Genomic DNA, 54,753 nt, shown 5'->3' with positions numbered 1-54,753 from the left:
CTTGCGGCGCAGGCGGTCCACTTCGCGCAGACACGCGAGCGGCACCCAGCGGTAGTGGAAATTGTCGCCGCGTTCGAACTTCGCCTTCACGACCGAGCGCACCAGCGCGTTCTTGACGCCATAGGGCTCGTTTTCGGCGATACGCATCCGCGCGGGCAGCAACGGCACACGGTAGAGCGCGTGACGCGCGGCCGCGTACCACGGCGTCGCCCAGCCGTCGAGGAAAACCGGCGGGGCGAGCGCGATCAGCTTGCCCCGCCGGTGCTCTTCCGCCGCGCACAGCGCGATCGCGAGCAGCGCGCCCATGCACATGCCGATGACATGCACCGTCTCGTAGTCCTGCGAGACCTCGCGGTACTTCTTGCGCACGGCGTCGAGCCAATCCTCTGCGCGCACGCCGACGAGATCGTGCGGCCGGCCGCCGTGCCCCGGCAGCGTGAGCGAATGCGTGTCGATCCCCCCGCGTTTCAGCGTTTTGTGCAGCGAGCCCAGGTCGAACCGCGTGCCGCCGAGGCCGTGGATGAGCAGCGCGGCGGTGCGGTTCGCGCTCATGGCGCCGCCCCCGACGGCGCGGCCGTGCGTGCACGCGACAAGCAAGCAGCGATGCAATAGGAAACGGCCCAAATCAGGCCGCCAAAATCGGATGACCGACGCATTAACGTCTCGTGATTGAAAGCAAGTCGCGAGGCTAAAGGCGGCCGATCTTTGCGGGAAGGTTGCGGATTCCCAAAGTTCGACGGACTAGGACAAGTGCCTAGTCCGTGAAACATTCAGTTCGGCGCGCGTTTCTGAACAACGGGCAGCGGGCGTCAAAAAAGTGCGATTCCCTCGCGGAATCGCACCTTGATGCGGTCTCGGACCGTCCTGAGAATCAGAACGAGTGCTGGATGCCCGCGTACACGCCGGTCTGACTGTGGCCGCGCAACGGGTTGTCCGTCGATGCAGCCGAGCCGTAGTTGTTGGCGTTCAGACCATAGTTCGCGGACTTGCTGTTCTGCACGGTGGCGACCTGCAGATCGAACAGGGTGCGCTTGGAGAGGTTGTACGAACCGCCGACCGAATAGATGGTCGCGTTACCCGCGCCGTTGTTGCCGTTGACGTGATAGACCGCGGCGATCAAGGCGGCGGCCGGCGTGGCCTGCCACGTCACGCCGCCCCATTCATGATCGAGCGTGGTCGGCTGGCCGGGCAACTGCGTGACCATCCCCGAGCTGCGGATTGCCTGATAACCGCCCTGGAGCTTGAACTGGCCCAGGAACACGTTGAGCATGGTGGTGTATTCGCGCGAATAGGCGTAGGCGCCGTTGCCGTTCGCCTTGTTCACCGGAACGTAAGCACCGCCGAGCGTGCCGTTGTTCGGATTGCGAATCTCGTCGTAGATACCGCGGACCTGGAAGTACGGGGCGGTGTACGTGATCTGCGCGCCGGCCTGACGACCCTGATCGGTCGTGCCGTTGCCGTTCCAGCCCGTTGCGTTGGAGAACGCGTACTGGCCGTAGAAATCGAAGCCTGCGAACTTCGGCGACTGGTACGAGATGTTGTTGCTCGATTGCGGCCAGTTGCGGCCGCGTACCAGCGAAGCCGACGACCAGGCCGACTGCCCGAACGGATCGAAGTCCCATATGCCGTTGGAGATGAAGAGCTCACGGCCCAGCAACACGGTGCCGAGCCGGTCATTGGCGATACCCACCGTCGCCCAGCGATTGAACAGGTTGCCTTGCGCCGCGCCGTTCATCGCGTTGAATCCGTTTTCGAGCTGGAACACCGCGCGATTGCCGCCGCCCAGATCTTCCGCGCCCTTGATGCCCCAGAGGCTTGTGCCCCAGTCGCCGCTTTCCGCGCGGAAGCGGTTGGCGCTGCCGGTCGCGCCGCCGTTCGGACCGACGCCTGTCGGCACGCCGCTCATGTATTCGAGTCCCGCATCCAGACGGCCGTAGAGCGTTACGCTGCTCTGCGCCTGCGCAACCGCGCTGAATGTGAGCAGCGCCGCGGCCGCCAATAAAGCTTTTCTCATCATCTCCTCTGAACCCCGCAAAAAACAGATTTCGAAAATTCGTTCTCGTTCGGGCCTTGTCCGTTTTACGTATCGGCCCGATTGCGGATTTTGGAGGAGAACTATCTATATTCGGGATTCCGGGCTGTAGTTTTTTGTCTCGCGATGTAATGAATCTTCCTGAGCGACGATGCGTACCGCGCGCCCCAATAAAAAACGGTGCGATACCCTTTCGGGCATCGCACCGATACGCGCCTCTCGCAGCAGCGTGAAAACCTTCTTAAACGTTTCTTAGGTCAGACTCGTCGCTTAGAACGAGTGCTGGATACCTGCGTACACGCCCGTCTGGCTGTGGCCGGGGAACGGATTGTCCGTCGAAGCAGCCGAGCCGTAGTTGTTGGCGTTCAGACCGTAGTTGGCGGTCTTGCTGTTCTGCACGGTCGCAACCTGGAGGTCGAGCAGCGTGCGCTTGGACAGGTTGTACGAGCCGCCGACCGTGTAGATGGTCGCATTGCCCGCGCCGTTGTTGCCGTTGACGTGATAGACAGCGGCGATCAGCGCGGCCGCCGGCGTCGCTTGCCACGTCACGCCGCCCCACTCGTGATCGAGCGTGGTCGGCTGGCCGGGCAACTGACCGGTCATACCCGAGCTGCGGATCGCCTGATAGGCGCCCTGGATCTTGAACTGGCCGAGGAAGACGTTGAACATCGCCGTGTATTCGCGCGAATACGCATAGGCGCCGTTGCCGCCGCTGCCGCCGTCGATCGGGTTGTAGACGCCGCCGAGCGTACCGTTCGCCGGATTGCGGATTTCGTCGTACATACCGCGCACCTGGAAGAGCGGCGTCGTGTACGTGACGTACGCACCAGCTTCGCGGCCTTGCGGGGTCGTGCCGTTACCGTTCCAGTTCGTCGCGTTGGAGAGCGAGTACTGGCCGTAGAAGTCCAGGCCCGCGAACTTCGGCGACTGGTACGAAATGTTGTTGCTCGATTGCGGCCAGTTGCGGCCACGCACCAGCGACGCCGACGACCAGTTCGACTGGCCGAACGGATCGAAGTCCCACACGCCGTTCGCGATGAAGAGCTCACGGCCCAGCAACAGGGTACCGAACTGGTTGTTCGCGATACCGACCGTCGCCCAGCGATTGAAGAGACCGCCGCCGCCCGGGCCTGCGCCCGTCATGGTGTTGAAGCTGCCTTCCAACTGGAACACGGCGCGATAGCCGCCGCCGAGGTCTTCGACGCCTTTCATACCCCACAAGCTCGTGCCCCAGTCGCCGCTTTCCGCCCTGAAGCGGTGCGAAGAGCCGGTGGCGGGTGCGCCGGCCGGGCCGGTCGGCACACCGTTCATGTATTCGAGCCCGGCGTCCAGGCGGCCATATAGCGTCACGCTGCTTTGAGCGTGCGCCACCGCGCTGAACGTCAGCAGTGCTGCCGACGCGAGCAAAGCTTTCTTCATCATCTCCTCCAACCCTGTCAAGAAATAGAACCCAAGTGCTGCTGTGTGGTTCGATGCGGGCGCACCCAACCGAAAAATCGTTTTCAGAGGAAGGACACGCGGGCTGTAGTGCTTGTGACGATTCGCGCGTCGTGGGCGCAAACCCGGCGCCGATCCGTCGATCGGTGCCGTTCCTCCGTTTCTTTTGGACTTTTGAAGTAAAACTACTTTTTGCGTACTTCGTTTTGGTACTTTCGTTACCAATTTAACAAAATACGTTATAGCCGCCAAAGAAAATCGAGGATCGGGAGACGTGTGTGTCAAAAATGCAATGCCCATGTGGTAGGAACGCTACCCAAAGCATGGGAAACGCCCCGCAAAGCCTTATGGCATCAGGGCTTTAGCTGGCCGTAAGTTTCGGGGTCGGGTTTGTCGCCTATTGACGCCGGCGTGCGGTGGCGCTAGTTCGCGTAAGGGCGAGGGGGCGGGTTTCAACAACTGGGCACGGACGAAAAAAAGGCGCCTCGCGGGCGCCTTTTTTAAGAGAGTTTTTATTTCGGGTTACTTGAGACTGCCCGACAGGAACTGCTTGAGCCGCTCGCTCGTCGGGTTGCCGAAAATCGCATCGGGATGACCTTCTTCTTCGATGCGCCCCTGGTGCAGAAACACCACATGGTTCGACACGTTGCGCGCGAAGGCCATTTCGTGCGTGACGACGATCATCGTGCGGCCTTCCTCGGCGAGCGTCTGCATCACCTTGAGCACTTCGCCGACGAGCTCGGGATCGAGCGCCGAGGTCGGTTCGTCGAAGAGCATGACGTCGGGGTGCATCGCGAGCGCGCGCGCAATGGCCACGCGCTGCTGCTGTCCGCCCGACAGATGCGACGGATACTGCTTCTCGAGACGCGGCGCGAGCCCGACCTTCTCCAGATACGTGCGCGCGCGTTCCTCGGCGTCCTTCTTCGAGAGCCCGAGCACGTTCACGGGCGCTTCGATCACGTTCTCCAGCACGTTCATGTGCGACCACAGATTGAAGTGCTGGAAGACCATCGAGAGCTTCGAGCGCACCTGACGCAACTGCTGCGGGTCCGCGGCTTTGAGCGCGCCGGTCTTGTCCTTCGTCGTGCGGACTTCGTCGCCGTCGACGAAGATGCGCCCCTGATTCGGCTGCTCCAGAAAGTTGATACAGCGCAGCATCGTGCTCTTGCCCGAGCCCGACGAGCCGATGATGCTGATCACGTCGCCGGCTTTCGCCTTGAGCGAAACGCCCTTCAGAACTTCGTTGCTGCCGTACTGCTTGTGGATGTCGTCGACGAAAAGCTTGTGCTGCTGGGAAATCATGAACGGTCCTTGGGCGGCGATGGTCTTATTTGCCTTGCGGCCGCAAATAAGCGAGCCAGCGATGCTCGGCGCGGCGGAACAGCCACACGAGCGCGAACGAAATGCAGAGATAGAGCAGGGCGGCGATGCCGAACGCCTCGAACGACTGATACGTCGCGGAATTCACGTCGCGGGCGATCTTGAGGATGTCCGGCACGGTCGCGGTGAACGCGACGGTGGTCGCGTGCAGCATCAGAATCACTTCGTTGCTGTAGTACGGCAGCGCCCGTCTCAGCGCGGACGGCAAAATTACCCGGCGATACAGCGTGAACGACGACATGCCGTAGGCGCGCGCCGCCTCGATCTCGCCGTAGGGCGTCGCCTTGATCGCGCCGGCGAAGATTTCGGTGGTGTACGCGCAAGTGTTCAGCGTGAACGCCAGAAGTGTGCAGTTCATGCCGCTTCTGAAGAACTCGGCGAGCAACATGTGATCGCGCACGACCTGCAAACTGTACAGACCCGTATAGCAGAGCAGGAGCTGCACGTAGAGCGGCGTGCCGCGAAACACATACGTATAGAGCCACACGGCGCGCGACAGCAGCTTGTTCTTCGAGACGCGCGCGACCGCGAGCGGCACCGAAAGACAAAAGCCCAGGCCGATGGAAATGACCAGCAGCCACATCGTGATCGCGAGACCGGTGATGCGGTAGCCGTCGGTGAAGAGATAGTTCTTCCAGTATTCCTGGATGATTTCGATCATGATCCGTGCCGCTCTTTCATGGGCAATTTAGAGGTCGGCCTTGCGCACGCCGATGGAATAGCGCCGCTCCAGCCAGATCAGCACGAGATTCGAGACCGTGGTGATTGCAAGATAGATCGCGCCCGCGAGAAGCGTGAAGAAGAAGAAACGCAGCGTGCCCTTGCCCGCGTCCTGCGAGGCCTTGACGACGTCCGCGAGCCCGATGATCGACACGAGCGCCGTCGCCTTGACCATCACCTGCCAGTTGTTGCCGATGCCGGGCAGCGCAAAGCGCATCATCTGCGGAAACATGATGCGCGAGAAGGTCTGCCACGGCGTCATGCCGTACGCCGCGCCCGCTTCGAGCTGGCCGCGCGGAACCGACAAAAACGCGCCGCGGAACGTCTCGGTGAAATACGCCCCGTAGATGAAGCCGAGCACGAGAATGCCGGCGAGAAACGGATCGATGTCGATCTGATCCCAGCCCATCGCATCGGTGAACAGGTTCAGCCAGATCTGGATGCTGTAGAAGAGCAGCAGCATCAGCACGAGATCGGGCACGCCGCGGATGAGCGTCGTGTAGACGGTGCCGGCGCCCGACGCCAGGCGATTCTTCGACAGCTTCGCCGCCGCGCCGATCAGCCCGATCACGAAGGCGAACGCGAGCGACAGCACCGCCAGCTTGACGGTCTGCCAGGTGCCCGCGAGGATCAGCGGACCGTAGCCTTGCAACATGGTGATTCCTTGATAAGGTGCCTAACGTGCATGGAGTGCGGCGCACGGCGGTCTCGCGCGCGTGGCGCCCGCGCCGCCCGCGCCCGTGGGTAAAGGCGCGGCGCGCGATGCGTTCGGTTCATGTCTCTTCTCAGCCGGCGGCGCTTTTCCCCGCGTCATCGGCTGTCCTGCTCCGGCCGCTTCTCGCTTCACGGCTGGCGGTCGGTATTCTAGTTGGTCAAAATTGCGTGCTGCCGTTGCTGCTAACCCTGCGGCGAGCAATTGTTGCGCCGCGGCGGCCTCGCTTTTTCTCTGATTTCCCGGCGTCCCGATGCGGCGAACCGCACGGTGGACAAGGCTCGCGGACGGCCGCAACCCATCGCCACGCCGGGCCACGCCGGAAAAGCGCGGTATTTTACCCGAACCCGGCCGGCGCGCGAACGAGAAGCCGGAGGCGTCCGATTACATGCATCAGCGGAACGATGTAGTGCCGCCGCACGCGTTGTTTCGGCGGGGCCGCGCCCTTACATTCTCTCCATCGCAAAACAACGCCTTGGGCGGGAGCAAACATCATGATCGAGATTCGCCGCAGCAACGAACGGGGTCACGCCAACCACGGATGGCTGGACTCGTATCACAGCTTCTCCTTCGCCGATTACTACGATCCGGAGCACATGCACTTCGGCGCGCTGCGGGTGATCAACGAAGACCGCGTCGCGGGCGGCCAGGGCTTCGGCGCGCACGGCCATCGCGATATGGAAATCGTGAGCTACGTGCTCGACGGCGCGCTCGCCCACAAGGACAGCATGGGCAACGGCTCGACGATTCGTCCCGGCGACGTGCAGCGCATGAGCGCGGGCACCGGCGTGCGCCACAGCGAGTTCAACGGCTCGCCGACCGACACTGCGCATTTCCTGCAGATCTGGATCATTCCGGATGCGCCGGGCGGTGCGCCGGGTTACGAGGAAAAGCGCTTCGCCGACGATGAAAAGCGTGGCCGTCTGCGCGTGATCGCCTCGCCGGAAGGTGCGGACGGTTCGGTGACGATCGGCGCCAACGCGCGTATTTTCGCGGGCCTCTTCGACGGCGACGAGCGCGCGGACTTCGACGTGCCGGCGGGCCGCCGCGTGTACGTGCACGTGGCGCGCGGCGCGGTGACCGTGAACGGCGAGGCGCTCGGCCCGGGCGACGCCGCGAAGCTCGAAGACGTCTCGAAGGTGACGGTCGAGAAGGGCGAGAACGCGGAAGTGCTGCTGTTCGACCTCGTTTGATCGCCGTCCCGAGGTAAAAAAAGGGCCGCGGAGCGCACGCTCCGCGGCCTTTTGCCATGCGCCGCGCCGGCTTACGGCTTCGCGGTGGCCGATGCGCCCGCCGCCGCGCCCGGTGCGCCGTGCTTCTGCCAGCGCTCGTGACGCTTCTGTTCGTGCTCGCGCATCTTCGCGAAGTGCTTCTTGAGCGCCGTGCTGACGGTCGTCTTCTGCTGATCGTTCAGCGAGTGATAGAAGTTAAGCCACGCGGTCGCGGTCTGCTCGCGCAATTGCGACGCCTGCTGATCCAGCTTCTGATGCGCGGCGTGCATCGCGTCGAGGTCGAGGATCGCCTGGGTTTCCGCCGACTTGAACTGCTCGTGCATCTGGCGGCGTGCGTCGCGCATCTGCTGGTGGCTCTGCTTCATCGTATCGAGCGCGGTCTGCCAGAGCTTTTCCTGATCCGCGTTGAGCTTCAACTGACCGTGCAGTTCGTCCAGTTGCTTCTTCATGCGCATTTCCATGCGATGTCCGCCGGGACCGCCGTGGCCGCCCATCATGGCCGGGCCGCCGGAAGCCGGTGCGGGCGGCGCGTCGGTGGTGGCGGCGTAGGCCGTGCCGAACGTCAGCGCGATTGCAGCAGCGGCGGCGGTGAGAATGCGATATTGCTTGGCCATCTTGTAACTCCCTGGATTGTTGTCGAAGCCGAAGCCGCGAGACCGTGATCGATGCATCGGACCGTGGGCCGAGGTCTTGCGCTTGTCGGTGAGACACAGCGTAGGGGTTCGGAACGCGGCGCGTGTTACGGGATGGTTTAGGCTTGTTACGCCGGTTTACGCCCGCCTTTCGTGGTAACACCCCGTAACCCTTATGGCGCGGCTGTCATCAATCGCGGTCCGGCTCACGCGCTAAACTCCATCCCATGACTACGCAAATACTTGTCGTCGACGACGACGCCGAACTGCGCGACCTTCTGCGCGACTATCTGGTCCGGCAGGGCATCGAGGTCTCGGTGCTGCATGACGCCGGTGGACTCGAACGCCGGATCGAACGCGAGCGTCCCGATCTCATCGTGCTCGATCTGATGATGCCGGGCGTCGACGGCCTCACCGCGCTCAAATCGCTGCGCGCGTCCGGCGACGACATTCCCGTCATCATGCTGACCGCGCGCGCGGACGACGTGGACCGCATCGTCGGCCTCGAACTCGGCGCGGACGACTACCTCGGCAAGCCGTTCAACCCGCGCGAACTGCTCGCGCGCGTCCAGGCGGTGCTGCGCCGCCGCCGCACGATTCCGTCGGCGGCGCCCGAGCAGCGCGAGCCGTACTCGTTCGGCCGCTTCCGGCTGGATTTCCAGTCGCGCACGCTGCAACAGGACGACAAGCCGCTCACGCTGTCGGGCAGCGAATTCGCGCTGCTCAAGATTTTCGTGAACAACCCGATGCGCACGCTCACCCGTGAGCGCCTGCTCGAACTGCTGCACGGCCCGGAATACGACGGCACCGACCGCGGCATCGACGTGCAGGTGTGGCGCCTGCGCCGCATTCTGGAGACGGACCCGTCCGCGCCGCGCTTCATCCAGACGGTGCGGGGCCGCGGCTACGTGTTCGTGCCGGACGGCGAGCAAAATGCGCCGGGCAATTGATACGCTGTTCGGCCGGCTGGTCGTCATCGTCATCGGCATGCTGGTGCTGTCGCATGTCGCGTGGTTTGCGATCATCCGCTTCGAGCGCGACAACGTGCAGACGCGCTTTGCCGTCGAGGAGGCCGTGTTCCTCGTCGAGGCGGTGCGCCAGCACATCGCCAATACGCCGGATCAGCCCTTGCCGCCGCGCGTGCGTGTGGTGGGGCTCGAGAGCCCGGACGTGCCGAAGCAGCCCGACGAGGACATCCCGCCGCCGCTGCAACGCTTTCTCGAAGATCTGAAAGACCGTCTGCCCGACGGCACCGAGGTGCGCCTGAACGAACCCGGCGGCCCGCCGAGCGTGTGGGTGCACGGCGCGAAGGACACGGGCTGGATCGTCGTGCCGGTGCAGCCGCTGCGCCCGCCGCGCTCGCGCGACCGCATGCTCGTGTGGCTCGCACTGATCTTTTCCACCGCCGTGCTCGCCGCGCTGTTCGGCGCGTGGCAGTTGCAGAATCCGCTGCGCGGACTGGCGCAGGCGGTGCAGCGATTCGGGCGCGGCCAGCCGACGCCGCCCGTGCCCGAACGCGGCCCGCGCGAGTTGCGGCAGCTCACGCACGGCTTCAACCAGATGGTGCGCGAAGTCTCGCAGACCGAGAACGACCGCGCCGTGATGCTCGCGGGCGTCGCGCACGATCTGAAGACGCCGCTTGCGCGTCTGCGCCTGCGCGCCGAAATGATGGACGACGAGAAGATGCGCGACGGCGTGGTGCGCGACGTCGATTCGATGGCGCATATCGTCGATCAATTTCTCGTGTTTGCGCACGACCGCCCGGACGGCAGCGAGCCGGTCCCGGTGGACGAGCAATGCGAACGCATCGTGCGGGCGTATCGGGCGGTGTCGCCGGGCGCGCAGCCCGTGCGCCTGAACCTCGAGGCCGGGCCGTCGTTCGTGCTGCCCGCGGCCACGCTGGACCGGCTGCTGTCGAATCTGCTCGACAACGCGCATGCGTATGGCGCGCCGCCTGTCGTCATCGAAACGCGGCGGGACGCGAAGGGCTGGGTGTTGTCCGTGGCCGATCACGGCAAGGGCATTGCGCCGGACGATCTCATCAAGGCGAGCCGGCCGTTCGTGCGGCTCGACCCGGCGCGCGGCGGCAGCGGCCACAGCGGCCTCGGGCTGGCCATCGTCGAGCGGCTTGCCCGGCGCGTGGGCGGCGAGTGCGAGATCGGCAATCGTGCCGAGGGCGGGCTGCGGGTCGCCATGACGTTTCCTTTCGAGGTCGCCACGCAGCCGCTCGCCGAGCGCCGCGCCGGCCCGCAGCACGAGGAGCGCGCGCTCTGACGCGCGCCCCGGCGGAGAAACGGCGTCAGTCGAACAGCGTTTCGAGCGCCGACGCCGCTTCGCTGTCGACCGTGTTGTACGTCACTGTCGAGGCCTCGAAAATGTAATGCGTCGTGTACTTGCCGAGGCGCGAGAGAATCTCTTCCTGAATCACCTCGGGCGCGAGGTCGATCTTCAGGAACCACGCCGTCGAGGACAGCCGCGTCTGAAACGAGCCATACTCGGCGAGCAGATGGTCGAACGTTTCAGCGTCCTGATCGCGGCACACGATGACCAGATTTCCCTTCATGCAATCCTCCCGGCTGGGGCAAGCGGCATTCGTTATCGAACATCGATGATACCTGCGGGATGCGTGCGCGTCGCGACATGCACGTGACCGTGCGATGACCCGACGCACGCGAAGGGCACATTGAAGGGCGGATCATTTCCCCGCGAGCGTGTCTTCGGGATGCCGTGCGGACGAGCCCGGATCGGCCGGGCGCACTTCGCTGCGGTCGCGCCCGCGCGATTTCGCCTCGTAGAGCGCGAGGTCGGCGCGCGACAGGATCCATTCGAGCGCATCGTCGGGCGCGAGCTCGGTAATGCCGATCGAGACGGAAAGCGCCGCATCGTCCGGCAGATGCGCGCAATGCTCGTGATGGAAGCGCTTGCGCAGCCGCTCCAACACGGCTTGCGCATCGGCGAGCGAAGTCTGCGGCAGCAGAATGCCGAACTCCTCGCCGCCCAGCCGGCCGATCGCATCGCTCGGGCGGAGTTGCGCACGGCACACTTCGACGAAATGCTCCAGCGCGCGATCGCCCGACGCGTGGCCGAAACGGTCGTTGATCTGCTTGAAGTGGTCGAGATCGGCGATCGCCACCGACAGCGGCGTGCCGGCCGAGCGCGCGAGTTCCACTTCATGACGCAGCGTGTCGAGGAAATAGCGCCGCGAGAGGGCGCCCGTCAGCGCGTCGTGGCGGGCCTCGGCGGAGAGCAGCGTATTGGCCGACTGCAACTGCTCGGCGAGATCGCGGGTCGCGCGGTGCAGACGCCGCTCCCGCGAGTACGACGTGGCGATCACGATGGCGAGCGTGACCACGCCCGCCATCGTCAGAAACACGAGGAAGCGGTCGCGGCTGTGATTGCGGCTGATTTCCGGCCAGCTCGTGAGCGGGTGCACGATATGCGCCGAGAGGCCCGAGTTCAGGCCGGTGCGCTCGTCGTAGAGCGAGGGCACGTTGCTGCCGTTCGCAGCGTAGAAGGTCTGCGCGAGCGCGGGCGCGAGCCAGTGCTCGGACGCACGCATCTGTTCGCCGATGTGGGATACGCGCAGTTCCGGAAACGACTCGCGCCGGTAATGCTCGAGGCGCTCGCGCTCGGTCATGCGCGCGACGGGCGCGTTGGGCATCGCTTCGTATTCGAGCTGGCCGTCGTGCGCCATCACCACGACGCCGTTTTCGTCGGTCACGAAGGTGCCGGCGCGCGAGACCCAGTGCCGCAGGCGGTCGATGCTCACCTTCGCGATCACCGCGCCGACGAGAATGCCGTCCTCGTAGGCCGGCGCGGCGATGAAGATGCCCGGCTCGCCGGAGAGCCGTCCGACGCCATACATCTCGATGAAGCCGCCGAGCAGCGCGCGCGTGACGTAGCCCCGCGCGCTCATGTCGTAGCCGATGAAGCTGTCGTCGTCGTTGGCGTTGCTCGACGCGATGCAGAAGCCCCGTTCGTTGACGAGCCAGATCGAATCGAGGCCGGAGAAGCCCTGCGCTTCGTGCAGGAAGTGGTTGACTTTCGCGAGGCCGGCCCGCGCGGTCCAGTCCTTGCGGCGTTCGAGTTCCGTCGCGGCCGGGTTCGAGGCATAATTCCGCGACTCCGCCAGCGCCCGCTGCGTGAGGTCCATCTGCGCGAGCGTCGCGGGAATGGCGCGCGACATCGCCAGATCGCTCGCGATGATCTGCGCCATGTTGTCGACGATGGACGCCGCCATCTGGCGCTCCGTGCGCACCGTCGCCGTCATCTCCTGTTGTACCATTCGGTCCGACAACAAGCCGGCGGCAATCCAGCACGCGCATGCCAGCGTCGCGAGGCCGAGCGTCGCGATCAGACGGTGCAGGATGAGCTTGTTCATCGAACTCGGGCGGCCTGGACGGTCACGCCGTGCACGGGCGGTACGCGCGCTTCGCGCGCACCGTGCGGGCGAGCGGATTGCAGCGCAGGCGGTCTGCCGCTGGACGGACCAAGGGGACCACGGGCGCAACGGCGCGGCGGGTCGGGCTCGGGTGATTTTGCGGCTCGGATCTGGCGTCGTCTCGCATCGCTTCGGCGCTCAATTTATTGTTCGTGATAAGCCAAGATTGGACGATGTTTTTCGCCGCCTATCAAGCGCCTTCTTGCGGCGAGCGACGTGCGTCGAACACAACGGACGTGCGCGGCGCAAAAACGCTTGCCGCCATGCTGCCCGGTCCGGGCGGGCTGCGGCCAGACTGAAAGGAAGCGAAAGCACGCGGGCGCAGGCACATCCGGCGCGGATTGCCCTTTATTTTGCCCGTGCCGTGCCGAAGAGCAACAGAAAGATCGCACGAATCGCGCGCCGGACCGCATGACGGTTGTGCCTGTCACATCGGTTGGTGTAGTGTCGGTCGGTTCTGCGCGGGCGATTTCCGGCGCGGCGGCTGGCTGGCGCCGTTCTTTGTGCTCTTTGTGCTCTTCGTCGCGCCTTTCGTGTCGTCCTTTCGGCGGTTGCGTGCGTTGAGCATGGGGCCGTCCCGGGCAACAGGCTTCTTGCCCGCCCGACGGCTCGCTTGCCGTCTCAAGCAACATCCCGCGTTCGCGCGGCCGGAACAAAGCCTTACGGGGAGGGCCTTCATGGAATTTGGTTTCAATCTGAATCGCACGGCGAATGCGTCGGCGTGGCGGCTCCTGCCCAACCGCTGGGATTTCGTGGCCTTCCCGATGATCATCTGCATCATCGCGCTCGCCGCCGTCGGCTTTCACGAAACGCTTGCGCCGATCTCGACGCTGCAGACGCAGGCGATTTCGCTCGATCCCGCGAATCTGCCCGAGTACGCATTGCGCACGACCTTGCGCATGCTGCTGGCGATGGTCGCATCGCTCGTCTTCACGCTGATCTACGGCACGCTCGCGGCCAAGAGCCGGCGCGCGTCGCTCGTGCTCGTGCCGATTCTCGACATCCTCCAGTCGGTGCCGGTGCTGGGCTACATCTCCTTCACGGTGACGTTTTTCCTGGCGATGTTTCCGGGCCGCGTGATCGGCGCCGAGTGCGCGGCGATCTTCGCGATCTTCACGAGCCAGGCGTGGAACATGACGTTCAGCTTCTATCAGTCGCTGCGCACGGTGCCGCGCGATCTGGACGAAGTCTCGCGCGGCTTTCACCTCACCAACTGGCAGCGGTTCTGGAAGCTCGAAGTGCCGTTTTCGATGCCCGGCCTCATCTGGAACATGATGATGTCGATGTCCGGCGGCTGGTTCTTCGTCGTCGCCTCCGAGGCGATCACCGTCGGCAACCGCACGATCGTGCTGCCGGGCATCGGCGCGTATCTGGCCACGGCCATCGGCGAGCGCAATCTCGGCGCGATCGGCTGGGTGATCCTCGCGATGATCGTCGTCATCCTCGCCTACGACCAGTTGATGTTCCGGCCGCTCGTCGCGTGGGCGGACAAATTCCGCATGGAGTTCACGAGTTCGGGCAACGAGCCGTCGTCGTGGCTGCTCGACCTGATCCGCCGCACGCGCCTGATTCACCGTCTGCTCGTGCCGGCGGGCTGGATCCTCGCGCGGCTCGCGCGCGTGCCGATCAAACTGCCGTCGCTGCAGGGCGCGTTCGAGACCGTCGGGTTGCCGCTGCGCGCCAAGGTGCCGTCGACGCGCGTCGGCGATATCGCGTGGGGCACGGCGCTCTTGCTCGTCACCGTGTTCGTCGTGTGGAAGGTCGCCTCGTTCGTCGCGACGGGCGTGACGTGGGGCGAAGTCGGCCACGTGTTCGTGCTCGGCATCATCACGCTGCTGCGCGTGGTCGTGCTGATCGCGATCGCGTCGGTGATCTGGGTGCCCGTCGGCGTGCTGATCGGCCTGCGTCCGGCGCTCGCGGAGAAAGTCCAGCCGCTCGCGCAGTTTCTGGCCGCTTTCCCGGCCAATCTGCTGTTTCCGGTGTTCGTCGTCGTGATCGTGCGCTGGAACCTGAACCCGGATATCTGGCTGTCGCCGCTCATCGTGCTCGGAACGCAGTGGTATATCCTCTTCAACGTCATCGCGGGGGCGTCGGCTTATCCGAACGATTATCGCGAGGCCGCGACCAACTTCCAGATTCGCGGCTGGCAGTGGTGGAAGAAGGCCATGCTGCCGGGCATCTTTCCTTATTACATCACCGGGGCGATCACCGCGTCGGGCGGCGCGTGGAACGCGAGCATCGTCGCGGAGGCGGTGTCGTGGGGCAAGACGGAAGTCGTCGCGCATGGCCTCGGCGCGTACATCGCCCAGAACACCGCCGCGGGCGATTACCCGAAGATCATTCTCGGCATCGCCGTGATGTCGCTGTTCGTCACGCTGTTCAACCGACTGTTGTGGCGCCCGCTATACGCCTACGCCGAAGCAAGACTCCGGCTGGATTGAGGACGAGTTCCGATGCAGAACCTGAAAAATACGCAGACCCTCCAGCGCACCGCGGGCGCGGCGCCGGCCGGCACGCCGCCGCGTCTGGGCGCGGAAATCCTGCGCGTGCAGAACGTGAGCCGCGGCTTCAACAAGATGCAGGGCGAACTGCTTGTGCTCGACGATGCGAACCTCGCGCTGCGCGAAGGCGAGATCGTCGGTTTGCTCGGGCGTTCCGGCTCGGGCAAGTCCACGCTGTTGCGCATCATCGCGGGGCTGATCGAACCGACCGCGGGTGAAGTCACCTACCTGAACGAGCCGTTGAAGGGGCCCGCGAAGGGCGTCGCGATGGTGTTCCAGACCTTCGCGTTGTTTCCCTGGCTGACCGTGCTGCAGAACGTGGAAGCGGGGCTGGAGGCGCAGGGCGTGGGCGCGCGCGAGCGCCGCGAGCGGGCGCTTGCCGCGATCGACCTGATCGGTCTCGACGGCTTCGAGAACGCGTATCCGCGCGAGTTGTCGGGCGGCATGCGCCAGCGCGTGGGCTTCGCGCGGGCGCTGGTCGTCGATCCGACCTTGCTGCTGATGGACGAGCCGTTCTCCGCGCTCGATGTGCTGACCGCCGAAAACCTGCGCACCGATCTGCTCGATCTGTGGACGCAGGGGCGCATGCCGATCAAATCGGTGCTGATCGTCACGCACAACATCGAGGAAGCGGTGTTCATGTGCGACCGGATTCTGGTGCTGTCGTCGAATCCCGGCCGCGTGATGGCCGAAATCAAGGTGCCGTTCAAGCATCCGCGCAATCGTCTCGATCCGGCTTTCCGCCGGCTCGTCGACGACATTTACGCGAAGATGACCGCCCGGCAGATGGACGAAACGAAGAAGAAGGGGCTCGAAGCGGGAAGCTGGCTGCCGTCGGTGTCGACGAACCTGATGGCGGGTCTCATCGAAACGCTCGCGGCCGAGCCGTACCACGGCCGCGCGGACATGCCGGAAATCGCGCGGACGCTGCATCTCGAAGTCGATGATCTTTTTCCGATCGCGGAAGTGCTCCAGCATCTCGGTTTCGCCGATGTGCGCGAGGGCGACATCTTCCTCACGCCGCAGGCGCGCGTGTTCGCGGAGTTGGGCACGCAGGAGCGCAAGATGATGTTTGCGGAGCATCTGCTGCGGCACGTGCCGCTCGCGGCGCGCATCAAGAAGGTGCTGAACGAGCGGCCGGGGCATCGCGCGCCACGGCTTCGCTTCGAGCAGGAACTCGAAGACTTTCTCTCCGACAAGGCCGCGCAGGAAACGCTCGATGCGGTCATCGACTGGGGACGGTACGGGGAAATTTTCTCGTACAACGATCAGACCGAGATGCTGAGCCTGGAGGATGTGGAGGCTTGAACATCGCCGGTTTCGGTTGATTCGAAGGCGCGGTTGCCGGCAACGGCACCGCGCTTTTTGCTTGGGCGCTGGCCGTTTGGCTGAATGTTCGCGCAGTGCGTTGAAACGTAACGTTCTCGTCTTGAAGATCATTGCCGCGTGTGTAAGATTACACACGCGGCATTCGGAGACGAGATGGAATCATCGCGCTTGATACGGATGCTGATGGATGACGGCTGGCAGTTGGTTCGCACCCGAGGTAGTCATCACCATTTCAGACACAGGACGAAAGGCGGTCGCGTGACCGTGGTTCATCCAAGGAAAGACGTGGCAATCGGAACGGTCAGGTCGGTACTCAAAGGCGCCGGACTGCTCAACCGTTTGTATTCGTCGTAAGGAGCCGGACATGGAATTTGCCCTCGCCATTCATAAAGATCCCGATAGCTGCTACGGCGTGACCGTGCCCAATGTTCCTGGCGTTTTCTCGGCCGGAGATACGATCGACGAAGCAATTCAAAATGCGAAGGAGGCCATCTTCTTCCACATCGAATCGATTATCGAGGATGGAGAGGAGGTCACGATCAAGTCGACGAGCATCGAAGAGCTCATTGTCGATCCCGACTTCGCCGGCGCCATCTGGGCCTACGTCGAAGTCGATCTCTCGAAGCTCGACGCGCGTCCCGAGCGCATCAACATCAGCCTGCCGCGCTTCGTGCTGCACAAGATCGACAGCTATGTCGAAGCGCGCCACGAGACGCGCAGCGGCTTTCTCGCGCGCGTCGCACTCGAAGCGATCGCGAACGGCTGAAACGGCAAAAAGCGCGGTCTCCATAGGGAACGCCGCGCTTTCGCTACCCAGCCGCAAGGAACTACTACTGCAAATTCCCCCAACGCTCGACCGCAGGTTCCGCCGACGCCCACTTCCATCCCTCGGGCTGCTGGCAGGCCGTTGCGATGAACCATTCGGCGGGCGCTTTGGCGTCGTCGCCATCGACCACCGAGAAGGCGAATTCCTTGCATGACGCGAGCGCGTTGCCGAACTCGCGCAGCACGCGCACTTCGCCGTGGCCGTTTTCGACCGGCAACGTGTGCTTGACCTTCCACGGCCGTGTCTCGCCGACTTGCGACACGCCGGCCGTTACCGCGATCATGACCTGCTGATCCTGATGCAGCGATTTGGTCACGCGCTTGACCGCTTCGTCCGTCGCCGCCTGCACCGCGATGCCCACGCCGAAGCCGATGGCCGGATTCGTCGTGACCGCGCCCGTCGCGACGCCGGCCAGCGCGCCCGTCGCCGCGCCGATCGACGCGCAGCCGCTCATCGTCACGCAGGCGGCGGCGAGCGCTGCGATGCAGCCAAGACGCATGGAGAAAGGTCCGTCGAAAAGCACGGTCATTGCAGCGAGCCCCAGCGCGGCGTCGCCGGTTCCGCCGACGCCCATTTCCACTTGTTGCCGTCACGGCACACCGACGCCACGTAGAACGCGCTGCCGGCGGGGCGGTCCTTGGTCGCGTCGCGGTCCACGGAGAACACGATTTCCTTGCAATCGAGCACGCCGCTGCTGATGGTGCGGCTCACCGTCACGCGGCCTTTTTCGTCTTCTTCGATCGGCACCGAATGCACGACCTTCCATGGCGCGACCGCGCCGACCGCGAGCGGCCCGGCGATGGAGGCGATCTGATCTTGCGTATTGGTATGGACGACGCGCTGCGAATATTGCACGCCCGCGCGCGCTGCGGCGACCGCGCCGAGGCCGATGCCCGTCGCCACCGCGGCATTGCTGGTGACGCTGTTCGCGATCGCCGCGCCCGCGATACCCGCACCGGCGGTCGCGCCTTCGCTATAGAGCGAGTTGCAGCCGCTGAGGCTCACGCAAGCGATGGCGCCAGTGATGACCGCGGCGAGCGCGGCGGCGCGCGGCCCGCGCCGTTGGACCCTGATCTGCATGTTGCTTTTTCCTTCGTCTGCCCGTTCCGCCGATGCTTGCCATCGGGTTCGAGGGGCTCGAATCTACTTGAGGTTTCGCCGTCTGATGGCCGCCCGGCAACGCAAAGAGGCAGCCGCGATGCCCGGGCTTCGCGCATTCTGAAGCATGCTTCTAATTACCGCCTGAGGAAAATTGCAAGAAATTGCAAACGGGAAGAGCACATTGCGATCCACGTCTCGATCGCGGCCAAAAAAAACGAGCGCGTCGGTGCGCGCTCGTTCGATGGTGGGCGATGAAAGCCGGGCGGGCGCTCAGCTTTCGTGGTTCGAACCCGTGTCGCCGGATTCCGTGTCTTCGTTTTCGTACGCGCCGAGGCGGTTGTACAAGGTCTTGAGGCTCACGCCGAGCGCCTTCGCCGCGCGCCGCTTGTCGCCGCCGCAGTGCTTGAGGGTGCCGAGAATGATCTGCTTTTGCGCATCGGCGAGCGGCGTGCCGACCCACACGTTCATCGCATCGCCTTGCGTGACGGGCTTCTTCACCCGCGACGCGAGATGCGGATGCGCGATCTCCACCGTCCTTTCCGCCAGAATGAACGCGCGATAAACCGTGTTCTTCAACTCGCGCACGTTGCCCGGCCACGAGTAAGTGCGCAGTACGTCGAGCGCGCGCTTGCTGAAAACCTTGGTCGTGCCTTCCTGCGCATTCATCTCGGTCAGAAAATGCTGCGCGAGCAGTTCGCGGTCCGAATCGCGCTCGCGCAGGGGTGGCGCGCGCAGCGGGAAAACGGCGAGGCGATACATCAGATCCTCGCGCAGTCCGTTTTCCTTGACGGCCAGGACAGGATCGCGATTGGTCGCGGCGATCACGCGCACGTCCGAACGGATGAGATCGTTGCCGCCGACGCGGAAGAACGTGCCCGTCTCCAGCGCGCGCAACAGCTTCACCTGCCGCACGGGCGACATTTCGGTCACTTCGTCGAGAAAGAGCGTGCCGCCGTTCGCGTGCTCGAAATAGCCGATGCGTCCCTGTACCGCGCCCGTGAAGCTGCCTTTCTCGTGCCCGAAGAGCTCGGCCTCGATGAGGTTGTCGGGAATCGCGCCGCAGTTGACGGCGATGAACGGCGCGTCCTTGCGTGCGCTGTGGTCGTGAATCGTCCGGGCGACGAGCTCCTTGCCGGTGCCCGACTCGCCGATGATCAGCGCGGTCGCATCGGTGGCGGCGACGCGCTCGATCTGCGCGTACAACTCCTGCATCACGGGCGAGGAGCCGTAGAGCAGTCCATAGGACTTCAAGCCCGGCACTTCTCCCGTGTTGCGCTTTCTCTGCGCGGGTGTATCGCCGACCGCGATGGGCGGCGGATCCAGATCGGTTGACGCCATGTGTCCTGATCGTTCCTGATTCTGCGTATGGGGTGGGCGGGCGGCGGCCCGCGCGCGCGTCTCGTGTCGCGGCCGTCTGTACGCAGCCGGCGCGCGAGCGGCGTGACCGTGAATGACCGCGCATCGGCATGTGACGCGCCCGTGCGCGCTGCCCGTCGGCTCACGTTCTCCGTGGGCCGCTCTCCTGGTCGTGCGTCGGTCGAGGATCGTCTGCATCGGCTGCTTTCGCATCCGAATCGTTGCGAACGAGCCTGTCTCAATATTCGCTATTTAACCATTCGCAACGGCTTGGCGGCAATGCGTGGACTCACTCGGGGCGGATTTTGTCGGCGGCTTTTATGCGCCTTCTGTAATTTGCGGAAAGGTTCTCCTTTCGGCGTCGAAAAATTACAAAGCGACGGCGTAATTGTTACCCGATCAGCGCCAAAAACATGCGCTTGCTTAAGGCTATTCGGACGTGGCACGAAAGCTGCATAGTCGAAGTCATCGTGATTCTTATTCGAAAGTTCGCCGACGAAGCATCGCGTCCGAGGCGTACACACGAGGATGGGCGAGAGAGGCAAACGCATCATGGAAGACTTTTTCAGTTTCGAAGTGGCCGCGCGAGAGCGCACCAACCCCCGCACGGCGACGACACGGCCCGCCTGGGCACGGCGCACGCACGCTGCGGGCGGCGATCGGCAGGAACTCGCGGCTGGCGAGCCGATCGACATCTATCACTGGGCGGCGGTCGCGCTCGTGACCGCGCTCATGTGCGCGGTGCTAGGCTATGCGGCGGGCACGCCAGCGCTCGCGCGGGCCGCGAACGTGACGAGCCTCGTGTTCGGTGCGATGGGCGGCGCGTTGATGGCGAGCGGCGTCGTGCGCAGTCTGCGCGCGCGGCTCGCGGCGGACGGCCGGCTTGCCGTGCCCCACGTGCCGGTCGCGGAGACACAGTGATGCGGCAGTGATGCGGCACTGATGCCGCCGGGATGCCGCCGCGCTGCGGCACGGCCCGGCGTCGCGCTCCACTCACCCCACTTAGGCGAGGACTTCATCCCATGAGTCAAACGACTGTCCAGCTTGCGTTGGGCAAGCAAAAAATCATCGAGGACATCAAGGTGCTGCTGAACGACTCCGAAGAGTTGTTGCGGCTGTCGGCCACGTTGCCCGGCGAGGGTGTCGATGCACTGCGCTCGCGTCTGCGCGATCACGTCGATTCGGCGCGCGTCGCGCTGGAGGACGCTCAGGCAAGCGCGCAAAGCCGCTATCGCGCGGGCGTCGATTGCACCGAAAAATACGTGAAGGACAACCCCTGGCAGTCGCTCGGCATGGCGGCCGGCGTCGGCTTTCTGCTCGGACTTCTGGTTTCGCGCTGATTCGCCATTCGATTTTCGGGTGAATCGGAGCGCCGCCGGTTTTCACGGCGGCATCGAATTTCTTGACGATGGGAGAGAACACACATGGCACGGCCTTCGATTGGAATCTTCGGCGCGCTGTTCGCAGTGGGCGGCGTTCTCGCATGGAAATGGGTGCAATCGCAAAATCTGGCCGGCCGGCGTACGGCGCGCGATCTGAACCGCTGGGAAGACGAGGGCGGCAAGGTGCTGACGCCCGCCGGCACGCAATCCGTGAATGGCGAAGCGGTAGGCGGGACGGCGGATGCGTGGCATTTTCCGCGGAGCTGATTTCACGGCGCGACTCACGACAATCCATTGATGCGATCAATGAAAACGCGCGCCGCATCAGCGTGCGTTTTCATCTTGATAAACCTTTATAATCAGCGAAACGTCTGCAATAAGTTGCCTAAATGGAAAAACTTACGCAGAAGTCGTACCCCAAGCGTGCAGAACATCGGTAACTATTTTATTTATCGCGCATTTTGCGTCGGACCGATTATTTTTAATCGGGCGTAACCGTGAATCGCACCGGCCCGGGCGGCGTCCTTGCCGCGCGGAGAAGACCACGCCACCACCGGGCGTGTGACCCTGAAACGCTTTGGAAGAATTCGAGACGCAATGCCACATGTATTGATTGTCGATGACGATCCCAGTACGCGCGAAGCGCTAGCCGCGATCATCGGCGAAGATGGATTGACGACGGCCGTCGCCAGCGATTTGCGCGAGGCGCGCATTCAGCTTGTGCGTCAGACGCCGGACGTCGTATTCACCGATCTGAAACTGCCCGACGGCACCGGCGTCGATCTTTTCGAAGATCTCGACCCGCGCTCGGGCGTGGAAGTGATCGTGATCACCGGCCATGCGACGGTGGAATCCGCGGTCAGCGCGCTCAAGATGGGCGCGGCGGATTACCTCGTCAAACCGATCAACATGCAGCGCGTGAAGGCGATCCTTTCGCGCCTGCCGCGCGCCGGCGATCTGAAGGCGGAAATCGGCACCTTGCGCGGCGAACTGCGCCGCATGGGCCGTTTCGGTCTGATGCTCGGCAATTCGCCGGCGATGCAGACCGTCTACGACCAGATCGGCCGCGTCGCGCCGACGGCCGCATCGGTCTTGCTGATCGGCGAATCCGGCACCGGCAAGGAAGTCGCCGCTCAGACGCTGCACGAGCTCAGCCTGCGCCGCAAACATTCGTTCATCGCGGTGAACTGCGGCGCGATCTCGCCGAACCTCATCGAATCGGAAATGTTCGGCCACGAGCGCGGCGCGTTCACGGGCGCGGACCGTCAGCACAAGGGTTATTTCGAGCGCGCGAACGGCGGCACGCTGTTCCTCGACGAAATCACCGAAATGCCGATCGAGCTTCAGGTGAAGCTCCTGCGCGTGCTGGAAACGGGCATGTTCATGCGCGTGGGCACGACCAAGGAAATCGAGACGGACGTGCGCCTGATCGCCGCGACCAATCGCGATCCCGAGCAGGCGGTGCTGGAAGGCAAGCTGCGCCTCGATCTGTATCACCGTCTCAACGTCTTCCCGATCAACCTGCCGCCGCTGCGCGAGCGGGGCAAGGACGTCGAGTTGCTCGGCCAGGCGTTCCTGGACGAACTGAATTCGCGCTACAGCACGAAGAAGGGTTTTCCGGCCGCCGTGCGCGACATGCTCGCTTCCTACAACTGGCCCGGCAACGTGCGCGAGCTGAAGAATTACGTACAGCGCGCGTACATCATGTCGGCATCGGATTCGGACAGCACGGCGACCGTGCCGCTGCAGATTTCGCTGTCGAAGCCGTCGGCGGGCACGGCCGTGACGATTCCGTTCGGCACGTCGCTCGCGCAGGCCGACCGTCAACTGATTCTCGCGACGCTCGATCAATGCGGCGGCGTAAAGACGCGCGCCGCGGAAATCCTCGGGATCAGCCTCAAAACGCTCTATAACCGGCTCGTCGAGTACGGTGAGGATGCCAATAAGGCGGCGGTGGGCGAGGGCGGCGACGTCAACGAGCCGGATAGCGAAAATCCTTGAACGTCGCGTATCTTTAGACAAAAACACGCCTGCGTCTTGCTAAAGCGCAGGCGTTTTTCATTTGGCAGGCGCGTTTTCTACGCCGATAATGTGACAGAGGGATGCGGACCGGGTGCTTTCGTAGGGGCATGCGCCTTGCGGTAGATCGAATGACATCGGCGCACGCTGCGTGACGGCGCGACGCGGATGGGAAAGTACGATCACAAGACCGCAAGGAGCCCGTCATGTCCCTCGAAGCACAGACGCCGCAGCCGCCCGACCCGCCGGTAACGCCGCCCGACCAGCCGCCGCCCACGCCGATTCCGCCGGACACGAATCCGGACCCGACGCGCGAGCCGCCCGTGCCGCCGTCGCAGCCGATAGGCGATCCGCCGCCGGGGCCCGGAGAATCGCCGCATGTGTATTAGCAGGCCGAAGGACGTTGGACCGCAGACGTTGGACCGCAGACGTTGGACAATGCCCAGAATTCGTGCAAGGTTTGAATAAGTTTCCATCCCGGACGTAGGGATTACAACGGATGACGCAATAATGACCGGCGACACGCCCTGTCGCCGGTCGTTTTTTCTGAAGCCGCGCTTGAAACGAGCGCACCGGTCCGACGCCGCCGACGTCACTATCGCGACGGCCTTCTTTTCTGGAGGCATCATGAGGCATCCCGCACTTCGACGCTCCGCGCGTCACTCGTCCAAGCGCGAAGCCCGCGCCGAAGCCGCCAAGGCGGGCGGCGTGCAGAGCGCATCGGCGCCGCCCGCCGAGCACGACCCGGCCGGGCAGAACCGCCCCGCGCCTGGCGCGCCGCCCGATGGCGAGCACAATCAGGGCGGCGTGCGGCGCGAGGGAATCGACTATCAGCGCGATCTGGGCTCCGAGCAGGACGCGTGATTCAGGCCGGCCGAAGCACCCGGCACAAGAACAAAAATTTCTACGCGGCGCGCGTTCGCCGCGTGTTTTCGTTCGTCCGTAACATCTCCATACAAACTTTTATTTACAGAATTCGACATAACGGCACATCTTTTGCATACCCTTAATCGCCAATTCGAGCATGCAACGACAACTGATGAGGTGATGCTGTAATGAGCAGATTGATCGTGGTATCGAATCGCGTCGCTCCGATCCAGGAAGGCAAGCCCAGCGCGGGCGGCCTCGCGATCGGCGTGCTGGACGCGCTCAAGGAAACGGGCGGCGTGTGGTTCGGGTGGAGCGGCGAGATCGTCGGTGAGGCGGGCGCTCCGGTGGCCGAGCAAAGCGGCAAAGTAACCTACGCGACCGTCGGGCTCACGCGTCGCGATTACGACCAGTATTACCGCGGCTTCTCGAACGCGACCCTGTGGCCGACGTTTCACTACCGCAATGATCTCTCGCGTTTCGATCGCGAGGAGTACGCCGGTTACATGCGCGTCAACGCGAGCCTCGCCGCGAAGCTCAAGACGCTCCTCAAGCCCGACGACATCATCTGGGTGCATGACTATCACATGCTCCCGTTCGCGCAGGAACTGAGAAAGCTCGGTGTCGCGAATCCGATCGGCTTTTTCCTGCACATTCCGTTTCCGGTGCCCGAAATGATGCGCACCGTGCCGCCGCACGAGGAACTGATCGCGGCGATGTGCCAGTACGACGTCGTCGGCTTCCAGACCGATGCCGACAAGCAGTCGTTCATCGATTACGTGGAGCGCACCGGCCGTGGCCATTACAGCGACGACGGCATGCTTCAGGCGTTCGGCCGCATGCTGAAAGTGGGCGCTTATCCGATCGGCATCTATCCGGACGCCATCGCCAAGGCCGCCGAGCAGTTTTCCAACCGCAAGCAGGTGAAGAGCCTGCGCGACAGCATGAACGGCCGCAAGCTCATCATGAGCGTCGACCGTCTGGATTACTCGAAGGGTCTCGTCGAGCGTTTTCAGGCCTTCGAGCGGCTCCTGCTTAACGCGCCGGGCTGGCATGGCCGCGTCTCGCTCGTGCAGATCGCGCCGCCGACGCGCTCGGACGTGCAGACGTATCAGCGCATCCGCCAGAATCTCGAAGGCGAGGCGGGGCGCATCAACGGGCGTTTCGCGCAGCTCGACTGGACGCCGATCCAGTACCTCAACCGCAAGTACGAGCGCAACCTGCTGATGGCGCTATTCCGGCTCTCGCAGGTCGGTTATGTGACGCCGTTGCGCGACGGCATGAATCTCGTCGCGAAGGAGTATGTCGCGTCGCAGGACCCGGCCGATCCGGGCGCGCTGGTGCTTTCGCAATTCGCGGGCGCGGCGGATCAGTTGCCGGGCGCGCTGGTCGTCAATCCGTTCGACCTGTCGCAGATGTCCGAGGCGCTGGAGAGAGCGCTCTCGATGCCGCTCGCGGAGCGCAAGGCGCGTCACGCCGACATGATGGTGCCGCTGCGCGAGAACAATCTTTCGGTCTGGCGCGATTCGTTCCTGTCGGATCTGCGCAGCGTCGCGACGGCGACGTCGGTCACGGAGAAGACCGTCAAGACGGTGAAGCAGGGCGCGAGCGAGGCGAAGCGTCCGGCGGCGAAGGCCTGATTTTTTCGCAGGAAGCAGTGTTCACGGCCCCGCGCTTCGAAAGGAGCGCGGGGTTTTTTCATGCGCCGATGCGCCGTTCGCGGAACGGGTTTTGCGGATTCATCATGGACACGATCCAACGGAGGTCATGATGAGTGGAAGCACACTGAACCCGCCGGAAGACGACGGCGTGGAATACGGCAAGGGACACGGCACGGGCGCGCTTGGACCGAGCGACTCGTCCGACAGCGGCTCGGACGTGCAGGGCGAGAAGCGCTACCCGGGCGACATCGAGGACGAGCTCGACGCGCACGCGATCGGCCAGTCCAGAGCCGAGCTCGACAGCGACACCGACCGCGCGGGCACGGGCGAAGCCGCATCGGCGGACGGCGACAACAACCTGCAATCCGACGCCGATATCCTGCCCGATGACATCGAGGACGACACGCGCGGCCTCGTCGATGAGGACGCCGACCCCGACGCGGACCGGAGCTGAGCGCTTCATGAGGTGCAATCGCGGCGGGCTCGTGACGGAGCGCGCCGCTTTTTACACGCGCAACGCGTGTCGGGGCTAACATCGTCGGTTGACACATTTGCCCTTTACGCCTTCGATGGATCAGGACGTCCCCACTCAAACCGCGCCCATCGCCTCGGGCCGCACTTCGCGTTTCGGCTGGCTCTCGTGGATCGTCGATCCGATCGTGCAATGGACGCAGGATCACTGCCTGATGTTCTCGGCGGCGATCGCGTTTTTCGCCGCGTTCTCGCTCGCCCCGACGCTCGTTATCGTGATCGCCGTGGCGAGCGTGTTCTTCGGCGCGGATGCCGTGCAGGGGCGGCTCTTCGATGAGATCAGCGGGGTGGTCGGCGTCGATGCGGCGCACGCGCTGGAGGCGATCGTCGCGAACGCGTGGCATGCGGATATCGCGCGCAGCACCGCGATTCTGTCGCTCGCGGGCGTGCTGGTTGGCGCGTCGGCGACGTTCTCTTCGCTGCACAGCGCGCTCAATGTGATCTGGCCGACGCCTGCCGTGAGCACGCGCGAGAGCATCGTCACGCTATTGCGCGTGCGGCTGATGTCGTTCGGGCTGGTGGTGGGGTCGGGGTTGCTCGTCGCTGCGCTGCTGGTGATGGATGCGCTTGTCGAGTTGCTCGGGCACTGGGCGCTCGGCGATGGCAGTCCGTTCGTGGTGCTGTCCGGGCTCACGCGGCGCGCGATATCGCTCGCTGTGCTGATGATCGCGTTTAGCGTGCTGCTCAAGTTTCTGCCGACTACACGCATGCTCTGGCGTGATGCCGCGCTCGGTGCTGCGGCGGCCGCATTGCTGTTCGAAGGGGGTAAGCGGTTGTTTGCGTTTTATCTCGCGCACGCGGGGACGGCGAATATGTTTGGCGCGGCTGGGTCGCTGGCGATTATTCTCATGTGGCTGTATTACTCGGCGGCCGTGTTTTTGCTCGGGGCGGAGCTTTCCGCTACTGCGGCGAGGAAGCGGACGCATCGGGCTTCGGGGTGGCGGTAGGTTTGTTTTTTTCGTGGAGCTTGTGTTCGTGTGGGTTTATTAGCACTGCCCCTCCCCGGGGCGGGGGTAACTTTCTTTGCTGCTGCAAAGAAAGTCACCAAAGAAAGCAGCTTTGTCACCGCCCGCGGTCATACGCACGTTGGCCATTTTTCTCCTCGGGGAACGGCCCTCGCCTAAAGAGTGCCCCCATAAGCCCAACCGGGCTTGGATCGCGCACGGTCCGACAAACCATAACTTTGAGCGGGCTGGTTCAGCACGAAATTGCTTCGGCACAGCGCTGCGCGCTGCCGCTGGGTATGCGAGGGAAACCAGTAGGACACAAATGCGCTCGCAAACCCGCTCTTCCCATCGGCCGCGAAGCGGGCTGGAGCTTGAAATGGCTGTACCGGTTCGTTAAGCGGCGCGATGTGACGGATCGTGCGCGATCCACGCCCGATTGGGCCTATGGGGGCACTCTTTAGGCGAGGGCCGTTCCCCGAGGAGAAAAATGGCCAACGTGCGTGTGACCGCGGGCGGTGACAAAGCTGCTTTCTTTGGTGACTTTCTTTGCAGCAGCAAAGAAAGTTACCCCCGCCCCGGGGAGGGGCAGAGCTAATAGACCGACAACAATGCAAGTTCCCCGCAAAACAAGCCCCGTAGCCGCCTCAAGCCTGCCGCCGCAACTCCGCCGGCGGCACCTTCATCAAATGCCGATACTTCGCCACCGTGCGCCGCGCGACGATCACCCCCTGATCCGCAAGCATCTTCGCAAGACTCACATCCGACAGCGGATCGCGCGTATTTTCCTTCGAGATCATTTCCTTCAGAAGCGCCCGCACGGCCGCGGCCGAACACGTGCCACCACTCTCGGTGCTCAACTCCCGCGGGAAGAAGTGCTTGAACTCGAAAATGCCACGCGGCGTCGCCATGTACTTGTTGCCCGTCGCGCGTGAAATGGTCGATTCGTGCAGGCCAAGCTCGTCGGCAACATCGCGCAGAACAAGCGGCTTGAGCGCAATCTCGCCGTAATCGAAGAACGCCTTCTGATGCGAAACGATGCACTCGGCAACGCGCTGGATCGTCGTGAAACGCTGCTGCGCGTTGCGGATCAGCCAGCGCGCTTCCTGCAACTGCTGCGCGAGCGGCGAACGGCTCGCGCCCGCCGACTGCGCGAACAACTCGGCGTACATGCGATGAATCCGCGCGCGCGGCAGCACCGCCGGGTTGATCGTCACGACCCATTGCTTTTTCGCCTGACGCACGATGACGTCCGGCACGACGTAGTTGTCCTCGCTCGAACCGTAGTTCTCGCCCGGCTTCGGATCGAGACGGCGCACGAGCGCGCACGCGATGCGCAGTTCATCCGCGCTGCAGCCGATCTTCTTCTGCAACTCCGCCTGCTCGCGCCGTGCGAGCCGCTCCAGATGATGCCTGACGATTTCGAGCGCGACAGCGCGGCCCGGCGTCTCTTCGTCGAGCGCTTCGAGTTGCAGGGAGAGGCATTCGGAGAGCGAGCGCGCGCCGACGCCCGGCTTGTCGAGCGACTGCACGAGCCTGAGCGCGATGACGAGCTCGTCCTCGCTCAGCGCGGGTTCGATCTCGACGACGCCCGCAAGCTCGCTCAACTCCTGACGCAGATAGCCGTCGTCATCGAGCGCTTCGATGATGAGTTGCGCAATCGCGCGGTCGCGCTCGTTCAGTTGATAGAGGCGCAGCGCGTCGTGCAGCGTCTCATGCAGCGACGGCTCGATGCGCACCCAGTCGGCGGGATCGGAACCTTCGCCGTCGCCATTGCCGCGCGAAGCGCCGCGGCCGAACGGATCGGACGAGAAGTCGCTCACGGCATCGTCGCGGGAACTGGTGTCCGCGCTGGCTTCGCTCTCCATGCTCGGTTCGGACGTGAGCGGGGCTTCGGCCGCCGTGTCGGCGGTCGTCGTGGAACTGCCGTTGTCGGCGCCGAGGGCGTTGTCTTCGGTCTGCGACTCGTCGTATTCGAGGAAGGGATTCGTATCCAGCGCGTTGCGCAATTCCTGCTGAAACTCCAGCGACGAGAGTTGCAGGAGACGAACCGACTGCTGGAGGCGCGGCGTGAGCGCCAGCGTTTGCTTTGCGCGGAGTTCGAGTGTAGGCGGCATTGCTTGCTAATCCTCGATTGTTCTAGACCTGATTCTTCTAGACGTAGTTGGGCGGGTTTTGCGGGTAGTTAAAGCAACAGCCATGCCATCTAACGATAAGCTCGTGCGGCGATTACGTTTTTCGTGGTCCGCTTCCTTCTTTCGGCGGCCTCGGTGGCCGTTTTCAACGCAGTTTTTACACGCGTCCGGCCAAAAGCGACGCGCGTTCCGCGCCGCGCCGCCCGCGCAGCGACGGGCATGTCTGCCCATGTCGAAGATTTGTTCGAAAGCTCACGTTGCCCTTTGCGCAGCGGGGATTCGCGGCTGTTCGGCCGCGTTTTTATCGCACCCGCAGCGGATGAGGCACGCAAGTTGCGGTTGAAGGGAACGATCCGCGTGCTACGGCGCGGACGTGACAAACAGCGTCCCTCGCGCGCATCGGATGAAGCGGGCGAACGGGGCGCAAGACCAAAATCGACAAAATGGGAGTATTGCCATGAAGACGACTCAAATCCTGAAGGCAGCCGGCGGTATCGCATGTGTGGTGTTTGCGCTGAACGTGGGGGCACAGACGAATTCGACGACATCGAAGAGCAGCGCCGATACGTCCATGGGCCAGAAGGTCGACGACAGCGCGATCACCACCAAGGTGAAGGCCGAGCTGCTCGGCGCGAAGAACGTCAAATCCACGCATATCCACGTGAAGACGCGCGCAGGCATCGTCTCGCTGACGGGTTCGGTGCCGTCGGCAGAGGACAAGACCGCCGCTGAAGAGGTCGTCTCGAACGTCTCGGGTGTTGCTTCCGTGAAGAACCATCTTAAAATTGCCGCCAAGTAATGGCATAGTTCGTATGCCCGGCTTCGCCACGGCGGGCCGCGGTTGAGTGCCAGCAGTACGGAACCCGCGCGGGGTTCGACGATTCGCCTCCTTCGGCGAGCAGTCGGGCTCCAGCGCGGGTTCTCGCATGTGAGCGCAGGGTTTGCGGTTCCGCACGGCGTTCTAGTCGCAGCTTCACGCATGACGCTTCACGCAGTGCGCATCACCTCGCAGCACTTCGAAACTTAAAACACGAGTACGACCGTTCAGGACGGTACTTACCCAGGCGGCTCTCGAATGCGCAGTAGCCCGGCGTTCAGAGGCCCCGGCAAAAAGGAGCTCTTCATGAAGACGAAAAAGATGGCATTGATCGGCGCGCTCGCGCTGGCGTTCTCGACGACGGCGTTCGCGCAGGCAGCGTCCGATGCGGCCGGCACCGCGGGCACGCATGCGAAAAAGGAGAAGGGCACCTATCTGCATCAGCAGAACAAGGCGCACAAGCTGAAGGGCGCATCGGCGGCTGCGGCGGCTTCGTCGCTCGGCACGAACGACAAGGGTCAGCCGCAGTAACGCGTCTTATCCACGCTGGACGAACGAACGGCCGCATCATGCGGCCGTTTGTGTTTTGGCGGCCCCGGATGGCGCAGGGGCCGCGCGCTTCATTGCATCAGGACTTGGCGGCGGCGTACTGATCGCGCAGATCGCGGATGCGATCGTGATTTTCCAGCACGCCCTGATACTGCCGCTCCACGACGGCGCGGATATCGGCAGGCAGGTCCTTGTCGAGCGCCTCGCGATAGTTCTTCTTCGCGGCATCCTCGCCGCGCTCGCACTCGGCGAGAATCCCGTGATCGCTGTGGCCGGTCACGGCGGATTTCACATCGACCCAGCCGCGATGCAACGCGCCCGTCACCGAGCCGCCGGTTTCGGGCTTGCCGCCCAGCCGCGCAACGAGGTCCTGCAGCTCGCGCGCGCCTTCCGCGCATTTTTGCGCACGGTTCTGAAACAGCAGCTTGAGGCTCGGGTCACGCGTGTCCTCGGCCGCCTTGAGAAATCCCTTTTCGCCGTCCTTCGAGGTTTCGACGAGATCGTTGAGTACCGATACGACGTTCGTGCTCATGCAACACCTCCTTTTCGTTTGACATTCCCAGTGCGCGCCTCCCTTCGGGATGCGGCTCGCCGATGTATTGCGCACGCGCCGTGCCAGCAGGCGTCGAGTCGAGCGGCATGCGACTTGCTGTCGTCCACGCACTACAGCGCGCGTCCGAAACGAGACGCGCGCACATGAACGGCAACAGGAGAGCGTAGTGAAATACTTTAATCGACTCGCGAATCGCGAGTTTCTGATACTCGTGGCCGTCGCGGCATCGGCGCTGACCTTGCAGGTGCGCGAGCATGTCGCCGATGCGCAACCAACGTACGCGCCTCATGCAATCGACGAGCGCTTATGCGAGCCATCTGCTTCAAACGAAGACGAAGCGCCGCGCATGCTGCCCGCCGACTGCGGCATTCGCGCCGATATGCGGACGCATCGGGCGCGGGCTCGGTGGGTTTGAACCGGATGCGTCAGTAGAAAGAGAAACGCCCGCGCGAGGCGGGCGTCATCATCGAACCGATAAACGAAGCAATCACACGCGTGATTGCGCAAACTCGCCCACCGGATGCGGCGGCTGCAGCGGATCGAAGTCGCTCCAGCGGCCTTGTTTCCAGCGTCCCGACGCACGCTCGATATCGAGCCCGCCCGCTTCGCGCAACGCGGTCGCGGCCTGATCCTGCGTTTCCGGCGCTACGTGCACGGCTACTAGCACGCCCGCATGACGCGCCGGCTCCTCGGCCTGCCCGGCGGTTCTGGCCTTCTTCGTATGCGACATCGCGCCGGCGAGCGACCCGACATACGCGCCGACGCCCGCTGCGATCACGGACACCAGCAGCGGCGCGTGAAAGACGGCGAAGATCGCCGCACCCACCACGGCGCCGATCACCGCGCCGATCGTCACGCCCTTGCCGGCGCCTTTTGGCGCGGCGCTCGCACCAGGATCGGTGCCGACATCGCCGCCAACCGGATAGCGCGCGTGCTGCCCGCTCGGATTGACGAAGAAGAGCGTCACGTCTTCTTCGAGGAAGCCGCGCGCGAAGAGCTTCTGGGCCGCCGATTCGGCGGCGCGAAAAGTCTGGAATCGGCCCGCAATGATCAGGGACATGTTCCCTCCTTGTTGGCTTGGGGTTGGTCGTGTTCGCCGGATTGGCCGCGCCGCATGACGAGCGCCCGCGCGCTCACTCCGGCTCCATGCCGGCGACGCGGAACAATCCGCTTCTCAGTACGACGGGCTGGCCGCCGTTGTCGTCGAGCACTTCGGCGCAGACCGCGCGAATGCGCGCCGCTCCTTGTTCGAAAGCCGCGAGCAGATCTTCCTCGCGCGGGGACTGCGCGCCGAAGTGGTCTTCCAGCGCCTCGGCGGTGATCGAACAGACGACCGGCTCGCCGTCGATGAGCGCGGCGAAGTGGATCGCGAGATCGTCGCCGTCATAAACGGGGGATTCGTCTGCAAACGTGATGTGCATGGTCGAGTCCTCATAAGCTGGGCGAGAAGCGGGGCGAGAAGCGCGGCTGATCGTGCCCGCCCCGTTGGCGACAGTGGCGACGCTCATGACGCCGCCATCGCTTTCGCGAGTTGCTGCGCCATCTCGTAGTGATGGCTGATGACCGGCAACGCCTTGCTCGCCGCCGCCTTCAGCGCGCTGTCGCTGCCGCTTTCGCTTTCTTTCTTGAACAGTTCGACGGCCTTCTGGTGCCCGCTCACGGCTACCTTTTCAATATAGGCCTTGTCGAACTCCGCGCCCTGAAGATTTTGCAGGCTGCCGATGAGGGCGGAATCGGTGGCGGGCGGCGCGGTGATGCCGTGCCGTTTCGCGATCACGTCGAGATTACGCGCGAGCTTCGTGTGATCGACGATCATTCGCTGTGCGAATTCCCGCACCTGCCGGCCGCTCGCATGGGCGAGTGCGAGCTTGCTTGCGGCGAGTTCCGTGGCGCCCGCCTGACCGGCGTCCTGCAGGAACTGTTGATCGGCGGGGGAGAGCTTCGGGCTTTGCGCGACGCTCTCGGTCTGCGCGCTGGCGACGGGCACGCACGCGGCGGCGGCCAGCGCGAGCGTCAGCATGCGCACGACGGAGGCGAGCGATGCGGAGTGCGTGACGCTCATGCCGCGCGCGCCTTGCCGAGCGCCTCGATCAACGCCTGGTTGAAGGCGGGCAGATCGTCGGGCTTGCGGCTCGTGATGAGATTGCCGTCGATCTGCACTTCCTGATCGACCCATGTGCCGCCCGCATTGCGCACGTCGTCCTGAAGGCTCGGCCAGCTCGTCATCGTGCGGCCCGCGACGATGCCCGCCGAGATCGGCAGCCAGCCGCCATGGCAGATCACGGCGATCGGCTTCTTGGCGCGGTCGGCATCCTTCACGAAGCCCTGCGCCTTCGCATCGAGCCGGATCGCGTCGCCGTTCACGACGCCGCCCGGCAGGACGAGCGCGTCGTAATCGGCGGCGTCGGCGGCATCGAAGGTGACATCGACGTTCACCTTGTCGCCCTTGTCGACGTGTTTGAAACCCTGAATCTGACCGGGCTTCTGCGAGACCACATCGACCTGCGCGCCCGCTTCCTTCAGCGCGCGCTGCGGCTCGACGAGTTCCGCCTCTTCGAAGCCGTCGGCGGCGAGAATGGCGACCTTGAGGCCGTTGAGGGAATTGGCCATGAACACACTCCTCGTTGCTGATATCCGGACATTGCGCGTGGCGCGCGATTCATGTCCGGAGTTTCAGCAAGGGGTGTGCCTAGCGAGGTGCGCGTCAGGCCGGCTCGACGCTGCGTTTGCCGGTCAGGCGCAACATGCTGACCACGGCGGCGGCGGCCGCGAACACCGCCGCGACGGCGAGCGCGATCACCGCGCCTTGCTGCGGCGCGAGGCCGAAGATCAGCGCGACGAGCGCCGCGCCGAGCGTCTGCCCGGTGAGGCGCGCGGTGCCGAGCATGCCGCTCGCGCCGCCGCTGCGATGACGCGGCGCGGAGGCGAGCATCTGACGATTGTTGGGCGACTGGAAAAGACCGAAGCCGAGTCCGCACACGGCCATGCGCCACGCGATGTCGAATGCGTCCGGATGCGCGCCGACGCTCGCGAGCAACGCGAGCCCGACGGTGAGGATCGCAAGGCCGATGCCGCCGAGCAGCCCCGCCGAATACCGGTCCGCGAGCACGCCCGCGATCGGCGCGACGAACACGATCACGAGCGGCCACGGCGTCATCAGGAAGCCGGTCTCGACCTGGCTCATGCCGAACTTGCCCTGCAGCAGGAATGGCAGCGACACGAACGCGAGCATCTGCGCACAGAACGAGCACACCGACGTGCCGACCGACAGCGCGAACACCGGAATGCGCATCAGATCGACGGGCAGGAGCGGCGCGCTTTGCGTGAGCTGGCGCCGCACGAAGAAGTAGCCGATGACCGCCGCCGCGACGATTTCGCCGACGAGATACGGCCGATGCTCGCCATGCCCGAAGCCATCGACCGCGACGATCGCGATGCCGAAAAAGAGCGCATTCATGATCGCGCTGATGTAGTCGTACGGCTGCCGATGCCCCGGCGTGCGCGGCAGCGACTTCCAGCCGAACGCGAACGCCGCGAGACCGATCGGCACGTTGATGGCGAAGAGCCACGGCCAGGTCTCGACGGCGAGCACGCCCGAGGCGACCGTCGGGCCGATCACCGACGAGATGGCGACGACCGTCGCGTTGATGGACACGCCGCGCCCGATCTGGTCCTGCGGATAGATGACGCGCACGAGCGCCGTGTTCACGCTCATGATGCCCGCCGCGCCGAAGCCCTGGATCACGCGCGCGATGGTGAGCGTGGCGAGCGATCCTGCGAGCGCGCACGCGAGCGACGAGACCGTGAAGAGCGCGAGCCCTATCATGTACACGCGCCGGTAGCCGATGCGGTCGCCCAGCGAAGCGAGCGGCAGCAGCGAAATGGTGATGGCGAGCTGATAGGCGTTGACGACCCAGATGGAGTCGGCGGGGGAGGCGTTCAGATTGCGCGCGATGGTCGGCAGCGCGACGTTGGCGATGGCGCCGTCGAGCACCGAGAGCGTGATGCCGAGCGCGACGACAGCAATGGCCCAGTATCGCTGGGGCAGCGGCAAACCTTGTTCGGAATCCATCGATGACCGGGAAGTGGCGGGCGGCGCATTGTATGCCGCGCCGTTTTCAAACGGCTTGTGAGTCGGCGCGGCCGCGGCAGCCGCGCCCCGTCCGCAGGCTTACTTCAGCTCGTAGAGACCGGTGTAGGTGGCCGAATCGATCTCGTTCAGATGCGTCATGAAGCGCGCGACCGCGTTGGTCGTGTTGGCGTCGAGCGGAAGGTTCTCCGCGGAGAGCGCATGAATGCGGAAGATGTAGCGATGCGGCTTGTCGCCGCGCGGCGGCGCCGCCCCGCCGAAGCCGACCGTGCCATAGTCGTTGCGAAGCTGCAGCGCGCCCTGCGGAAGCAGCGCGCCGTCCGCCGTGCCGGCGTTGCGCGGCAGCGAGCGCACGTCGGGCGGAATATTGACCACGATCCAGTGCCAGAAGCCGCTGCCCGTGGGCGCGTCGGGATCGTAGACGGTGAGCGCGAGGCTGCGCGTGTCGGCGGGCGGCGCTTCCCATTGCAGCGCCGGGGAAACGTTGTCGCCCGCGCCGCCGAAGGCTTGCTGGTCGAATTCCTGCGCGCGCGTCATGAAGCCGTTCGCCGGAAATTCGTCGGACCAGATGCGGAAATCAGCCATGAGAGTCGTGCCTCCTTCTTCTTGCGATGTGGATGGATGCGGCACTGCGCACCGGACCGCGTGATGCCGCGGTCAGCCAGGCGGTGCAGCAAACGTGCCCGCGCATTGCGCGCCGGAAGCGCGCGCATCGCGAGGGCATAGCGAATCGAGTGTAGCATCCGCCCCCGATATCCGGCTTGCGCACAATCGCCGCGGCGAAGCGTTCCCTCCGGACCGCGATTCGGCCCCGGAAATTCGACGCGCGATACAATAATGAGATGAATTCAGCCGGCGCGAGCCGAAAGGACGATCATGCCCAACGACCCGCGCCGCGCTGCCGGTCAATTCATGCCGGCGGGCCTGCCGGAGGACGATGCCGACATGTTCGACCTCGCGCCCGTCTCGCTCTGGCTCGAAGACTTCAGCGCCGTGCGCGAGCAGTTCGAACGCTGGCGCGCCGCGGGCGTGGCCGATCTGCGCGCGTTTCTTGCCGAGAATCCCGCACGCGTCGCGGAGTGTTCGTCACGCATTCGCATCGTGAAGGTCAACCGCCGCACGCTGTCGCTTTTCAACGCGAAGGACGCCGATCATCTCGTGCAGAACGTCGATCGCGTGTTCCGCGACGACATGCTCACCACGCACGTCGACGAGCTCGACCAGCTCTGGTCCGGCAAGACAAGTTTCGTGAGCCAGACGGTCAACTACACGCTCGACGGCAAGCGCCTCGACGTGCTGCTCAAGGCCGTCATCCTGCCGGGGCATGAAGATTCGTGGAGCCGCGTGCTCGTCACCATCGAAGACATTACCGAGCTCGAAGCGATGCGCCGCACGGCGGCCGCGAGCGCGCTCTACGCGCGCGGGCTTTTCGAGCATTCGCCGGTCTCGTTGTGGGTCGAGGATTTCAGTTCCGTGAAGGCCTTGCTCGACGACGTGCGCGAGCGCGGCATCGTCGATTTCCGCACCTTCACGAACGTGCATCCGGAGTTCGTCGAACGCTGCATGCAGGAGATTCACGTGCTCGACGTGAATCAGCACACGCTGCGCATGTTCGCCGCGCACGACAAGGCGACGCTGCTCGCGCGCCTGCCCGAGATCTTTCGCGACGACATGCAGCAGCACTTCCAGGAACAGCTGATCGATCTGTGGGACGGCAAGCTTTTTCACCAGCGCGAAGTGCTCAACTATTCGCTGGACGGCAACGAGGTGCACGTGCACTTGCAGTTCTCGGTGTTTCCGGGGCACGAGGCGCGCTGGGATCTCGTGCTCGTCGCGCTCACCGACATCACCGCGCGCAAGAAGGCCGAGGCGTATCTGGAATTCCTCGGCAAGCACGACGTGCTCACGAAGCTCAAGAACCGCTCGTTCTACATCGACGAAATCAACCGGCTCGAACGAAAAGGTCCGTTCCCGGTGACGGCGATCGCGGTCGATGTGAACGGGCTCAAAGCCGTCAACGATCAGCTCGGCCACGCCGCCGGCGATGCGCTCCTGCGGCGCGCGGGCGAAGTGCTCGGCAAGGCGGTGGAAAAGCCGTTTCAGGCGGCGCGCATCGGCGGCGACGAGTTCATGGTGCTCATGCCCGGCACCGACGAGCGCGGCGGCGAGGCGGTCATCGAAGGCATTCGCCAGTTGCTCGAAGTGAACAACCAGTTCTATTCGGGCATGCCGCTTTCTTTCGCGATGGGCGCGGCCACGGCGCACGAAGGCGAGCGGCTCGAAGCGATGCTGCAACGCGCCGATGCCGCGATGTATGCCGAAAAGCGCTTGCACTACGACGGCAAGGGCGAGTGACGGGTGCGTGACAGGTTCCTGACTATTGCGGCTGCGTGACTTCGTCCATGCCCCGATCGATCGCCGGGCACGCCTCGCCGATCTCCTTCTTGTACTCGGCAGGATTGCTCGTCTTCAGCTTCTCGAAGCGCTCGACGGTCGGTTGCGCCTGCGCGAGGCCGAGCTTCCATTCGCCGTCGAAATCGGGCGCGTCGGGATAGCTGCGGCGAACGACGTCGCGAAAACGCGCGATCTTCGCGGCATCGAGATGACACACGTCCGCCGCGCCGCGCGCGATGTTCGCGCTCGTCATGACGCCTTCGGCCGCCATCAGTTGCTTCGAGGACGGATGACCGGGCGGCATGGCCGTCTGCGCGGTCGCGAAGGAACACCACGCCGTCAGACAGAGGAGTGCAGGGAGCTTGGTGCGCATTGGATTCGTATAGGTTTGCGGGGATGAAAAATTATAGGTGACGTAGCCCGAATCGAATGCCGCCGACGCTAAAGACGCCTATATAGCCCGTGCTAGAATCGATTCTCAACGCCGTTCTCAGACAGAAAAATGAAAAAAGGAAGCAAGGCCGCCCCTGCCGCGCCCTCGTCGACCACAGCGGAAGGGCGCCGCAAGTACGATCCTGAGGAGACCAAGCGGAACATTCTCGACATCGCCACGCAGGAGTTCTCGGCGATGGGACTCGCGGGCGCGCGCGTCGACGCCATTGCTGAGCGCACCAACACCACCAAGCGCATGCTGTACTACTACTTCGGCAGCAAGGAAGGGCTGTACGAGGCGGTTCTGGAACAGGTGTACGGCGATATCCGCGCGCTCGAACAGGAGTTGCAGCTCGCGGAAATGGACCCGGAAGAAGCGCTGCGCGAATTCATCGGCTTCACGTTCGACTATCACGACAAGCATCGCGATTTCGTGCGTCTCGTCACGATCGAAAACATTCACGCGGCGAAGTACATCGAGCAGTCGAAGACCTTCAAGGCGCGCAATTCGACGGTCGTGAAGACCATCGAGGATCTCATCGCGCGCGGCGTCGCGGCGGGCAAGTTTCGCGACGACGTCGATCCGATCGACCTGCATCTGATGATCAGCTCGTTCTGCTTTCACCGTGTGGGGAACCGTCACACATGGGGCGCGGCGTTCGGGCGCGATCCGTCGGGTCCGCGTGCGCGGGCGCGTCATCGCGAGATGATCGTCGATGCGGTGCTGCGATACATGCGGCGCGACGGCTGACGTTTTTATCGCGCCAATGACGAAACGGCGACGCTCTCGCGAGGTCGCCGTTTTCTATTGCGATCGTTGGATCAGCTTTCCAGCAAGCTCTGGAAGTGCGCGAACATGCGCTCGGCATCCGGCTCGCGGCCGGTGAAAATGCGCAGCGCATCGACGGCTTGGCACACCGCCATGCCGCCGCCGCTCACCGTGCGGCAGCCGATGGCTTTCGCCGCCTTCAGCAGTTCCGTTTCGAGCGGAAAGTACACGATCTCCGCGACCCACAATTCCTTGTGCAGATAGTCCGCCGGCAACGGCAGGCCGGGCAGCTTCGCCATGCCGGTAGGCGTCGCGTGGATGAGCCCGCTCGCCGACGCCAGCGTGTCGCGCAGATCGCCGCCGCTTTTCACGACGCGATCCGGAAAGCGCGCCGCGAGTTCGGCGGCGAGCGAGGCGGCGCGCGCATCGTCCGAATCGAACAACGCAAGTTCGCGTGCGCCCATCGTGAGGGCCGCGTGCGCGACGGCCGCGCCCGCGCCGCCCGCGCCGAGCTGCACGACGCGTTCGAGCGGCACGCCCGGCAGCCCGCGCTGGAACGCGCGCGCGAAGCCCGACCAGTCCGTGTTGTATCCGATGCGCTTGCCGTCCTTCAGCACCACCGTGTTGACGGCGCCGAGCGCGCGGGCGTCGGGGTCGAGGTCATCGAGCAACGGGATCACGCTTTGCTTGCACGGATACGTGATGTTCAGGCCGTCGTAGCCCATGCGCTCGGCCGCGACGAGCAGATCGGGCAGGGCGGACGGTTCCAGCGCGAGCGCCTGCAGGTCGATGCGCCGGTAGACGTAATTGAGCCCCAGATGGGCGCCTTCCTTTTCGTGCATGGCGGGCGTGAGCGAGCCGCCGATGCCCGATCCGATCAGGCCGATGAGATACGAAGTCTTGTTGGTCATGCGAGCGCTCCGGCACGGTGCACTGTTGTTGCAGTGCGAAATTGAATACGCGCAGTGTGAACGCACGCGCGAGCCTTGTCGGTTCGTGTTTTCACTAATTTGTACGGTCTAGTTAGTTTGTTATGATCTCGCAGAATGACATGGATTGCGCGCGTCCGCCGTACGGACGTCCTACACTGGAAAGCACCGCATCCATCCCGCATTCACTGAATTGCTACGAGGAGGCAGCGATGCTGCGTTCAATCCGGACTTCCATCGCGACGGTATCCATCAGCGGCACGCTTCCCGAGAAGCTGCGCGCCATCAAGGCGGCTGGCTTCGACGGCGTCGAGATCTTCGAGAACGATCTGCTGTATTTCGACGGCACGCCCGCCGACGTGCGCCGCATGTGCGCCGATCTGGGCCTCGAAATCTATCTGTTCCAGCCGTTTCGCGACTTCGACGGCGTGAGCGCCGAGCGGCTCGCGAAGAACGTCGAGCGCGCCAAACGCAAGTTCGAGCTGATGCACGAGCTCGGCACGGACCGCATCCTCGTGTGCAGCAACGTGTCGCCGGACACCATTCGCGACGACGCGCTCCTCGTCGATCAGCTCGGCGTGCTGGCGAAAATCGCGGAAGAGGCCGGCGTGATCGTCGCGTACGAGGCGCTCGCGTGGGGCCGCTACGTGAATTCGTACAAGCATGCGTGGAAGCTCGTCGATGCCGTGAATCATCCGAGCCTCGGTCTCGCGCTCGATACCTTCCATACGCTGTCGATCCGCGACTCGGTGGACGAGATCGCGTCGATTCCGGGCGAGCGCATCGCGTTCGTGCAAATTGCCGATGCGCCCGTGCTCGCAATGGACGTGCTCGAATGGAGCCGTCACTATCGATGCTTTCCGGGGCAGGGCGCGTTCGATGTCGCGGGCTTCACGGCGCGCGTGCTCGAATCGGGCTACAAGGGGCCGCTCTCGCTGGAAATTTTCAACGATGGTTTTCGCGCCGCGCCGACCGCGATCACGGCGGCGGATGGCCATCGCTCGCTGCGTTTTCTGGAGGAACAGACGCGCGCGCTGATGGGAGACCAGGCGCCGCCGGAACTCTTCAACCCGCCCGCGCCGCCCGAGCACATCGGCTTCCAGTTCCTCGAATTCGCCGTCGACGATTCCACGCGCGAGCATCTCGCGCAATGGCTCGGCAGGCTCGGCTTCAGGCTCGCGGGCAAACATCGCTCGAAGGATGTGGCGTTGTACCGGCACGGCGCGGGCTCCATCGTGCTCAATGCAGAAGCCGACTCGTTCGCGAGTGCGTTCTTTCAGAAGCACGGCTTGTCGCTGTGCGCGTCGGCATTTCATGTCGATGACGCGAAGCTCGCCTTCGAGCGCGCCGCGGCGTACGGCTCGCAACCGTTTTCAGGGCGCGTCGGCCCGAACGAGCGCGTCGTGCCGGGCGTTCAGTCGCCCGACGGTAGCCTCGATTATTTCGTCGACGAAGCGAAGGGCGGCCCGACGCTCTGGGAGTCGGACTTCAATCTGACGGATATCGACGGGCCTTATGAAGTGGGGCCGCTGTCGCGCATCGATCACGTGTGCCTCTCGCTGCCCGCCGATGCGCTCGATACGTGGGTCTTGTTCTTCCGCAGCGCGTTCGGCTTCGAGACGGAGCCGGCCGTGCTCGTGCCCGATCCGTACGGCCTCGTGCGCAGCCGCGCGGTGCGTAGCCGCGACGGTTCCGTGCGCATTGCGCTGAACGCATCGGTGGACCGCTATACGGCGGTGGCCGAATCGCTGTCGACCTATCGCGGCTCGGGGCTGAATCACGTCGCGTTCAGCACGCCGGATATCTTCGACGCCATTCCGCGCCTCGAAGCCGATGGCGTGAAGTTCCTGCGCATCCCGCGCAACTACTACGACGATCTGGTCGCGCGCTTCGGCCTGCCCGACGAGCAAATCGACCAGATGCGCGAGCACAACATCCTCTACGATCGCGACGAGCGCGGCGGCGAGTTCTTCCACGCGTACACGGAGCAGCTCGACCAGCGTTTCTTCCTCGAAGTGATCGAGCGGCGCGGCGGCTACGATGGCTACGGCGCGGCCAATGCGGCCGTGCGTCTTGCGGCGCACGCGCAACAGCAGCAGCGTGCGCGGCAGGCGGCTTAGAAACGGAAGCGCGTCAGGTTGTCAGGCGCTGTGTGATTTTTCGCTGGCCGGGCGTGCGCGTTCCCGGCTGAGTTCTTCTTCGCGCGCGCGCCCGGCGGCTTCGAAGGCATCGATATGGAGATACAGCCGGTGCACGGTCTGAATCTGCGTGTGCGAGAGATGAGACTGGCGCATGATCGAGGCGAGCCGCGCGCGCCAGTACGAAGGCGGCAGCAACGGGCCGCCCAGATCGCACGACAATGAACGACGTAACACCAGTTCGAGGTGCGTCAGGTCCTGGTCCGCCAGCAACGCCGAAAACGCGCCCTGCGGCTTGATATCGGGAAATGGGTTCATTACTCCGATGGCGGCGCGATTCGGCGAGACTTGATAGGGACAAACCCGCATGTAGCGCATGTTTTTTCGACGCGCGCCGCAGCGTTCGAATTTGTTCATGCCGAACCGGAAGCCGCCATGCGCGTTTGCTATACTCTGCGCTCGCTCGCCGACGCATCGCGCGGGCGCGGTCCGCTCCCCGTAGTTCAATGGATAGAACGAGTGCCTCCTAAGCGCTAGATGCAGGTTCGATTCCTGCCGGGGGGACCAAATTGATTTCGCGAGATTCGGCGAAATCGTCGTCGTCACATTCCCGTGATATCGAAAATCTCGATATACGCTATCCCGTTGCTCGGTTGGCTCGATAGTGTCGCAATGCAAGAATGGCTTCGTTCATTCCAGCTCAAGCGCACACATGAAGCCATTCTCAAAACCCGGCACCACCGCTAAAAATCCAGGCCTACGTTCCCGACTGATCTCCGTGTCCATGTCGATCGGCGCGGCCTTCGCGCCCTTTGCGATGGCAGCCACGCCCGATCCCGCGATTCAGTCCACCACGCCGGACGACTACTTCCACACAGGCGCCGGCGCACGCTATCTACGCCGTGCCGATGCGGATATCGTCGTGCAACCGCTGCGCGGCAATATCACGGAGTTGATGGGCTCCGGCGGCAATATCACGGTCCTGTCGGGCAAAGAAGGAAAGTTCCTCGTCGATGCGGGCATCGGCAAATCGAAGCAAAAGATGCGGGCGGCGCTCGAGAAACTCGGCCCGTCGCCACTGAAATACGTCGTGAATACGCACTGGCACTGGGACCATACCGATGGCAACGCCTGGATGCATGAAGCCGGAGCCACCATCGTCGCGCATAGAAACACCGCGAAGCATCTGAGCGAAACGACTCATGTCGATGCATGGAACTGGACGTTCGATCCCGTGCCCGCGAAGGCGAGGCCAACGCTCCTTATCGACGACAGCAAAACCTTCTCTTTCGCGGGCACCCGGATCGAAGTCGAAAATTTCGGAGGCGGGCATACGGACTGCGATCTGTGGGTGTACTTCAAAGACGCCGATGTACTCGCGCTAGGCGACACGTTCTGGAATGGCTTCTACCCGTATATCGACAACGAGGATGGCGGCAGCATCGATGGCGCAATCAAATGGGCAAACAAAGCGATCGCGCGCACGACGGATCACACGATCGTGATTCCTGGCCACGGTCCCGTCGGCACGCGCGCTCAACTCATCGCGTTCCGTGACATGCTGATTGCCGTACGCAACAACGTCGCGACGCTGAAACAGCAAGGCAAATCACTCGACGAAATTATCGCCGCGAAGCCGACCGCCGCCTTCGACGCCACGTGGGGGAATTTCGTATTCAACGGCGATCAATTCACGAAGATGGTCTATGCGGGCCTTTAAATACAATACGTATTGCTAATTAAAAATAGGGAATCCACCGAGGCCAAGTCGATTCCCCACCCATGCGTCAGAACGGCTTGGTCGGCAGATACTTCCCGTCGAGCGTGATCACGGCGCGCGAGCCGCCTTCCGGATCGTCCACTTTCTTGATGTCCAGCTTGAAGTTGATCGCGCTGATGATGCCGTCGCCGAACTTCTCGTGAACCAGCGCCTTCAGCGTCGAACCGTAGATCTGCACGATTTCGTAGAACCGGTAGATCGTCGGATCGGTCGGCACGCCGCCCGGAATGCTGCCGCGTACAGGAATGGCTTGCAGCAGGCGAACAGCGTCTTCGCCGAGTTCGAGTTTGTCGGCCACCACTTGCGCGGCCTTGGCCGGCAGCGGATGCTGGCCCAGCAGGGCGGCGGTGACGAAGGCGACGCTCAAACCCGTGCCTTCATTGATCTGCTCGAACGTCAGATTCTTGCGAACCTTCGCGTCGATGATGATGTCGGTCAGTGCTTGACGGGGGGCCTGGCTGGAAATGGATTGCGTCATGGCGATGCTCCTTTAAATCGAATCGAGTGTGAGTGGAAAACGGTGGGTCAGGCTGCGAGATCGAGCCGGGCCGGGGTTGCGCACGTATGCGGATGTTCAGCGAGCGAGACGAACCGGTTGGTCGCGCCGTCGAGCGTATCGATCGAGCCGGTCTCGATGTCGTACACCCAACCGTGCAGGCTCAGACGTCCCTGTTCGAGCGCGAGCCGCACGGAGGGATGCGTCTTGATGTTGGCGAGCTGGGCGATCACGTTCTCGCGGACCATCGAGTCGACGCGGTCGCGCTCGCTCTTATGCTCGCGCGCCTCGTTGACGACCTTCGCAGAGTCCGCGTAATGCAGCCAGTTGCGCACGGCTGGCATATGGTCCAGGCACTTGCAGGTGGCGATGGCCGTCATCGCGCCGCAGTCGGAGTGGCCGCAAATCACCACATCGGTTACGCCGAGCGCCGCGACCGCGTATTCGACCGTCGCCGTCACGCCGCCCGGCTCCGGGCCGTATGACGGCACGATATTGCCCGCGTTGCGGATCACGAACAGGTCGCCGGGCTCGCGCTGCGTGACGAGTTCGGGCACGAGGCGGCTGTCCGAACAGGAAATGAACAGGGTTTTCGGATGCTGGCTGGTGGCGAGCTGCCTGAAAAGCTCGGAGCGCTTGGGGAACGCGTCGCGCTGAAACTTCAGAAAGCCGTCGATGATGTCTTGCATGTTCCGCTCCATCTCAGTGTGCGTGTCGGGAATCGATGGATGAAGAATGCGCCGGGCGAGCTATAGTGTCCAAGACCGGTTTCTTATTTTCCCCATAGGCAGCACCAATAGTTCGGAGGGAACCATGCTGCTCCGGCACATCCGTTACTTTCTGGCGGTCGCGGAATACCGCAATTTCACGCGGGCGGCCGAGGCGCTGCACGTGTCCCAGCCGACGCTGTCGCAACAGATCAGGCAACTGGAGGATGCGCTGAGCGCGCAATTGCTCGACCGTTCCGGACGGACGATCCAGCTGACCGACGCCGGCGCCGCCTATCTGCTTTACGCGCAGCGGGCGCTCCAGGATCTGGAAGCGGGCGAGCGGGCCATCCACGACGTGCGGGACCTGACGCGCGGCTCACTGCGCCTCGCGATGACCCCGACCTTCACGGCCTATCTGATCGGCCCGCTGCTGCAGGCGTACAACCATCGCTATCCGAACATCACGCTCAACATTCGCGAAATGCCGCAGGAGCGCATGGAGGCGTTGCTGAATGAAGACGCGCTCGATGTCGGCATCGCATTCAGCGACACGCACTCTCCCGATATCGAGACACAGGCGCTCTTCGTCGAGGCGCTGGCGATGGTGATCGGCAAGTCGCATCCGTATGCGAAAAAGGGCGGCGCGCTGACGCTTCGCGAGTTCGAGCGTGAAGCGCTCGTCCTGCTCAACGAAGAATTCGCGACGCGGCATTACATCGACCGGTATTGCAGGCAGCACGGCGTCGCGCCGCGCATTGCGATGGAGGTCAATTCGATCAGCGCGGTCATCGAGCTCGTGCGTCGCAGCACGTTGGCGACGCTGCTGCCGGCCGCGATCGCGCGCGAGCACCGCGAACTGTGTCTCGTGGAACTGGAGCCGGCGCTGCCGCAGCGAACCGCCGCGTTGTTGCTGCGCAAAGGCGCGTATCGAAGCGCGGCAACGAGCGCCTTCATCGCACTCGCGCTCGATCCGGCATTGAATCGTAAGCCCCTTCGCGCCGATAATGCGACGACCTGAGACTCGCCTCCACGGCTCATGCATTCATGACCGAAATCGAATCCGCGGTGCTCGTTTTCATCCTCCTGCTCGCCAGCACGGGCCTCGGCGCGATCGTGCGGCCGCTCTTGCCCGAGGAGCACAAGGCGCAGGAAACGGTGCAACTGGTCCAGTTGCTCGTCGGCATGCTGGTCACGTTCGCGGCGCTGGTGCTCGGTCTTCTGACCGCATCGGCGAAAACGATTTTCGACACCACCAATACCGACATGCGCGGCTACGCGACCTCGATCATCGAGCTCGATCGCGCGATGCGCGACTACGGCGGCGAGCTCGATCCGGCGCGCAAGCTGTTGCGCGCCTACACCGCCGCGGCGATCGCGAGCACGTGGCCGCGCGAAACGCCGCCGCCGGGCGATGACTATCCGAAAGTCGAGCCGTCCGGAAAGGACGACAGCCTCGCGAACGCGACGCTCGGCGCGCTGTTGAGCCGCGCCCAGCACGACGTGCGCATGCTGCAACCGCGCGACGACTACCATCGCCAGCTCGCCGCCGAGGCCACCGCGCGCTTCGAGCAACTCATCGCGCAGCGCTGGAAGCTGGTCGAAGAGGCGCACGGGTCGATCTCCTATCCGTTCGACCGCATTCTCGTCGGCTGGCTGCTCATCATCTTTCTGTGCTTCGGGCTGATCGCGCCGCGCAATGCGCTCTCGCTCGTGACGATCATGCTCGGGGCGCTCTCGATCGCGTCGGCGGTGCTCGTGATCCTCGATCTCGATACGCCGTTCAGCGGCCCGATCATGGTCGGCAGCCAGCCGTTGCGCGACGCGCTCGCGTATCAGAGCCGCTGATGCGCTACGACGATCCGCGTCTCATCGCGCTATACGACGCCCTCAATCCGTTCGCCGACGATACGGCGTTCTATCTCGCGCTGGCGCAATCCGCCCGGCATGTCGTCGATCTCGGCTGCGGCACGGGGCTGCTCGCGTGCGAACTGGCAAAGCGCGGTCATCGCGTGACGGGCATCGATCCGTCGCCGCACATGCTGAGCGTGGCGCGCGCGCGTGAGCACGGCGACACGGTGACATGGATCGAAGGCGATGCGAGCGCGCTGCCGTTCGTCGGCGCGGCGGATCTGCTCGTGATGACGGGGCACGTCGCGCAAGTGTTTCTCGACGATGCGGCGCTCGCCGCGACGCTCGCGGCCGCGCGCCGCGCGGTACGCCCCGGCGGTGCGATCGCGTTCGAGAGCCGCAATCCGTCGGCGCGCGTGTGGGAGCACTGGACGCCGGAGCGCTCCGCGAGGCGCGTCGTCGCGCCGGACGGCAGGGCGGTCGATGTCTGGCACGAGCGGCACGCCGCGCCGGACCCGCTCGCGACCGGGCGCGCGGCGTTCACCACGCACTATCGCTTCATGCCGGAGCCGGCAACGAACATGGCCGGGGAGACGCTCAGCGCGACGAGCGAACTGCGCTTTCGCACGCTCGACGAGCTGACGCGGATGCTGACCGGCGCGGGTTTCGCGACGATCGACTGGTACGGAGACTGGAATCGCGCGCCGGTGGGCGAAGCGAGCCGCGAGCTGATCGCGGTGGCGCGCTGAGGTCGAACTGAAACGCGGCGGCGTGGATCAGAATTCGACAACGACGAAATCGGCCTTGCCCACGTCGCACAGCGGGCAGCGCCAGTCGGCGGGAATGTCGTCGAAGCGGGTTCCGGCGGCGATGCCTTCGTCCGGCAGGCCTTCTTCCTCGTTGTAGATCCAGCCGCAAATCAGGCAGACCCAGCTTTTGTATTCGATGACTTCGCTCACGACAGACTCTTGATTCGAAAGAAATAAACGGACCGTGTGCGCCAGAGGACAACCCGGCGCGCGGCGAGACGGCATCTTACAGGAATTGGCGCGATCGTTCCCCGAACGGCGCGTCGCGCTGCGCCGTGTCATATTGCGGGCGCAGGATGGTACGGATACGCGCGTCCGAAAGCCCGGTGTATGCTTTTCGGGGATTTCGGCGCCGATTTCGCGCCATCGACCGGTTTCACAACACGGAGAAAACAATGAAGCAAAAGCTCTTGAGTGCGATGCTGTCGGGCGCAATTCTGTTGTCGTTCGCTGGCGCGGCGCACGCGCAGGCGCGCGTCTATTTCGTCGAGCCGAAGGACGGCGCGACCGTCACGAGTCCCGTGCACGTCAAATTCGGCGTCGACGGCATGTCGGTCGCGCCGGCCGGCACGATGACCGAAGGCACGGGGCATCATCATCTGCTGATCGACGAAAAGCCGATTCCGAAAGGCACGGTCATTCCGATGGACGACAAAAACCTGCACTACGGCAAGGGCCAGACCGAAGCCGACGTGAAGCTGCCGCCCGGCGATCACACGCTGACGATGCAGTTCGCCGACGGCGCGCATCGCTCCTATGGGCCGGAAATGAGCCAGACCATCAAGGTGCATGTCAAACAGTAATCGATGACGCGCATGGCGGCCGGGGCGCCGCCATGCCGTCAGGCCTATCCCTTCCGGACGATGCAGTGGCGCGCGCCGCGCCCGGTACAATGGGCGCTTCCAACGGCTGGCATGCGTGTCGCCGGTTCTTCGCCATTCATCTGGTTTTCCCATGTCGCTTTATTCCATCACGGACGCGCAGCTCGCGTTCGGCCACGTCGCATTGCTCGACCACGCCGATTTCTCGCTGGAAGCGGGCGAGCGCGTCGGGCTGATCGGCCGCAACGGCGCCGGCAAGTCGTCGCTCCTGAAGATCGTCGCGGGCCTCGCCGCGCCCGATGACGGCCTCGTCACGCGTCAGAGCGAGCTCACGACCGTCTACGTGCCGCAAGAGCCCGAGTTCGATCTCGACGCCTCCGTGTTCGATGTCGTCGCCTCCGGCCTGACCGACGCGCGCGCGCTGCTCGACGAATACGACGCCGTCGCGCACGCGCTCGCCGACACGCCAGAAGGCGCGCAGCACGACGCGCTGCTCGCGCGCATGAACGCGCTGCAATCGGCGCTCGATCTGCGCGATGCGTGGAACTGGCGCACGCGCGTGGCGACCACGCTCGCGCAGATCGGCCTCGACGGCGACGCCCGCGCGGGCGACCTGTCCGGCGGCATGAAAAAGCGCGTCGCGCTGGCGCGAGCGCTCGTCGTGCAGCCGGACGTACTGCTGCTCGACGAGCCGACCAACCATCTCGACTTCGACGGCATCCGCTGGCTCGAGGAACTGCTCGTCACCTTGCGCAGCGGGCTGCTGTTCATCACGCACGATCGCGCGTTTCTGGATCGCGTGGCCACGCGCATCGTCGAACTGGATCGCGGGCGCTTGCTGTCGTATCCGGGCAATTTCAGCGCGTATCAGACGCGCAAGGCGCAACAGCTCGAAGTGGAACAGGTCGAACAGGCGAAGTTCGACAAGCTGCTCGCGCAAGAGGAAGTGTGGATCCGCAAGGGCGTCGAGGCGCGGCGCACACGCAGCGTCGGGCGCATCGCGCGGCTCGTGGAAATGCGCAATGAACGAGCCGAGCGCCGCAACGTGCAGGGCAACGTGAAGCTCGATGTCGGACAGGGTGAAAAGTCGGGCAAGATCGTCGCGGAGCTGACCGAGGTGACGAAGCGCTTCGGCGAACGCACGATCGTCGACAGCTTCACCGCAACCGTGATGCGCGGCGACAAGATCGGTCTCGTCGGCCCGAACGGCGCGGGCAAGACCACGCTGCTCAAACTCATTCTCGGCGAACTTCAGCCCGATGAAGGGCGCGTTCGCACCGGCACGAATATTCAGGCCGCGTATTTCGATCAGATGCGCGCGCAGCTCGATCTCGACAAGTCGCTCGCCGACACCATCAGCCCCGGCAGCGAATGGGTCGAAGTGAACGGCGTGAAAAAGCACGTCATGAGCTATCTCGGCGACTTCCTGTTCGCGCCGGAGCGTGCGCGCTCGCCGGTGCGCTCGCTCTCGGGCGGCGAGCGCAACCGTCTGCTGCTCGCGCGCCTGTTCGCGCGCCCCGCGAACGTGCTCGTGCTCGACGAACCCACCAACGATCTCGACATTCCGACGCTCGAACTGCTCGAAGAACTGCTCGCGGATTACGACGGCACCGTGTTGCTGGTGAGCCACGACCGCGCGTTCCTCGACAACGTCGTGACCTCGGTGTTCGCGGCGGAAGGCGGCGGCGCATGGCGCGAATATGTCGGCGGCTTCTCCGACTGGCAGATTCAGCGCGAACGTTCGGAGCGCATCGCGGAAGAAGCGGCGCGTCAGACCGCGAAGGAAGCGCCCAAAGACGACGCGCCGAAAGAAAGCGCGGCAGGCCGCAACGCGCAGCGCACCGTGAAGCTCTCCTTCAAGGAGCAGCGCGAGCTGGAGGCGCTGCCGGCGCGCATCGCCGAACTGGAAAACGAGCAGAAGGCGATCGGCGCGCAGCTCGAAGACGGCTCGATCTTCGCGAAGGACGCGAAAGAGGGCGCGCGTCTGTCCGAGCGTCATGCGGCGATCGAAGAGGAATTGCTCGTTGCTCTCGAACGCTGGGAAGAGCTGGAAGCGAAGCGCAAATAAGCCCGCTGGCACGCCGCGCGCGTGTCGGTTTCGTGAATGGGGAGGGTTCTCGCGCGCAGCGCGTTTTTGCCGCCGAGGTGGGCGCGGCGGGCGAAAACCGCTATTCTCCTAGCGCGGCTCGGATCGGCGGGCGGTTTTCCGCCTCGCTCATGAGGCATCCGGCCAGGCACATTCATCAAGCATCCGTCGGCTTCGCCGGGCGTCACGTTGTGGCATTTCCCGCGAGAACGCCCGAGAAGCCGGATCAACGTTCAACTATGTCCACGAAAAAATCCAGCGCAATGGCGGCAGGAACGGAACGAGGCAAACGTCCTGTCATGAACGCCAAGGCAGCCGGCTACAGCGAAGCATCGATCAAGGTGCTCAAGGGCCTGGAGCCGGTCAAGCAGCGGCCCGGCATGTACACGCGCACCGAGAATCCGCTGCACATCATCCAGGAAGTGATCGACAACGCCTCCGACGAAGCGCTCGGCGGCTACGGCAAGCAGATCACCGTTACGCTGCATAACGACAACTCCGTCTCCGTCGATGATGACGGCCGCGGCATTCCGTTCGGCCTGCATCCGGAAGAAGGCGTGCCGGTGGTCGAGATCGTGTTCACGCGGCTGCACGCGGGCGGCAAGTTCGACAAGGCCGCGGGCGGCGCGTACACGTTCTCGGGCGGCCTGCACGGCGTCGGCGTCTCGGTGACGAACGCGCTCGCCACGCGTCTCGAAGTGACCGTCTGGCGCGACAACAAGGTCGCGCAACTCGCGTTTTCCAATGGCGATGTCATCGAGGAACTCAGCACGCGCGCTCCGGAACGCGGCGAGAAGAAAAGCGGCACGCGCGTGCGTGCGTGGCCGAATCCGAAGTATTTCGATTCCGCGAATCTGCCGCTCGGCGAATTGCAGCGCCTTTTGCGTTCGAAAGCCGTGTTGCTGCCGGGCGTCGAAGTGGCGCTCGTCATCGAGAAGACGGGCGAACGTCAGACGTGGAAGTATGAAGACGGCCTGCGCGGCTATCTGCTCGAAGGCATGGGCGGCAGCGAACTGCTGATTCCGCTGTTCGAAGGCGAGCGCTATGCCGAAAGCTCGAAGAACACTGAAGAGACTTTCGCGGAAGGCGAGGGCGCGTCGTGGGTCGTCGCGTGGAGCGAGGAAGGGCCGCTGCTGCGTGAATCGTATGTGAACCTGATTCCGACGCCCGCGGGCGGCACGCACGAATCCGGCCTGCGCGACGGGCTTTTTCAGGCGGTGAAGAACTTCGTCGAGATTCATAACCTGCAGCCCAAGGGCGTGAAGCTGCTCGCGGAAGACGTGTTCGCGCGCGTGTCCTTCGTGCTTTCGGCGAAAGTGCTGGACCCGCAGTTTCAAGGCCAGATCAAGGAACGGCTGAACAGCCGCGACGCGGTGAAGCTCGTGTCGTCGTTCTCACGGCCGGCGCTGGAGTTGTGGCTCAATCAGCATGTCGAGTACGGCAAGAAGCTCGCGGAACTCGTGATCCGTCAGGCGCAGGCGCGCACGCGCGCGGGCCAGAAGATCGAGAAAAAGAAGAGTTCGGGCGTGGCCGTGCTGCCGGGCAAGCTCACCGATTGCGAATCGACGGACATCGCGCGCAACGAACTCTTCCTCGTCGAAGGCGATTCGGCGGGCGGCTCTGCGAAGATGGGCCGCGACAAGGAATTTCAGGCGATTTTGCCCCTGCGCGGCAAGGTGCTGAACACGTGGGAAACCGAGCGCGATCGTCTCTTCGCGAACAACGAAGTGCATGACATTGCGGTCGCGATCGGCGTCGATCCGCATGGCCCGGACGATCAGATCGATCTCTCGAATCTGCGCTACGGCAAGATCTGCATCCTTTCCGATGCGGACGTCGACGGCGCGCACATTCAGGTGCTCTTGCTGACGCTCTTCTTCAAGCACTTCCCGCAACTGATCGAGCGCGGCCATGTGTGCGTCGCGCGGCCGCCGCTCTTTCGCGTCGATGCGCCCGCGCGCGGCAAGAAGCCCGCGCAGAAGCTCTATGCGCTGGACGAAGGCGAGCTCGAAGCGATCCTCGACAAGCTGCGCAAGGACGGCGTGCGCGAAACGGCATGGACCATCAGCCGCTTCAAGGGCCTGGGCGAAATGAGCGCGGAACAGCTTTGGGACACGACGATGAACCCCGACACGCGGCGCCTTTTGCCGGTCGCGCTCGGTGAACTCGGCTTCGACCTCACCGTCTCGCGCATGACGATGCTGATGGGCAAGGGCGAAGCGGCGTCGCGCCGAAGCTGGCTCGAAGAGAAAGGCAACGAAGTCGAAGCGGACATCTGAGCTCGGCTTGAAGCAACGCACAACGGATTAATCGATGGGAATCACAGACGATCTCTTCGCCGAACAGACCGCACCGGACGGCGAACAACTCACCCTCGGCGACTACGCCGAACGCGCGTATCTCGACTACGCGGTGAGCGTGGTGAAGGGCCGCGCGCTGCCCGATGTCAGCGACGGCCAGAAGCCCGTGCAGCGCCGCATCCTCTATGCGATGAGCGAAATGGGTCTCGCCGCCAACGCGAAGCCCGTGAAGTCGGCACGCGTCGTCGGCGACGTGCTCGGCAAGTACCATCCGCACGGCGATCAGTCGGCCTACGACGCGCTCGTGCGTCTCGCGCAGGACTTTTCGATGCGCTATCCGCTCATCGACGGTCAGGGCAACTTCGGCTCGCGCGACGGCGACGGCGCCGCGGCCATGCGCTACACCGAAGCGCGCCTCACGCCGATCGCGCGCCTCCTGCTCGATGAAATCGATCAGGGCACGGTCGATTTCATGCCGAACTACGACGGCTCGTTCGAAGAGCCGAAGCTGTTGCCCGCGCGTCTGCCGTTCCTGCTGCTGAACGGCGCATCGGGCATCGCGGTCGGTCTCGCGACGGAATGTCCGTCGCACAACCTGCGCGAAGTGGCGGCGGCGGCCGTCGCGATGATCCGCGATCCGAAGATCGGTCACGCGGGTCTCATGGAAAAGCTGCCCGGACCGGACTTTCCGGGCGGCGGGCAGATCATCTCGTCGCAGGCGGACATCTCGGCGGCGTACGAAACCGGCCGCGGCTCGCTCAAGGTGCGCGCGCGCTGGAAGATCGAAGAGCTCGCGCGCGGGCAATGGCAACTCGTCATCAACGAATTGCCGCCGAACACGTCGGGTCAGAAGGTGCTCGAAGAAATCGAGGAACTGACCAACCCGAAGATCAAGCTCGGCAAGAAGACGCTCACGCCCGAGCAATTGCAGACCAAGCAGTCGATGCTCGCGCTGCTCGACGCCGTGCGCGACGAGTCCGGCAAGGACGCGCCCGTGCGGCTCGTGTTCGAACCGAAGTCGAGCCGCATCGACCAGACGGAGTTCGTCAACACGCTGCTCGCCCATACGAGCCTGGAATCGAACGCGTCGATCAATCTCGTGATGATCGGCGTGGATGGCCGGCCGCGTCAGAAGGGCATCGTCGAAATTCTGCACGAGTGGGTCGGCTTCAGGTTCGTGACGGTCACGCGGCGCACGCAGCATCGTCTTTCCAAGGTCAACGACCGCATCCATATTCTCGAAGGGCGGATGATCGTCTTTCTGAATATCGATGAAGTCATTCGCATCATTCGTGAAAGCGAGGAGCCGAAGCAGGCGCTGATCGAGCGCTTCAACCTGTCGGACCGGCAGGCGGAAGACATCCTCGAAATTCGCTTGCGTCAGTTGGCGCGGCTCGAAGCGATCAAGATCGAGCAGGAGTTGAAGGATCTGGGCGAAGAAAAGGCGAAGCTCGAAGAACTGCTCAACAGCGACGCCGCGATGAAGCGGCTGCTCATCAAGGAGATCGAGGCCGACGCGAAGCAATTCGGCGACGATCGCCGCACGCTGATCCAGCAAGCGACGCGCGCGACCTTCGAGGCGCGCGTCGTCGACGAGCCGGTGACGGTGGTCGTATCGCAGAAGGGCTGGGTGCGTGCGCTCAAGGGCCACGGGCTCGATCCGGCGGGTTTCACGTTCAAGCAGGGCGACGGCCTTTACGCCGCTTTCCAGGCGCGCACGCCGGATTCGCTCGTCGCGTGGGGCAGCAAGGGGCGCGTGTATTCCGTGCCGGTTTCGGCGCTGCCGGGCGGGCGCGGCGACGGCGTGCCGGTGACGTCGCTGATCGAGCTCGAATCGGGCACGCATCTGCTGCATTACTTTGCGGCGAACGCGGAGCAGCAACTGCTGCTGGCGTCGAGCAACGGCTTTGGCTTCGTCGCGAAGCTCGGCGATCTGATCAGCCGCCAGAAGGCGGGCAAGGCGTTCATGACGATCGACGAAGGCGCAGCGCCGC

56 protein-coding genes and 1 tRNA gene (2 of these 57 only partly in view) are annotated in these 54,753 nt (G+C 64.1%); 31 read left to right on the top strand and 26 right to left on the bottom strand.

Translation table 11 applies throughout. The features are described 5' to 3' along the window. The 6 genes from LY284_RS08785 to LY284_RS08760 form a co-directional block, all read right to left on the bottom strand. On the bottom strand, positions 1-552 hold the 5' portion of the coding sequence (locus LY284_RS08785; protein ID WP_014190796.1) for a carboxylesterase. The gene continues 213 nt to the left of window position 1, outside the view; 552 of the gene's 765 nt are visible here — the first part of the coding sequence; its start codon is at positions 550-552; the stop codon falls past the left edge of the window. A gap of 319 nt (positions 553-871) precedes the next feature. Next, on the bottom strand, positions 872-2,014 hold the full coding sequence (locus tag LY284_RS08780; RefSeq protein ID WP_041730967.1) for a porin: 1,143 nt from the start codon (positions 2,012-2,014) through the stop codon (positions 872-874). 288 nt (positions 2,015-2,302) lie between these two features. Beyond that, positions 2,303-3,451 (bottom strand): porin, encoded by a 1,149-nt coding sequence (locus LY284_RS08775; protein WP_014190798.1) that lies wholly within the window; start codon positions 3,449-3,451, stop codon positions 2,303-2,305. 540 nt (positions 3,452-3,991) lie between these two features. Then, positions 3,992-4,771, bottom strand: coding sequence for an ABC transporter ATP-binding protein (locus tag LY284_RS08770; RefSeq protein WP_014190799.1), 780 nt, complete (start codon positions 4,769-4,771; stop codon positions 3,992-3,994). A gap of 25 nt (positions 4,772-4,796) precedes the next feature. Further along, positions 4,797-5,510 (bottom strand): ABC transporter permease, encoded by a 714-nt coding sequence (locus LY284_RS08765; RefSeq protein ID WP_014190800.1) that lies wholly within the window; start codon positions 5,508-5,510, stop codon positions 4,797-4,799. 27 nt (positions 5,511-5,537) lie between these two features. Then, positions 5,538-6,224, bottom strand: a complete 687-nt coding sequence (locus LY284_RS08760) for an ABC transporter permease (RefSeq protein WP_014190801.1) — start codon at positions 6,222-6,224, stop codon at positions 5,538-5,540. A gap of 551 nt (positions 6,225-6,775) precedes the next feature. Between LY284_RS08760 and LY284_RS08755 the strand changes: the two genes are divergently transcribed. Continuing rightward, positions 6,776-7,474, top strand: coding sequence for a pirin family protein (locus LY284_RS08755; protein ID WP_014190802.1), 699 nt, complete (start codon positions 6,776-6,778; stop codon positions 7,472-7,474). Between the two features lie 71 nt (positions 7,475-7,545). Here the strand turns inward: LY284_RS08755 and LY284_RS08750 are convergent, their stop codons facing one another. Further along, positions 7,546-8,127, bottom strand: coding sequence for a periplasmic heavy metal sensor (locus LY284_RS08750; RefSeq protein ID WP_041730212.1), 582 nt, complete (start codon positions 8,125-8,127; stop codon positions 7,546-7,548). A gap of 245 nt (positions 8,128-8,372) precedes the next feature. Here LY284_RS08750 and LY284_RS08745 point away from each other — a divergent pair, with 245 nt between their 5' ends. Together LY284_RS08745 and LY284_RS08740 are read left to right on the top strand one after the other, a co-directional pair. After that, positions 8,373-9,095 (top strand): response regulator, encoded by a 723-nt coding sequence (locus LY284_RS08745; RefSeq protein WP_014190804.1) that lies wholly within the window; start codon positions 8,373-8,375, stop codon positions 9,093-9,095. After that, positions 9,079-10,419: an ATP-binding protein gene (locus LY284_RS08740; protein ID WP_014190805.1), complete on the top strand. Its 1,341-nt coding sequence runs from the start codon at positions 9,079-9,081 to the stop codon at positions 10,417-10,419. Before LY284_RS08745 ends, LY284_RS08740 begins: the two co-directional genes overlap by 17 nt. Positions 10,420-10,444: 25 nt before the next feature. On the opposite strand, the gene LY284_RS08735 is transcribed toward LY284_RS08740, so the two are convergent. Together LY284_RS08735 and LY284_RS08730 are read right to left on the bottom strand one after the other, a co-directional pair. Then, positions 10,445-10,708, bottom strand: coding sequence for a hypothetical protein (locus LY284_RS08735; protein ID WP_014190806.1), 264 nt, complete (start codon positions 10,706-10,708; stop codon positions 10,445-10,447). A 132-nt stretch (positions 10,709-10,840) separates the two neighbouring features. Continuing rightward, positions 10,841-12,526, bottom strand: coding sequence for a sensor domain-containing diguanylate cyclase (locus LY284_RS08730; RefSeq protein ID WP_014190807.1), 1,686 nt, complete (start codon positions 12,524-12,526; stop codon positions 10,841-10,843). A gap of 737 nt (positions 12,527-13,263) precedes the next feature. On the opposite strand from LY284_RS08730, the gene LY284_RS08725 reads away from it, so the two are divergent. The 4 genes from LY284_RS08725 (at position 13,264) to LY284_RS08710 (ending at position 17,182) form a co-directional block, all read left to right on the top strand. Next, positions 13,264-15,027, top strand: a complete 1,764-nt coding sequence (locus LY284_RS08725; protein WP_014190809.1) for an ABC transporter permease subunit — start codon at positions 13,264-13,266, stop codon at positions 15,025-15,027. A gap of 12 nt (positions 15,028-15,039) precedes the next feature. Next, positions 15,040-16,395 (top strand): AAA-associated domain-containing protein, encoded by a 1,356-nt coding sequence (locus LY284_RS08720; RefSeq protein WP_233385804.1) that lies wholly within the window; start codon positions 15,040-15,042, stop codon positions 16,393-16,395. Positions 16,396-16,569: 174 nt separating this feature from the next. Beyond that, positions 16,570-16,770, top strand: a complete 201-nt coding sequence (locus LY284_RS08715) for a type II toxin-antitoxin system HicA family toxin (RefSeq protein ID WP_081478140.1) — start codon at positions 16,570-16,572, stop codon at positions 16,768-16,770. A 10-nt stretch (positions 16,771-16,780) separates the two neighbouring features. Continuing rightward, positions 16,781-17,182 carry a type II toxin-antitoxin system HicB family antitoxin gene (locus LY284_RS08710; RefSeq protein WP_014190811.1) on the top strand — a complete coding sequence of 134 codons (402 nt, stop codon included), beginning with the start codon at positions 16,781-16,783 and terminating at the stop codon, positions 17,180-17,182. A gap of 64 nt (positions 17,183-17,246) precedes the next feature. On the opposite strand, the gene LY284_RS08705 is transcribed toward LY284_RS08710, so the two are convergent. The 3 genes from LY284_RS08705 to LY284_RS08695 all read right to left on the bottom strand — a co-directional run bounded on the left by LY284_RS08705 (position 17,247) and on the right by LY284_RS08695 (position 19,681). Next, positions 17,247-17,741, bottom strand: coding sequence for a hypothetical protein (locus LY284_RS08705; RefSeq protein WP_231927729.1), 495 nt, complete (start codon positions 17,739-17,741; stop codon positions 17,247-17,249). Positions 17,742-17,767: 26 nt separating this feature from the next. Beyond that, positions 17,768-18,322 (bottom strand): hypothetical protein, encoded by a 555-nt coding sequence (locus tag LY284_RS08700; protein WP_014190813.1) that lies wholly within the window; start codon positions 18,320-18,322, stop codon positions 17,768-17,770. Positions 18,323-18,613: 291 nt separating this feature from the next. Then, complete coding sequence (locus LY284_RS08695; RefSeq protein ID WP_014190814.1) at positions 18,614-19,681, bottom strand: sigma-54-dependent Fis family transcriptional regulator; 1,068 nt, start codon at positions 19,679-19,681, stop codon at positions 18,614-18,616. 570 nt (positions 19,682-20,251) lie between these two features. Between LY284_RS08695 and LY284_RS08690 the strand changes: the two genes are divergently transcribed. The 9 genes from LY284_RS08690 to LY284_RS08650 all read left to right on the top strand — a co-directional run bounded on the left by LY284_RS08690 (position 20,252) and on the right by LY284_RS08650 (position 27,106). Next, positions 20,252-20,620, top strand: a complete 369-nt coding sequence (locus LY284_RS08690) for a hypothetical protein (protein WP_041730968.1) — start codon at positions 20,252-20,254, stop codon at positions 20,618-20,620. Between the two features lie 101 nt (positions 20,621-20,721). Further along, complete coding sequence (locus tag LY284_RS08685) at positions 20,722-21,039, top strand: YqjD family protein (protein ID WP_014190816.1); 318 nt, start codon at positions 20,722-20,724, stop codon at positions 21,037-21,039. An 84-nt stretch (positions 21,040-21,123) separates the two neighbouring features. After that, a complete protein-coding gene (locus tag LY284_RS08680; RefSeq protein WP_014190817.1) occupies positions 21,124-21,348 on the top strand; it encodes a hypothetical protein in 225 nt (74 codons plus the stop codon). A gap of 330 nt (positions 21,349-21,678) precedes the next feature. Beyond that, positions 21,679-23,082: a sigma-54 dependent transcriptional regulator gene (locus LY284_RS08675; protein WP_014190818.1), complete on the top strand. Its 1,404-nt coding sequence runs from the start codon at positions 21,679-21,681 to the stop codon at positions 23,080-23,082. Positions 23,083-23,306: 224 nt separating this feature from the next. Further along, positions 23,307-23,489 (top strand): hypothetical protein, encoded by a 183-nt coding sequence (locus tag LY284_RS08670; protein ID WP_041730217.1) that lies wholly within the window; start codon positions 23,307-23,309, stop codon positions 23,487-23,489. A 238-nt stretch (positions 23,490-23,727) separates the two neighbouring features. Continuing rightward, entirely contained in the window at positions 23,728-23,964 is a 237-nt protein-coding gene (locus LY284_RS08665; RefSeq protein ID WP_014190819.1) for a hypothetical protein, read from the top strand. A 191-nt stretch (positions 23,965-24,155) separates the two neighbouring features. Further along, positions 24,156-25,607 carry an alpha,alpha-trehalose-phosphate synthase (UDP-forming) gene (gene otsA / locus LY284_RS08660; RefSeq protein WP_014190820.1) on the top strand — a complete coding sequence of 484 codons (1,452 nt, stop codon included), beginning with the start codon at positions 24,156-24,158 and terminating at the stop codon, positions 25,605-25,607. Positions 25,608-25,734: 127 nt separating this feature from the next. Beyond that, the gene (locus LY284_RS08655) at positions 25,735-26,082 is read left to right on the top strand and encodes a hypothetical protein (protein ID WP_014190821.1); all 348 of its coding nucleotides are present in this window, start codon (positions 25,735-25,737) and stop codon (positions 26,080-26,082) included. Between the two features lie 115 nt (positions 26,083-26,197). Further along, positions 26,198-27,106, top strand: a complete 909-nt coding sequence (locus LY284_RS08650) for a YihY/virulence factor BrkB family protein (protein WP_041730219.1) — start codon at positions 26,198-26,200, stop codon at positions 27,104-27,106. A 644-nt stretch (positions 27,107-27,750) separates the two neighbouring features. Here the strand turns inward: LY284_RS08650 and LY284_RS08645 are convergent. Then, entirely contained in the window at positions 27,751-29,220 is a 1,470-nt protein-coding gene (locus LY284_RS08645) for an RNA polymerase factor sigma-54 (RefSeq protein ID WP_014190823.1), read from the bottom strand. 475 nt (positions 29,221-29,695) lie between these two features. On the opposite strand from LY284_RS08645, the gene LY284_RS08640 reads away from it, so the two are divergent. Then, the gene (locus LY284_RS08640; protein WP_014190824.1) at positions 29,696-30,037 is read left to right on the top strand and encodes a BON domain-containing protein; all 342 of its coding nucleotides are present in this window, start codon (positions 29,696-29,698) and stop codon (positions 30,035-30,037) included. Positions 30,038-30,361: 324 nt separating this feature from the next. Continuing rightward, the gene (locus LY284_RS08635) at positions 30,362-30,586 is read left to right on the top strand and encodes a hypothetical protein (RefSeq protein ID WP_041730221.1); all 225 of its coding nucleotides are present in this window, start codon (positions 30,362-30,364) and stop codon (positions 30,584-30,586) included. Between the two features lie 97 nt (positions 30,587-30,683). Here the strand turns inward: LY284_RS08635 and LY284_RS08630 are convergent, their stop codons facing one another. Further along, positions 30,684-31,136, bottom strand: a complete 453-nt coding sequence (locus tag LY284_RS08630; protein WP_014190825.1) for a PA2169 family four-helix-bundle protein — start codon at positions 31,134-31,136, stop codon at positions 30,684-30,686. A 187-nt stretch (positions 31,137-31,323) separates the two neighbouring features. On the opposite strand from LY284_RS08630, the gene LY284_RS08625 reads away from it, so the two are divergent. Then, complete coding sequence (locus LY284_RS08625; RefSeq protein ID WP_041730223.1) at positions 31,324-31,572, top strand: hypothetical protein; 249 nt, start codon at positions 31,324-31,326, stop codon at positions 31,570-31,572. 72 nt (positions 31,573-31,644) lie between these two features. On the opposite strand, the gene LY284_RS08620 is transcribed toward LY284_RS08625, so the two are convergent. The 6 genes from LY284_RS08620 to LY284_RS08595 form a co-directional block, all read right to left on the bottom strand. Next, on the bottom strand, positions 31,645-32,217 hold the full coding sequence (locus LY284_RS08620) for a glycine zipper domain-containing protein (protein WP_014190826.1): 573 nt from the start codon (positions 32,215-32,217) through the stop codon (positions 31,645-31,647). Between the two features lie 73 nt (positions 32,218-32,290). Continuing rightward, a complete protein-coding gene (locus LY284_RS08615) occupies positions 32,291-32,578 on the bottom strand; it encodes a DUF1488 domain-containing protein (protein WP_045450410.1) in 288 nt (95 codons plus the stop codon). Between the two features lie 83 nt (positions 32,579-32,661). After that, positions 32,662-33,219, bottom strand: coding sequence for a DUF4142 domain-containing protein (locus LY284_RS08610; RefSeq protein ID WP_014190828.1), 558 nt, complete (start codon positions 33,217-33,219; stop codon positions 32,662-32,664). Then, positions 33,216-33,767: a type 1 glutamine amidotransferase domain-containing protein gene (locus tag LY284_RS08605; protein ID WP_014190829.1), complete on the bottom strand. Its 552-nt coding sequence runs from the start codon at positions 33,765-33,767 to the stop codon at positions 33,216-33,218. The genes LY284_RS08610 and LY284_RS08605 overlap by 4 nt, the downstream gene beginning before the upstream one ends. 94 nt (positions 33,768-33,861) lie before the next feature. Next, entirely contained in the window at positions 33,862-35,229 is a 1,368-nt protein-coding gene (locus LY284_RS08600; protein ID WP_233385801.1) for an MFS transporter, read from the bottom strand. Between the two features lie 99 nt (positions 35,230-35,328). Beyond that, positions 35,329-35,832, bottom strand: coding sequence for a YbhB/YbcL family Raf kinase inhibitor-like protein (locus tag LY284_RS08595; RefSeq protein WP_014190831.1), 504 nt, complete (start codon positions 35,830-35,832; stop codon positions 35,329-35,331). Between the two features lie 291 nt (positions 35,833-36,123). Here LY284_RS08595 and LY284_RS08590 point away from each other — a divergent pair, with 291 nt between their 5' ends. Beyond that, complete coding sequence (locus LY284_RS08590; protein WP_014190832.1) at positions 36,124-37,602, top strand: sensor domain-containing diguanylate cyclase; 1,479 nt, start codon at positions 36,124-36,126, stop codon at positions 37,600-37,602. 22 nt (positions 37,603-37,624) lie between these two features. Here the strand turns inward: LY284_RS08590 and LY284_RS08585 are convergent, their stop codons facing one another. Continuing rightward, positions 37,625-38,014 carry a hypothetical protein gene (locus LY284_RS08585; RefSeq protein WP_143281607.1) on the bottom strand — a complete coding sequence of 130 codons (390 nt, stop codon included), beginning with the start codon at positions 38,012-38,014 and terminating at the stop codon, positions 37,625-37,627. Positions 38,015-38,143: 129 nt separating this feature from the next. Between LY284_RS08585 and LY284_RS08580 the strand changes: the two genes are divergently transcribed. Continuing rightward, positions 38,144-38,824, top strand: a complete 681-nt coding sequence (locus LY284_RS08580) for a TetR family transcriptional regulator (RefSeq protein ID WP_014190834.1) — start codon at positions 38,144-38,146, stop codon at positions 38,822-38,824. A gap of 71 nt (positions 38,825-38,895) precedes the next feature. Here LY284_RS08580 and LY284_RS08575 read toward each other — a convergent pair whose 3' ends face one another. After that, the gene (locus LY284_RS08575; protein ID WP_041730226.1) at positions 38,896-39,753 is read right to left on the bottom strand and encodes a shikimate dehydrogenase; all 858 of its coding nucleotides are present in this window, start codon (positions 39,751-39,753) and stop codon (positions 38,896-38,898) included. Positions 39,754-39,995: 242 nt separating this feature from the next. On the opposite strand from LY284_RS08575, the gene LY284_RS08570 reads away from it, so the two are divergent. Beyond that, positions 39,996-41,891 carry a bifunctional sugar phosphate isomerase/epimerase/4-hydroxyphenylpyruvate dioxygenase family protein gene (locus LY284_RS08570; RefSeq protein ID WP_014190836.1) on the top strand — a complete coding sequence of 632 codons (1,896 nt, stop codon included), beginning with the start codon at positions 39,996-39,998 and terminating at the stop codon, positions 41,889-41,891. Between the two features lie 21 nt (positions 41,892-41,912). Here the strand turns inward: LY284_RS08570 and LY284_RS08565 are convergent, their stop codons facing one another. Beyond that, positions 41,913-42,416 (bottom strand): hypothetical protein, encoded by a 504-nt coding sequence (locus LY284_RS08565; RefSeq protein WP_233385799.1) that lies wholly within the window; start codon positions 42,414-42,416, stop codon positions 41,913-41,915. Between LY284_RS08565 and LY284_RS08560 the strand changes: the two genes are divergently transcribed. Both LY284_RS08560 and LY284_RS08555 read left to right on the top strand, forming a co-directional pair. Then, positions 42,402-42,476: transfer RNA gene (locus LY284_RS08560), tRNA-Arg, on the top strand. The two genes, LY284_RS08565 and LY284_RS08560, sit on opposite strands and share 15 nt — an antisense overlap. 217 nt (positions 42,477-42,693) lie before the next feature. After that, a complete protein-coding gene (locus tag LY284_RS08555) occupies positions 42,694-43,629 on the top strand; it encodes an MBL fold metallo-hydrolase (RefSeq protein ID WP_144403930.1) in 936 nt (311 codons plus the stop codon). Positions 43,630-43,696: 67 nt separating this feature from the next. On the opposite strand, the gene cynS is transcribed toward LY284_RS08555, so the two are convergent. Both cynS and LY284_RS08545 read right to left on the bottom strand, forming a co-directional pair. Then, positions 43,697-44,167 carry a cyanase gene (gene cynS / locus LY284_RS08550; protein WP_014190839.1) on the bottom strand — a complete coding sequence of 157 codons (471 nt, stop codon included), beginning with the start codon at positions 44,165-44,167 and terminating at the stop codon, positions 43,697-43,699. Positions 44,168-44,214: 47 nt separating this feature from the next. Further along, a complete protein-coding gene (locus LY284_RS08545) occupies positions 44,215-44,874 on the bottom strand; it encodes a carbonic anhydrase (RefSeq protein ID WP_014190840.1) in 660 nt (219 codons plus the stop codon). Between the two features lie 124 nt (positions 44,875-44,998). On the opposite strand from LY284_RS08545, the gene cynR reads away from it, so the two are divergent. Genes cynR through LY284_RS08530 form a run of 3 tightly spaced genes read left to right on the top strand, consistent with a single transcriptional unit; the run spans position 44,999 to position 47,492 of the window. Then, a complete protein-coding gene (gene cynR / locus LY284_RS08540) occupies positions 44,999-45,913 on the top strand; it encodes a transcriptional regulator CynR (protein WP_014190841.1) in 915 nt (304 codons plus the stop codon). Positions 45,914-45,939: 26 nt separating this feature from the next. Next, a complete protein-coding gene (locus LY284_RS08535) occupies positions 45,940-46,740 on the top strand; it encodes a hypothetical protein (protein ID WP_014190842.1) in 801 nt (266 codons plus the stop codon). Then, positions 46,740-47,492 (top strand): bifunctional 2-polyprenyl-6-hydroxyphenol methylase/3-demethylubiquinol 3-O-methyltransferase UbiG, encoded by a 753-nt coding sequence (locus LY284_RS08530; RefSeq protein ID WP_014190843.1) that lies wholly within the window; start codon positions 46,740-46,742, stop codon positions 47,490-47,492. The genes LY284_RS08535 and LY284_RS08530 overlap by 1 nt, the downstream gene beginning before the upstream one ends. A 27-nt stretch (positions 47,493-47,519) precedes the next feature. Here LY284_RS08530 and LY284_RS38955 read toward each other — a convergent pair whose 3' ends face one another. Next, on the bottom strand, positions 47,520-47,702 hold the full coding sequence (locus LY284_RS38955; protein WP_041730228.1) for a rubredoxin: 183 nt from the start codon (positions 47,700-47,702) through the stop codon (positions 47,520-47,522). A 245-nt stretch (positions 47,703-47,947) separates the two neighbouring features. Between LY284_RS38955 and LY284_RS08520 the strand changes: the two genes are divergently transcribed. The 4 genes from LY284_RS08520 to parC all read left to right on the top strand — a co-directional run. Then, on the top strand, positions 47,948-48,355 hold the full coding sequence (locus LY284_RS08520) for a DUF4399 domain-containing protein (RefSeq protein ID WP_014190845.1): 408 nt from the start codon (positions 47,948-47,950) through the stop codon (positions 48,353-48,355). Between the two features lie 151 nt (positions 48,356-48,506). Beyond that, entirely contained in the window at positions 48,507-50,441 is a 1,935-nt protein-coding gene (locus LY284_RS08515; protein ID WP_014190846.1) for an ATP-binding cassette domain-containing protein, read from the top strand. A gap of 317 nt (positions 50,442-50,758) precedes the next feature. Next, complete coding sequence (locus LY284_RS08510; RefSeq protein WP_014190847.1) at positions 50,759-52,738, top strand: DNA topoisomerase IV subunit B; 1,980 nt, start codon at positions 50,759-50,761, stop codon at positions 52,736-52,738. Positions 52,739-52,772: 34 nt separating this feature from the next. Beyond that, positions 52,773-54,753, top strand: the 5' portion of a protein-coding gene (parC, locus tag LY284_RS08505; RefSeq protein WP_014190848.1) for a DNA topoisomerase IV subunit A. It continues 338 nt past the right edge of the window; the window shows 1,981 of its 2,319 coding nt (coding positions 1-1,981); the start codon lies at positions 52,773-52,775; its stop codon lies beyond the right edge, outside the window.

It is taken from the genome of Caballeronia sp. PC1 (genome assembly GCF_021353155.1).
In the GTDB taxonomy this organism is placed as follows: Bacteria; Pseudomonadota; Gammaproteobacteria; order Burkholderiales; family Burkholderiaceae; genus Caballeronia; species Caballeronia cordobensis.
The sequence above is the reverse complement of the archived record's forward strand: the minus strand, read 5'-3'. Positions and strand labels throughout refer to the sequence as shown.

What these genes read in the sequence shown, in the direction of transcription:
- LY284_RS08780 (WP_041730967.1), bottom strand. Translation starts at nt 2,014, where the DNA reads ATGAGAAAAGCTTTATTGGCGGCCGCGGCGCTGCTCACATTCAGCGCG.
- LY284_RS08775 (WP_014190798.1), bottom strand. Translation starts at nt 3,451, where the DNA reads ATGAAGAAAGCTTTGCTCGCGTCGGCAGCACTGCTGACGTTCAGCGCG.
- LY284_RS08770 (WP_014190799.1), bottom strand. Translation starts at nt 4,771, where the DNA reads ATGATTTCCCAGCAGCACAAGCTTTTCGTCGACGACATCCACAAGCAG.
- LY284_RS08765 (WP_014190800.1), bottom strand. Translation starts at nt 5,510, where the DNA reads ATGATCGAAATCATCCAGGAATACTGGAAGAACTATCTCTTCACCGAC.
- LY284_RS08760 (WP_014190801.1), bottom strand. Translation starts at nt 6,224, where the DNA reads ATGTTGCAAGGCTACGGTCCGCTGATCCTCGCGGGCACCTGGCAGACC.
- LY284_RS08755 (WP_014190802.1), top strand. Translation starts at nt 6,776, where the DNA reads ATGATCGAGATTCGCCGCAGCAACGAACGGGGTCACGCCAACCACGGA.
- LY284_RS08750 (WP_041730212.1), bottom strand. Translation starts at nt 8,127, where the DNA reads ATGGCCAAGCAATATCGCATTCTCACCGCCGCCGCTGCTGCAATCGCG.
- LY284_RS08745 (WP_014190804.1), top strand. Translation starts at nt 8,373, where the DNA reads ATGACTACGCAAATACTTGTCGTCGACGACGACGCCGAACTGCGCGAC.
- LY284_RS08740 (WP_014190805.1), top strand. Translation starts at nt 9,079, where the DNA reads ATGCGCCGGGCAATTGATACGCTGTTCGGCCGGCTGGTCGTCATCGTC.
- LY284_RS08735 (WP_014190806.1), bottom strand. Translation starts at nt 10,708, where the DNA reads ATGAAGGGAAATCTGGTCATCGTGTGCCGCGATCAGGACGCTGAAACG.
- LY284_RS08730 (WP_014190807.1), bottom strand. Translation starts at nt 12,526, where the DNA reads ATGAACAAGCTCATCCTGCACCGTCTGATCGCGACGCTCGGCCTCGCG.
- LY284_RS08725 (WP_014190809.1), top strand. Translation starts at nt 13,264, where the DNA reads ATGGAATTTGGTTTCAATCTGAATCGCACGGCGAATGCGTCGGCGTGG.
- LY284_RS08720 (WP_233385804.1), top strand. Translation starts at nt 15,040, where the DNA reads ATGCAGAACCTGAAAAATACGCAGACCCTCCAGCGCACCGCGGGCGCG.
- LY284_RS08715 (WP_081478140.1), top strand. Translation starts at nt 16,570, where the DNA reads ATGGAATCATCGCGCTTGATACGGATGCTGATGGATGACGGCTGGCAG.
- LY284_RS08710 (WP_014190811.1), top strand. Translation starts at nt 16,781, where the DNA reads ATGGAATTTGCCCTCGCCATTCATAAAGATCCCGATAGCTGCTACGGC.
- LY284_RS08705 (WP_231927729.1), bottom strand. Translation starts at nt 17,741, where the DNA reads ATGCGTCTTGGCTGCATCGCAGCGCTCGCCGCCGCCTGCGTGACGATG.
- LY284_RS08700 (WP_014190813.1), bottom strand. Translation starts at nt 18,322, where the DNA reads ATGCAGATCAGGGTCCAACGGCGCGGGCCGCGCGCCGCCGCGCTCGCC.
- LY284_RS08695 (WP_014190814.1), bottom strand. Translation starts at nt 19,681, where the DNA reads ATGGCGTCAACCGATCTGGATCCGCCGCCCATCGCGGTCGGCGATACA.
- LY284_RS08690 (WP_041730968.1), top strand. Translation starts at nt 20,252, where the DNA reads ATGGAAGACTTTTTCAGTTTCGAAGTGGCCGCGCGAGAGCGCACCAAC.
- LY284_RS08685 (WP_014190816.1), top strand. Translation starts at nt 20,722, where the DNA reads ATGAGTCAAACGACTGTCCAGCTTGCGTTGGGCAAGCAAAAAATCATC.
- LY284_RS08680 (WP_014190817.1), top strand. Translation starts at nt 21,124, where the DNA reads ATGGCACGGCCTTCGATTGGAATCTTCGGCGCGCTGTTCGCAGTGGGC.
- LY284_RS08675 (WP_014190818.1), top strand. Translation starts at nt 21,679, where the DNA reads ATGCCACATGTATTGATTGTCGATGACGATCCCAGTACGCGCGAAGCG.
- LY284_RS08670 (WP_041730217.1), top strand. Translation starts at nt 23,307, where the DNA reads ATGTCCCTCGAAGCACAGACGCCGCAGCCGCCCGACCCGCCGGTAACG.
- LY284_RS08665 (WP_014190819.1), top strand. Translation starts at nt 23,728, where the DNA reads ATGAGGCATCCCGCACTTCGACGCTCCGCGCGTCACTCGTCCAAGCGC.
- otsA (WP_014190820.1), top strand. Translation starts at nt 24,156, where the DNA reads ATGAGCAGATTGATCGTGGTATCGAATCGCGTCGCTCCGATCCAGGAA.
- LY284_RS08655 (WP_014190821.1), top strand. Translation starts at nt 25,735, where the DNA reads ATGATGAGTGGAAGCACACTGAACCCGCCGGAAGACGACGGCGTGGAA.
- LY284_RS08650 (WP_041730219.1), top strand. Translation starts at nt 26,198, where the DNA reads ATGGATCAGGACGTCCCCACTCAAACCGCGCCCATCGCCTCGGGCCGC.
- LY284_RS08645 (WP_014190823.1), bottom strand. Translation starts at nt 29,220, where the DNA reads ATGCCGCCTACACTCGAACTCCGCGCAAAGCAAACGCTGGCGCTCACG.
- LY284_RS08640 (WP_014190824.1), top strand. Translation starts at nt 29,696, where the DNA reads ATGAAGACGACTCAAATCCTGAAGGCAGCCGGCGGTATCGCATGTGTG.
- LY284_RS08635 (WP_041730221.1), top strand. Translation starts at nt 30,362, where the DNA reads ATGAAGACGAAAAAGATGGCATTGATCGGCGCGCTCGCGCTGGCGTTC.
- LY284_RS08630 (WP_014190825.1), bottom strand. Translation starts at nt 31,136, where the DNA reads ATGAGCACGAACGTCGTATCGGTACTCAACGATCTCGTCGAAACCTCG.
- LY284_RS08620 (WP_014190826.1), bottom strand. Translation starts at nt 32,217, where the DNA reads ATGTCCCTGATCATTGCGGGCCGATTCCAGACTTTTCGCGCCGCCGAA.
- LY284_RS08615 (WP_045450410.1), bottom strand. Translation starts at nt 32,578, where the DNA reads ATGCACATCACGTTTGCAGACGAATCCCCCGTTTATGACGGCGACGAT.
- LY284_RS08610 (WP_014190828.1), bottom strand. Translation starts at nt 33,219, where the DNA reads ATGAGCGTCACGCACTCCGCATCGCTCGCCTCCGTCGTGCGCATGCTG.
- LY284_RS08605 (WP_014190829.1), bottom strand. Translation starts at nt 33,767, where the DNA reads ATGGCCAATTCCCTCAACGGCCTCAAGGTCGCCATTCTCGCCGCCGAC.
- LY284_RS08600 (WP_233385801.1), bottom strand. Translation starts at nt 35,229, where the DNA reads ATGGATTCCGAACAAGGTTTGCCGCTGCCCCAGCGATACTGGGCCATT.
- LY284_RS08595 (WP_014190831.1), bottom strand. Translation starts at nt 35,832, where the DNA reads ATGGCTGATTTCCGCATCTGGTCCGACGAATTTCCGGCGAACGGCTTC.
- LY284_RS08590 (WP_014190832.1), top strand. Translation starts at nt 36,124, where the DNA reads ATGCCCAACGACCCGCGCCGCGCTGCCGGTCAATTCATGCCGGCGGGC.
- LY284_RS08585 (WP_143281607.1), bottom strand. Translation starts at nt 38,014, where the DNA reads ATGCGCACCAAGCTCCCTGCACTCCTCTGTCTGACGGCGTGGTGTTCC.
- LY284_RS08580 (WP_014190834.1), top strand. Translation starts at nt 38,144, where the DNA reads ATGAAAAAAGGAAGCAAGGCCGCCCCTGCCGCGCCCTCGTCGACCACA.
- LY284_RS08575 (WP_041730226.1), bottom strand. Translation starts at nt 39,753, where the DNA reads ATGACCAACAAGACTTCGTATCTCATCGGCCTGATCGGATCGGGCATC.
- LY284_RS08555 (WP_144403930.1), top strand. Translation starts at nt 42,694, where the DNA reads ATGTCGATCGGCGCGGCCTTCGCGCCCTTTGCGATGGCAGCCACGCCC.
- cynS (WP_014190839.1), bottom strand. Translation starts at nt 44,167, where the DNA reads ATGACGCAATCCATTTCCAGCCAGGCCCCCCGTCAAGCACTGACCGAC.
- LY284_RS08545 (WP_014190840.1), bottom strand. Translation starts at nt 44,874, where the DNA reads ATGCAAGACATCATCGACGGCTTTCTGAAGTTTCAGCGCGACGCGTTC.
- cynR (WP_014190841.1), top strand. Translation starts at nt 44,999, where the DNA reads ATGCTGCTCCGGCACATCCGTTACTTTCTGGCGGTCGCGGAATACCGC.
- LY284_RS08535 (WP_014190842.1), top strand. Translation starts at nt 45,940, where the DNA reads ATGACCGAAATCGAATCCGCGGTGCTCGTTTTCATCCTCCTGCTCGCC.
- LY284_RS08530 (WP_014190843.1), top strand. Translation starts at nt 46,740, where the DNA reads ATGCGCTACGACGATCCGCGTCTCATCGCGCTATACGACGCCCTCAAT.
- LY284_RS08520 (WP_014190845.1), top strand. Translation starts at nt 47,948, where the DNA reads ATGAAGCAAAAGCTCTTGAGTGCGATGCTGTCGGGCGCAATTCTGTTG.
- LY284_RS08515 (WP_014190846.1), top strand. Translation starts at nt 48,507, where the DNA reads ATGTCGCTTTATTCCATCACGGACGCGCAGCTCGCGTTCGGCCACGTC.
- LY284_RS08510 (WP_014190847.1), top strand. Translation starts at nt 50,759, where the DNA reads ATGAACGCCAAGGCAGCCGGCTACAGCGAAGCATCGATCAAGGTGCTC.